Here is a 57,671-nt window from a genome sequence, read left to right on the forward strand (position 1 = left end):
GTTTGCTTCACGCGCAACGCACCGCCCAAATCCTCTCGGTTTATCCAAAGTCGAATTAAGTCAAGTAGAATGTATCAACGGTAACGTTTTTCTCCATTTAGGTGCAGTGGATTTAGTGGATGGCACGCCGATTTTCGATATCAAACCCTATATTGCCTATGCAGATAGTGAACCAAATGCGCAATCGAGCTTTGCCCAAGAAAAACCACCTGCAAAATTGACAGTTGAATTTACCGAGCAAGCCAAAAGTGCGGTAAAAAAACGAGAAGAAAAACGACCGCACTTAAGTCGTTTCATTCGCCAAGTGCTAGAGCAAGATCCGCGCCCAGCCTATCAACAAGGTAAACCGAGTGATCGTATTTATGGAATGAGTTTGTACGAATTTAATATCAAATGGAAACTCAAAGCTGGAACAATAGATTGCGTAGAAGTGATTAACATTGAATTTTGTGGATAGATTTCAATCATTGAATATGATGATATTTTATCCACATTCTCTTAAAAAATAGATATACTAACTTCTTTGTAAGCTATTTGTTATGTGAACCAGTCATATTGACTCAAGTAAAAAACACCGCCGAGTGCGGTATTTTTATCATGAGTTTTAATTATTTCATAAAAGGGACACGCTATACAAATCCACTTACATACTTATGATACCTAAATTAGCATACTTACCAATCTGTTAATAAATTAACTGAGATACAATCCGCCATTTACATGCAACGTTGTACCTGTAATGTAAGCCGCATCATCAGAAGCTAAGAAAGCAACGGCTTTAGCGATATCTTTGGCTTCACCTAAACGACCTGCTGGAACATTAGATAAAATACCTGCTTTTTGTTCATCAGTAAGCACTTCTGTCATATCCGTTGCAATAAAACCTGGTGCAACCACATTTACAGTAATACCACGTGCAGCCACTTCTTTTGCTAAAGATTTAGAAAAACCAATCACACCCGCTTTTGCCGCACAATAGTTGGCTTGTCCTGGATTACCCATTGAACCAACCACTGAACCAATATTGATGATGCGACCAAAACGTTTTTTCATCATTGAACGTAACATAGCTTTAGAAAGATGATACACCGAAGTTAAGTTAGTTTGCATAATATCAAACCACTCATCATCTTTCATTCGCATCAATAAATTATCGCGAGTAATACCTGCGTTATTCACGAGAATATCAATATCGCCAAAATCATTTTTAATTTGCTCAAGTAAAGTTTCAATAGATTCTTTATCCGTTACGTTTAAAACTAAACCTTTACCTTTATCCCCTAAATATGCAGAAATCGCCTCTGCACCTTTTTCAGATGTTGCGGTACCAATTACAAATGCACCTTTTGAGCTAAGTTCTTCTGCAATCGCACGACCGATACCACGAGTAGCCCCTGTCACTAAAGCAATTTTACCTTGCATTTTTTCTTCCTTTTACGCTAAAAATTCTTCTACAGCATTGAATGATGCAACATCATTTACAGATATTGCTTGTAAATCACCCACAATGCGTTTGGTTAAACCATTTAATACTTTACCAGGTCCCACTTCAACAAGTGCTTGAACGCCATCTTTCGCCATTTTTTCAACTGTTTCAGTCCAACGAACTGGGCTATATAACTGACGAACAAGTGCGGTACGAATTTCTGCACCTTCAGTGTCAGCTTTCACATCAACGTTATTTAATACCGATGTTGTTGGTGTATTAATTTGAATATTCTCAAGTGTTACCGCTAATTGCTCCGCTGCTGGTTTCATCAAGGCACAGTGAGAAGGTACGCTCACTGCTAATGGCAATGCACGTTTTGCGCCTGCTTCTTTACATAATGCAGCCGCGCGCTCAACTGCAGCTTTCGCGCCAGCGATAACGACTTGGCCTGGTGAGTTAAAGTTCACAGCAGATACGACTTCTCCTTCCTCTGCTTGTTTACAAGCATTAATAATCGCTTCATTATCCAAACCAATGATCGCATACATTGCGCCAGTGCCTTCAGGCACAGCCTGTTGCATTAATTTTCCGCGCAATTCCACTAATTTAATCGCATCTTGGAAATCCAACACACCAGCACAAACCAAGGCAGAATACTCACCTAAGCTATGGCCTGCCATTACTTCTGGTTTTAATTGAGGAAATTTTTCTTGCCATACGCGATAAATAGCGACTGACGCTGCCAAAAGTGCGGGCTGAGTTTGCCATGTTTTATTAAGTTCTTCAGCTGGGCCTTGTTGAACAAGATGCCATAAATCATAACCAAGTGCATCAGATGCTTGTTTAAATGTTTCAGTAACGATTGAATATTCAGTTGCAAGATCAGCAAGCATACCGACAGTTTGGGAGCCTTGGCCTGGGAAGACCATTGCGAATTTTTTCATTATGTTTTGTCCTATTGTTTTTTAATTAAGAATTCTTCTTCGGTAATTAAAATCGGGTTTCGCCGATGGCGACTTACTTTTTCTTTGCTCGCCAAAGAAAAAGTAAGCAAAAAGAAAAGCGCCCCTGCTTTTCCTTATTTCCTTTGTTCCATTGAATTTGCTTAACGGAAATTTTCTGAACTCGCTACGCTCAAACAGACGAAAATTTCCTACAAATTCAATTCCACAAAGGTAGAAAAGAAGGGAACCCAATTTGTTCTTTCTCCTATTTAAAGTGCGATCAAAACTCAAAATATTTTTTGTTCTTAAAATGAATTCAAAATTAACCGCACTTTTTAAATAATGCTCCGATAAATTCGGGGCCCCATATAAATCGCCTTTGCGACTTTCAATTTTTAGGCAATTTGCGTCTGTTTGAGCGTAGCGAGTTCAGCAAATTGCCGTTTAGAAAATTGAAACAAAGCAAAGAACAGCGATTTAACTGGGACGTGTTTTCTTTGCCTACTTTCTTTTACACGTGTAAAAGAAAGTAGGTCGCCATCAGGCGAAACCTGACAACAAAATACTAAAAGTGCGGTCAAAATTAACCGCACTTTTTAAATTACTTACCTATTCTAACAAATTAATTAGAAGCGTACTAATGCTGAACCCCAAGTCCAACCACCGCCAAAGGCTTCTAATAATAATAACTGCCCACGTTGAATACGGCCATCTCGAACAGCCTCATCTAAAGCAACAGGCACAGTTGCCGCACTGTTGTTAGCATATTTATCTAACGTTACCACCACTTGCGACATATCCATTTCTAATTTTTTAGCTGTCGCGGTGATAATACGTAAATTTGCTTGGTGTGGCACAAGCCAGTCTAAATCTTTTTTATCTAAATTATTTGCTAAAAGTGTTTCTTCCACCACATTTGAAAGTTCACGAACTGCCAACTTGAACGTTTCGTTACCTTGCATCTCGATATATCCAGATTTTTCTATACCACGTTCTGGCTGAGCTAAAACAAGGGCATTATTTTTATCTGCTGAAGCATGCAAATGAGTAGAAATAATCCCTTCTTGCTCACTCGCTTCAAGAATGACCGCTCCCGCACCATCACCAAATAGAACAACAGTGCTGCGATCAGTTTCATCTAATTTACGAGAATTGAGATCTGAGCCTATCACTAAGGCTTTTTTCACCTTGCCGGCACGAATAAATTGATCTGCCACGCTCAATGCATAGACAAAGCCTGTACAAGCTGCTGCCAAATCAAAAGAAATCGCATCATCAATATTTAATAACCCTTGTACTTGGCACGCTGCACTTGGATAAGCATGTGAGTGACTTGTAGTTGCAACAATAATCAGTTCAATATCTTGAGGATTAATTTGAGCAGCTTCGATCGCATTTTTTGCCGCTTCAAATCCCATTGTTGCAACAGTTTCATCTGCCGCTGCGATACGACGTTCACGAATACCGGAACGAGTGACAATCCATTCATCTGATGTATCAACCATTTTTTCCAATTCCGCATTTGTGCGGATGTAGCTTGGTAAATAACTACCAGTAGATAAAATTCTGCTATTCATACTCAATAAGATAAGCGATTAAAAAAGGGAAAAAATCGAGACACCGGATTATTTTCCGATGTTAAAAGAAATGTAGAGATAGTAACACGGGGACCAATGTCCCCGCCCATCACATCTAACGCCAAGGTTAGACGAGTCAAGTGAATACCTATAAGTAAAAATTACTTATTGATCACTTTACGACCACGGTAGTAACCGTCTGCAGTTACGTGGTGGCGTAAGTGAGTTTCACCGCTTGCTTTATCCACTGATACTGCAGCAGTAGTTAACGCATCGTGTGAACGACGCATGTCACGACGTGAACGAGATTTTTTATTTTGTTGAACAGCCATTGGCCATACTCCTAAATTTAATTTACTTTTGCTTTAAATTAGCTAATACAGCGAACGGGTTCGGTTTTTTTGCCAATTCGTCAGGCAATTCGCCAAAAACCTGTTCCTGCGCGGACACTTCACAGTGTTCAGATGAATGCATTGGTACAAGCGGCAAAGCTAAAATTAGCTCATCTTCCACCGTGCCAATTAAATCTATTTCGCCAAACTCATTGAACTCGATTGGCTCATAAATTTCCGGCAATACATCAGCTTGATCCCAATTAGCCACTGGACTATAAGTAAACTCACATTCCAATGTTTGTTTGTAAGGTTCGTTACAACGCTGACATTCTAATTCGACATCAACGTGTACTTTACCTTTCATCACCACTAATTTTTGTGGATCAATATAAAACGATAATGTTACCTGTGCATCGCTGAGCACGTTTACCACTGATTCTGCCAAACGCTCAAGCTGATTAGCGGCATAATAGCCAACATAATCAAGCCGTCTCTGAGCATCTTTTACCGGATCAACGGTTAGGGGTAGTTTTACCTTTTGCATAGGGCGTGAATATTACCCGTTGTTGCGAAGATAGTCAAAGGGAAATCACGTTTTTTATGTAAGAAAACTCGTAATTTTCCCCCACTCAATTAACTTTTACAGGAATTGCCTTTTTTCATCACTTTACCAAAATCATTTTTCGAATCCGGTTTTGTCATATTATTTGGCGCACCTTTTTGTACAGGATAAACAGAATCCATTTGCCATTGATTCCAGCCACCATCATAAATCAAAGTATCTTTCCAGCCGGCTAATTGAGTCATAAACCAAGGTACGCCGGCTCGCCAGCCTGTACCACAATAAAAGGCTAATTTATTACCTTTTTCGATACCTTGAGTTTTCCACAAAGCAAAAATTTCATTTGGGTTACGCAACGTGCCATCTGGATCATAAAAATCAGCCATATTGGAAGAATCAGTGCCAGCAAAGCCCCAAATTGCTCCTTGCGGTTCACCTTTGCCCGGAATGTAATCGTAGCCGCTCACTTTGCCAGTATATTCATCCCAAGCACGGTTGCTAATGAGTTTTAATCCATTTTGTTGTGCCAACATAATTTCCTTCGGCGTTTCAATATCAATCGCAGGATTTGCTGGAATTGTTGCACCAAAATGAGTTTCAGGTATTGGTGTATTCACTGTGGTTTCTGTTGGTAAATTGGCATCCATCCAAGTAGAAAGATTGCCATTTAATACGCGCACATCTTTCACACCAGCCCATTTTAAAGCCCAAAATACGCGATAGGCAGCCAATTGATTATCTGAATACAAAATAATAGTTTTATCCGCCGTAATACCATTTTTCAACAAGTTTTGCTCAATCACTTCCGGCGATGATAAATTCCAAATCGGGCCATTTTCGATCCAATCTGTATCAAAATGATAAGCGCCAATAATGTGTTGTACATAGCCTTGGGATTTTTCTAACGGTCCCCAAGACACTTCAAAAATCGCAAATTTATCATTGTCGTAAGTTTCTGGTTTTTCGCCTTTCAGCACAGAATTAATCCATTCCGGAGAAACGCTATATTGGAAATTTTGAAAATGTTCTAATGGATAATCTGCATTAGCGTAACTGATAAAATCATTAAATACGCGAGTTTTATAGCCTTTTGCGGCGAAATCAGCACTAATGCAAGCTAAATTATCCAGATTAGAATCATAAAATACCAAGGTTTTATCCTTAGTAATCCCCTTGCCTGCTGCAAAAGATTCAAATTTATCTGGTGCAATGGAATCTAGCCATGAGCAAGAAAACTGCACAGCGTTAGGAATATGTCCACCACGCGTCGTATTTTTATCTTTGAAACCGTTGTAAAGACTATCTTGGCGAGAATCAATAATCACATAATTCGGATTATTCAAATTATCCAGAAGTTCTTTTGTTTCAATAGTTTTTACTTGATTGTCATCACAAGCTGCAAGTGCAAATACAATGCCAATACCTAATAAAGAGCGGTTAAATTTCATTGAGTTTCTCCTTTTATCTTTTCACGAACAATCTATTACCAATCCAACACCCTAATAAAATAAAGCCTGTGGCAAGCCAGCCTTGCCAAGAAAAATAGGCGGTTGCCACTAAGGAATTTGTCACTGTGCAGCCACCGGCTAATGCTGCGCCTAAGCCCATTAAAACGCCTCCTAAAATACGTCGTAAGGCTTCTTTTGGCTGAGGCATTCTGAGATTAAAATCACCACTAAGTTTTGCCATTAAAAATGATCCCAATGGAATCCCAAGCACAAACAAACTTCCCCAGTTTAAATAACGTTGCTGACCGATGACTAAATATTGCACCACATTAGCCGAAGGCACAGAAATACCATAGCCAAAATTGCGTCCGGCCTTAGCACTAAAATACCAAGCGACAACACCCAACAAACCGATTAATAACGCCCCCAAATAAGGATTCCAACTACGCTTAAAAGTGCGGTAAAAAAATGAAAGATTTGAAAGATTTTCTTGGGAAGCAATTTTTTCACGGCGAGAAAACAGAATCAGCGTGGCGATAATTAAAATCGCAACCAACCACCAAGGAGAAATGGAGAATGTTAAATAAATATTATTCCATTGTGTGGTTTGTTGGGTTAATCCGCCAATGAATTGACGAAAGCTGCCAGTTTGTGTTGAAGCCATTGTGAGCGCAAAAGCAAACAGAGCAAGTAAACTGCCTAACGCCCCTTCAGCACTGCGAAACCAAGCTCCGCTCCCACAACAATTACTTAACACCATACCAATGCCAAATAATAATCCACCTAAAATACTGGCAAGCACAGGCAACTGAGATGTAGGAATTTTGATGAGTTCAAATTCAGCCAGCGTAAAAAGTCCGATAGATTGCACACTGACAGCAATTAAGAGTGCGGTAAAAAAACGGAAGTTTTTTTCAAATAAAAAACGACGAAAACCAGAAACAAAACAGAATTGTGTACGTTGAAGTAGAATGCCGAAAGCTATTCCAATAAATAAGCCGCTAAACATAGATTAAACCTTAATACTGATGGCGGAAATGAATTGCTGATATTAAAACATAATTGTTCTGTAGCTGTCATTATTTAAATAGTTGGAAGAATAAAAAAAATTGCTATAATCACGCCTCTTTTTTTAACAAGGAAAGATAATGATGACTTCAAATTCTTATTGGCAACGCTTGAAAGTGGCATTTCAATATGTCATGCCGCAAATTTATTTAACTCAAATTGCAGGCTGGTTTGCTAAACAAAAATGGGGTGTGCTAACCCATGTTGTAATTAAAGCTTTTGCGAAAAAATACAACATTGATATGAGCATTGCGCAAAAAGAACAATTTTCTGATTACGCAAGTTTTAATGAATTTTTTATTCGTCCGTTAAAAGAAAACGCGCGTCCAATTAATCAAAATCCTACCGCACTTTGTTTACCCGCAGACGGACGCATTAGCGAGTGCGGTCATATTGACGATAATCTTTTATTGCAAGCTAAAGGGCATTTTTTCAGCCTAGAAGACTTACTGGCAGAAGATAAAGAATTAGTGGAAACCTTTAAAAATGGTGAATTTGCCACTACTTATCTTTCTCCTCGTGATTATCACCGAGTACATATGCCGTGCGATGGTACGCTACGCAAAATGATTTATGTGCCAGGTGATTTATTCTCTGTAAACCCATTTTTAGCCCAACATGTACCAAATTTATTTGCGCGTAATGAACGTGTGATTTGTGTTTTTGATACTGAATTTGGCACCATGGTACAAATTTTAGTCGGTGCAACCATCACTGCAAGTATTGGCACAACTTGGGCGGGCGTAATTAATCCACCGCGCCACAACGAAGTGAAAACTTGGACTTATGAAGGCGAAAGTGCGGTCAAATTATTGAAAGGTCAAGAAATGGGTTGGTTCCAACTTGGTTCGACAGTAATTAATTTATTCCAAGCAAATCAAGTCCGTTTAGCTGATCATTTAAGCGTCAACGAACCTGTTCGCATGGGCGAAATCTTGGCATATAAAAAATAATTTTTAATGAAAGGAAAACATCAAATGAATTTTGAACAAGTAAAATTAGAAAGCGTTTCTGAAAAAGGTAGCTACGGGATTGGTTTGCAAATTGGCCAACAATTAGCCGATAGCCAAATGGAAATCACTGTTGAAGCTGTAGCGAAAGGGATTTTTGATGCATTAAATCATAACCAGCCAGCATTAGACATCAATGACTTAATGCATTCGGTTCAAGCACTTCAACAACAAGCAGCTGAAGCACAACAAGCGCAATTTAAAGCAATCGAAGAAGAAGGCAAAAAATTCTTAGAAGAAAATGCGAAAAAAGCGGGCGTAAACGTAACCGATAGCGGTTTGCAATACGAAATCATGACTGAAGGCAATGGCGCAAAACCATCTGCAACAGATAAAGTGCGTGTACACTACACAGGTACATTACCAGATGGCACCGTATTCGACAGCTCTGTTGCTCGTGGCACACCAGCTGAATTCCCTGTAAACGGCGTAATACGTGGTTGGGTTGAAGCATTACAAATGATGCCTGTCGGTTCTAAATGGAAACTTACCATTCCACACGAACTTGCTTATGGTGAACGTGGCGCTGGCGCATCAATTCCGCCATTCTCAACACTCGTATTTGAAGTAGAATTATTAGATATTCTTTAATCGAAAAATATGATATCTATAAAGGCAAAACTATAAAGGTTTTGCCTTTATTGTTAAAATAATGTTATTATTTTACCTGACAAATTTCATTTGTCTTATATCGCAAGTTTTGTGTATAGGAAAATGGGCACTTCTTTTTTCACTGTATTCATTATTTATACCTTTCTTGCAAATCTTTCTTTTCAATAAATTTAGGTTATCTTATGCAAGAGATTTGGCTACAATTCAAACAAGATTATTTAATTAAGTACTGGAATCCGATTGTTGCAGTGACTGCAGCGGGTTTGCTTTCCGCTTATTACTTTGGGGTAACAGGCACTTATTGGGCTGTTACAGGGGAATTTACTCGGTGGGGAGGACATGCATTACAAGCATTAGGCGTTGATGTATCTGAGTGGAGTTACTACAAAATCATAGGAATGCAAGGTAACATCTTCTCACGTGTTGATGGCGTCATGATCTTAGGCATGTTTGCAGGTTGTATTTCTGCAGCACTTTGGGCAAATAATGTAAAATGGCGCAACCAACCACATAAACGTCGGATTGTTCAAGCTTTAATTGGAGGTGCATTAGCAGGATTTGGTGCACGTTTAGCAATGGGATGTAATTTAGCTTCACTTTTTACAGGTATTCCACAATTTTCGGTACACGCTTGGTTCTTCACTATCGCAACTGCAATAGGTACTTATGCGGGTGTGAAAGTCACATTACTACCAATATTTCGCGTTAAATTAGAACTTAAAAAAGGCGCAGCGAAAATAAAAGAAACAGATCCTAAACAAGCACAACGCCGTTTCTGGATTGGTATGGTTGTATTTTTTGCTTATCTTATTGCTTCACTTTATGTCATGACTCAATCTATTAAGCTTGGTTTTGCGATGCTTTGTGGTTTGGCTTTCGGGTTATTAATTGAACGAGCTCAAATTTGTTTTACCTCAGCTTTCCGTGACTTATGGGTAACTGGGCGTGCTTATATGGCAAAAGCTATTATTTTTGGAATATTAGTGGGCACAATTGGTGTATTTAGCTACATTCAACTTGGCGTCTCGCCTAAAATTATGTGGGCTGGCCCCAATGCTATTATTGGCGGTTTATTATTCGGCTTTGGCATTGTACTCGCTGGTGGTTGTGAAACAGGTTGGATGTATCGCTCAATGGAAGGTCAAGTACACTTTATGTGGGTTGGCTTAGGTAACGTAGTCGGTTCAACTTATCTCGCCTATGTTTGGGATGATATCGCTCCTGTTTTAGCACTTGATTACGAAAAACTTAATTTACTAAAATCTTTCGGGCCCGTAGGTGGCTTACTTGTGAATTACGGTTTATTAATTTTATGTTTAATTGCCGTAGTCTGGTGGGAACGTCGTTTCTTAGCCAAAGCAAAATCTCAAATAACCGCACAAACTGGCTGTGGATGTAATTAATCAAAAGGAGCATAATCATGGCATTTACTATTGTTCAAAAATTAGATAAAGATCCAAAAGACATTTCACCCGATTATACATTAGATACGTTAGGCGAACCCTGCCCTTACCCCGCTATTGTAATGTTAGAAACCATGCCACAATTACAAAAAGGTGAAATTTTAGAACTATTAAGCGATTGCGCACAATCTATCAACAACATTCCTATTGATACTAAAAATCATGGCTATACACTGCTAAGTGTAGAGCAAGATGGAACAAAATTACGTTACTTAATTCAGCGTTAAAAAATGGCTCCATAAGGAGCCATTTATTATCTACCCATAAAATCAAATTAATCTTCGCCCCAAACCTCTTTAGCGATTTCTTCAACGTGACGCACTTTTGCCCATTGTTGGGATTCAGTCATAATATTGCCTTCCTCTGTAGAGGCAAAACCACATTGAGGGCTTAAACAAAGCTGTTCGAGAGGCACGTATTTTGCAGCTTCGGCAATGCGTGATTTAATTACATCTTTATCTTCTAAATCAGGAAATTTAGAACTCACCAAACCAAGTACAACGCGACCTTTATGTGGATTTTGTGCAAAATATTTTAATGGCTCAAAACCACCTGAACGATCATCATCATATTCCAAGAAATATCCATCATAATTAGTCTTAGCAAATAATGCATCTGCTACTGGATCATAAGCACCACTTAATAAATATGTTGAACGGAAATTACCACGGCAAACATGCGTTGTAATCACCATGTCAGCAGGCTTATCTGCCAATACCACTTGAATATTCTCAAGTGCTTGAGCTTTATCTGCCTCAAATTCAGGTTTTAAGTGGTTATTACAGAGTGAACCCCAGTAAACATCATCAAATTGTAAATAACGGCAGCCAGCATGATAAAAAGCTTTAATCGCTTCTTTATAAGCCTGTTGAACATCTTTAGCAAATTCTTCGCGTGTAGCATAGATACCCGTATCCCACTGGATAGGATACATTAATTGATTGGGACTAGGGATGGTATATTTAACTATACCGCGACCACCAACAATAGCATTCAATTTCTTAAAATGCTCAATAAATGGATGATTTGGATTCCAAGAAACCTTTCCACAACAACGTGTATTATAAGGTTTCGTTTCAACACCATTAAATTTATAGCCATGTTCAGGGTGATAACCTTCAATACCATTTAATTCTTCTAGAAAATCAATGTGCCAAAATGCACGACGATACTCACCGTCAGTGATAATTTGAATACCCGCATCTAACTGAGCTTGGACTAACTTTGTAATTTCTTGATCTTCAATCTCAGTTAATTGTTCACGAGAAATTTCACCTGATGCAAATTTTAAACGAGCCTCTTTTAATACTTGTGAACGTAAATAAGAGCCGACTGTGTCTGCATGTAATGGGAGGATTTTTGACATTTTACTTCCTTATTTTATGATTTAATGAAAAGAATTCTAACGTATTTTCAACATCCCTTCTACTTTTCACTAATTCCTTGTGAACAAGCATAAGCCGAGCTCCACGCCCATTGGAAGTTATAACCGCCTAGCCAGCCCGTCACATCCAATACTTCACCAATAAAATATAAACCGCTTACTTGGTTGCTTTCCATCGTTTTAGAAGAAATTACTTTAGTATCCACACCGCCCATTGTGACTTCTGCCGTACGATAGCCTTCCGTACCATTAGGAGTGAATTGCCAGTGATGAATAAAATCCACCAGATTTTTTACCCGCACTTTACTGATGTTAGCGATAACTTCATCTTGCACAATGCCTTGTTCAATCCAAAGCCCGATCAATTTTTTCGGAAGTAATCGAACCAAGATGGTTTTCAACATTTGTTTTGGTGAAGATTGTTTTACTTGATTAATTTCCTCTTCCACATTGTGGTTCGGTAATAAATCGATTTCCACTGACTCAGTGGGTTGCCAATAATTGGAAATTTGCAACACCACAGGGCCTGAAATACCACGATGAGTAAACAAAAGCTGGTTATGAAAAGATTTTCCGCACTGAGCTGTGATCGTGACTGGCAAGCTAATGCCTGAAAGTGCGGTTAAAAATTTATCTGTTTCTCGATAAGTAAAAGGCACCAAACTCGCGCGTGGAGGAATAACAGGAATACCAAATTGTTCCGCGATTTGATAGCCAAATGGCGTTGCACCAAGCCCTGGCATAGAAAGCCCACCTGTGGCGACAATCAAATTTTTACATTGCCATTGGATTGAATTTACCTGTAAAACAAACCGCACTTTTTCGTCATTTTGAACGCGTTCAACTTGAGAAACTTCGCTACGCAATAAAATCTTAGCACCATATTTATCGCATTCAGATTTCAGCATTTCAACGATTTGTTCTGCGCCATCATCGCAAAATAATTGTCCCAATTCCTTTTCGTGATAAGCAATCCCCTGCTCCGCAACTAAAGAAATAAAATCCCAGTTGGTATAACGAGCCAGTGCCGATTTAACGAAATGAGGATTTTGCGAAAGATAATGAGCGGACGTAACCTCTAAATTCGTAAAATTACAAAATCCGCCGCCCGACATCAAAATCTTACGTCCGATTTTTTTGCCGTTATCAAAAACAGTTACCGATTTGCCTAACTTAGCCAACTGTGCCGCACAAAATAATCCTGCCGCACCTGCACCAATAATAATATTTTCAGAATATTGGCTCACGGATTTTGCCCTTTTTCACCACGTTGTAAAAAATCCAACATTTTCATTCGTTGAATAACTGAACGACGATCCACTGCTGCATTACCAGAATCTAATAATTGCTGTAAATACGCACTGGCTTGTTGATATTGACGATTTTCTAAGGCAATCGTCGCCAACAAAGAAAGGCTAGATACTTCATTTTTATCTTTTGCCAAAGCTTCATTCAAAAGTTGTTCTACTTTTGGGGTCACTTGCTGGCCTGCTTGATAATAAAGTGCGGTTGCTGCCAAGCCTAAAATATTAGGTTTACTGCCTGATATTTTTTCCGCATTAGAATAAGCCACAAGCGCACTATCAAATTCATTATTCTGCACATAGGCTTCCCCAAGTTGAAGCCAAGTTTCCGCATTGTTTGGATCAGTACGCAGTTTATTTTGGAGCTTCTCAATCACATTTTCATTTTTGTGTTCATCATTCATCTCAACATTTTGATTATGTTGCTCAATCATGGATTGCTCACCTTGTTGAACACGACTAAAACGATCAAGAGAAAAATAATAAGTGGTTGGAATAGCAATTAATAAAAAGAAAACCACAAAAGAAAGTTTGTGATTACTTTTCCCAAAGGAATAAGTCTTTTGTTCATTTTGCTTAGGATCCGAATGAGACTCAGCATTAACAGAAAAATATCGCTGTCCTTTTTCCAACCCATTTCCCTGCTCTATTGAAGATAAGGCCAATTTTTTTCTATTTGAGAAATAAAGCAATGCGGCCGCTAAAATTAAAAGAGCAATTGGCAATAGCCATAACAACGCCGTATTCCATTTGAATGGCGGTTTGTAATTCACAAAATCACCAAATCTAGCGGTCATTTGATCGATAATTTGCTGATTACTTTTGCCCTCATCCACCATTTTGTACACTTCAAGACGCAAGTCATACGCAATAGGTGAATTAGATTCCACCAAATTTTGATTTTGACATTGTGGGCAGCGTAAAGATTTTGCCAATTCTACGGCGCGAGTACGATCATCTTGATTTTGGAATTGATAGGTATCCACCATTTCCGCTTGTACGAATAAGGAAAATGCGAATAAAAGTGCGGTTGCAAAAAAGGCTGTTTTTTGAACCTGAATAAAACCACGAGTAAAAATATCTAATATGCTTTTCATTTGTTCTTCAATGCTTCAATTTTTGGCAGAAAGACTGTTTGCCAAGTTTCTTTATCCAGTAAACCAGAATGGCGATAACGAATCACACCATTTTCATCCACAAGATAAGTTTCTGGCGCGCCATCCACGCCTAATTTTAATCCCAATTCACCATGACTATCATCAATGGTTAAAACGAAAGGATTGCCCATTCGCTTAAGCATTTCAATGCCATTTTGAGGATTGTCGCGATAATCCACTCCCACAATAGGGAACGTTTTTGCAATCTCAATTAACAGAGGATGTTCTTCCTTGCAATAACCACACCAACTGCCCCACACATTTAATAAAAATGGCTGTTTAGGAAAATCTTTCGGGCTTACGATTTGTGATGGCTCATGTAAATTAGCCTGATAAAATTCTGGAACAGGTTTATCAATTAAAGCCGACGCAATTTTTTTCGGATCTTGATTTAATCCAGCAATTAATAATACACTCACGCCTAAAAGCACAAAGAGAGGTGCAAAAAAGATAAGTTTTTTGTTCATTATTTTTCCTGTTTTCTGCGTAATCCGAAGACGCTACAAAGTGCACCAAACGCCATTAAAATACCGCCAGCCCAAAGCCAACGAATCAGTGGTTTATAATGTAAGCGGAAAGTAAATTCTCCTTTGCCGAGAGAATCGCCCATCACAATATATAAATCTCCCCAGAAACCGCCATCAAGCCCCACTTCACTCATTGTCATTGTTCGCACATCGTAATAACGGCGTTCAGGGATAATTTCTGCATAAGGCTTGCCATTTTCAGTCACATCAAAAAAGGCGACTTCTGCCGTAAAGTTTGGCCCAATTTCATTAGAAAATTGACGATAGTGAAATTCATATTGCCCCAATTTTTGACTTTGTTGTGGTGCTAAACGCACACCAATTTCACTGCCAAAATAACCGCTCATAACCGCACCAATGGTCACAATCGCCACGCCACAATGCGCTAAAATCATCCCAAATTGAGACAAGCGAATTTGTCGCCAATTTTGCCATAACGTGACGAACAAAAGCCAAATCGCAAGAGTTAATAACACAAAGGCGAAAGCATGGAAATGTAATGCAGAATTATTGCGTAGCTGTTGCCAAATCATCAAGCCAGCAAGAATTAAAGACGGAATAAGCAACCATACGCAACGTATCAATAATGTGCGATCAAATTGCACCCAATGTATGGTGAGTGAAATCACCATTAGGATTAAAATCACTGTAATAATTGGGAAGAAAATACTATTAAAATAAGGACTTCCCACCGAAATAGAGCCCCAATTCATCGCTTGGAATAACATGGGGTAAAAGGTGCCTAAAAAGGTGGAAACCGTCGCAATGGTCAGCAAAATATTCAGTAATAAAATGCCACCCGATTTAGAAACGAACTGAAATTTCACCGCACTTTCTGATGAACTGCCCGCACGCAAAGCGAATAATCCAAAGGCTAACACCGTCAAAACAAAGAAAATTAATAACAACACATAACCGCGCGTGTTATCCAATGCAAAAGCATGCACAGAAGTGAGTGCGCCAGAACGAACAATAAAAGTGCCTAATACGCTAAAGGCAAAAGCAAGCAAAGAAAAAAGCGTTGTCCAATAACTAAATACGCCTTGTTTTTCCGTTGCCATTAAACTGTGTAATAACGCCAAACCAAGCAACCAAGGCATTAAAGACGCATTTTCTACGGGATCCCAGAACCACCAACCGCCCCAGCCAAGCTCGTAATATGCCCACCAAGCACCAAGCACAATGCCAATGGTTAAAAATAACCAAGAAAACAACACCCAGCCACGCATTGAACGTGCAATTTGTCGTGCAGATTGGTTATAAATCAACGCACTCAAACTCATCGCAAAATTTACAGCAAAGCCCACATAACCAACATATAACAACGGCGGATGGAAAATAAGTCCCACATCTTGCAACATTGGATTGAGATCGCGCCCTTCTGCCGGTGCAGGGAAAATGCGTCCAAATGGATTGGAATAAAATAAAATAAACACCGCAAAGCCAAAACAAATCAATCCCAATAAAGATAAAGATTGAGCGGAAAAAGTGCGGTCATTTTTTCGATTAAAAAAAGCAAAAGTAGCAAGCCATAAACTCAATGAAAATAACCAAAACAACATTGAACCTTCATGCCCGCCCCAAGTGGCAGCCACTTTAAAAAATGTAGGTAATTGGGAATTAGAATGTGCCGCTACATATTCAAGGGTGAAATCATCTACAGCAAAAGAATATGATAATAAACCGATGGAAAGTGTCGTGCTTATAGTAAAAATGTATGATAGTGGCCACGCAGAATTAATAAGAGTTATATTCTTTTTTAATAAACCAAGTTGTGGAACAATAACGAGCAAAAGCGCAGCCATCGTTGCGAGGAGTAATAAGTAAAATCCAAGTTCTGGGAGCATAAAATATTATTCTTTGTTAATTAACGTCAGGATGTCTTCTGACAAATAAAAAGAAAGGCGCATATTATTACGCCTTTCCTCTAAATACAATTTTAATTTACGCGACTGTTAATTGCCCTGCATACAATATAAAGAATCGTAAACAAAATACCCCAATTAAGTCAAAAATTGATACTAAGATAATAAAGTTACGATTATATTTTAAGCGGTCATTCACAAACATATTGGCAATTAATGGGATCAAGATACCAATAAAGAATACTCCAATCCAGAACACGGCTCCCCAAAAACCAGATAATGCATTATGTAATGCAACTGTTTTTTGGCCACCGCCAAAATGTAAGCCAACGAAGAAACATACAAGCAAACCAAGTTCTGTCACCATAATAGGTACTTCAAATTTGTGGATGAAGTGCGATTCGTGAGAATCACCTTTTAATTTTCCTGCAATCAAGATAATTAAGAAGGTTGCGGCAATACCAGATGACGTACCAGAGGCTAAGAACAATGCAGGTAATACAGGATTATTCAACATTGGATAGCTAATTAATGCAGAAAGCAAGAAACCAGTGTATGCACCAAGCACTGCAGCCAATATGAAAAGAATAACTTCAACTGGACTGACAATGCGTTCTACAATACCGATGAGTTTTATCACAAATTGTAGTTTTGGCATAAAGCGATTAATTAATACTTCGATTTCTTTTTTGAAAATCACCACTCCCCAAACTACTAAAAACAACATATAGATTTGGAATAGCATGACCCCCATCGACATTACGGAGTTAAATTGATAGTTAAACATCAATTTCCAGAATGTCCAAGGTCTTGCTAAGTGGAAAACTAATAGCGTTAAACCAATTAATGTTGGCACAGATCCCAAAATCACACCAGATCGAATAATCCAATTTTGACTTGGGTTCATTAATTTATTACTACGTTTATAAGCAATTGCCAACTGCACCGCACCAGATGAGATCCCCAATAAAAACAAGTAGATCGCAATGGTAGAATCCCACACTAGATTAGGCGTATGAAATGGAACTGGATAATCTAATGTCATCTTCTAGGCTCCCCATGTTGGAATGGAATGTGGTACAAGTTTGGTTGTGTACCTAACTCCACTTTAGTGCGATAAACCGGTTTTTCTTTCACTTTACGTGAAACTGCACTCATCGGATCATTCATATCCCCAAAGGTTAATGCTTTGGTTGGACAAGCTTCCACACAAGCCGGTTGTTTACCATTAGCTAAATTTGTATCTCGGCAGAAGTTACATTTATCTGCGGTACGATGTACTGGATGAATAAAACGTACACGATATGGGCAAACTGCTATACAGTATTGGCAGCCTACGCATAAATCTTTATGTACATCTACAATGCCAGTCTCTTTATCAATAAAAGATGCACCAGTTGGACAAACTGCTACGCAAGGTGCATTTGTACAATGTTGGCAAGATTGACGGAAGAACTCATATTCCTGATTTGGAAATTCACCGTAAGGTTCACTGCGTAGAATCTCTAAGCGAGAAACGCCTTCTGGCACTTGGTTTACATCACGGCATGCATCCATACAGGCTGTACAGCCGATACACGAATTTTCATCGTGTACCATTGCGTAACGTTTAGGTTTATCCGCCTTGTCTTCTTTCGCAAAAGAAGGTAAAGATGTTCCCGTCATAAGGATCACTGCCCCCATGCCGGAAACAAAGTTTCGGCGTGAGCAGGCTGTCATTGTTTATCCTTTTGTTCGGTTAGTTTATCTTGTTCTGCTTTACGTTTTTGTTGTTCGCCATGGCAATCTACGCAAAGTTTAACGCGTTGTTTTGGTTGAATACCTTTCATTGCGTCTTCTTTAGGGTGAAGCGTATGACAACTTGCACAAGGTAATTTCATTGCGTGTACATCATGCGCCCATAGTTTTTCACGAAGTTTGTCAGGTTGGTGACAAGCAAAACAAACTTGGTTTTGTTCTTGAACTGAATACATCGGTTTTTTATTACCGAAAATATCCCCTTCAAAACGCATAACATCTTTAGCACCACGACGGTGATTTTCAGAAACGTTACCGTGACAGCTTACACAAGTAATTGCTTTACCGTTATTTGGATTTTTCTTATCTAAGTGCGCACCATGGAATTTACCAAAGTGGAGTTCGCCACCAGACTGATCTACAGTTTGGTTTTTATCTACTTTGTCGAATTTATGGCATTTAGCACAATATTGATTAGGATCGCGTTGGTTATCTAATTGCGGCTCATAAGTAAAGTGATCCGCAGGTTTTTGTGCATCATCAGCATGAGCCAAAAATGGCGTTGCTACAAATGCCGCACTTAACGCTAACGCTTTTGCAGATTTGTTGATTAAAGAAGTTAAATTCATTTGGGTTACCTCAAATTTGACCTTGAAAATCACCGCACTTTCTAGTTTGCACTTAAAAGTGCGGTGGATTTTTCATTTATTTTTGTGCTGGTGGATCAACTAATAAGCCTTTTTCTTTAGCTTGTTGTTCCCATTGTGGTACCACAGTTTTTAAGAATTCTTCTTTAGCTTTGCGTTCTTTTTCAATATCAATACCCATTACTTTCCACGCTTTATCAGCTGTTGAAATATCTGGGATTTGAACTGGAGTTTTCACACCGTGTTTAGTTAAGATTGCTGCAAGTTTAGTACGAGCATCCGCTGCTTTATCTAAGCCAGAACCTAATACACGAAGCACTACTTCAGGTGCGTGCATATGACCACCGTGGCTTGCTGCAGCATAATCCCAACGCCATTGAGCATGACGAATATCCATTAATGCCGCTTCCATTTCTTCTTTAGTTGCACCTGCATCCCAAGCCGCTTTCGCTTCAAAGTGAGCTTTAACAACTTGCTCTTCTAAACGACCCATTACATCTTTCACTTCTTTTTTACGTGAAGTGACGATATCGCGTAATTTTTCTTTGCTTTGATCGTGACAGTTTGCACAAGTGCGGTCAAATGCATCGAATGGATTTTGGATTTGGTGATCAGTATAAACTTTACCGTCTTTACCTTGTACTTTTGGCATGTGACAGTCTACACAAGTTACCCCGTTTTTACCGTGCATACCTAAAGACCAAATTTCAAAGTCAGGGTGTTGAGCTTTTAACATTGGTGCTTTAGAAAGGCTATGAGTCCAGTCACTGAAACCAATTTCATCATAATATTTTTCAATATCATCAACAGTTTGACCTTTATTCCAAGGGAAGGTTACTTGTTTGATATCGCCTGCGAAGTAGTATTCAACGTGGCAGTTTGCACAGATTTCAGCGCGCTTTTCAGTACGAGCTGCAGTGTTGAAACTTAAATTATTGTGTGGGCGACCTTCCGCTTTATCTTTTTCAGCAGTTGCTTTTTCTAAAGCGTCAAGGGCGCGTAATACGTGTGGACGTGCAATACGTAATGCTGGTTTGCCTTCAGCAAAATCTTTAGAGGTCGTATCGTGACAGTCAGCACAACCGATTGAGTTCACGATTTCTGGACCACCTTTTGCCCATTTCGCGTTGAAATAATCTTTTTCGCCCCATTCCGCGATTAAACGTGGAACATCAGGGCCTTTACATGTCCAACATGCCATTGGTTGTGGACCATCATTTGCTGTTTTTGGTGCACCAGTACGTAGAATGCTACGAACATCAGTGACCGCATAAAAGTGACCACGCGGTGCATTGTATTCTTTTGCAAATGAATAACCGCCCCAAAGAACAATTAAGCGTGGATTTTCTTCATCGGCATAAATAATTTTTTCGCCGTTGCCATTTGCAGTTGAACGCCAGCTGTTATATTGATTTGGATATTTTTCTGCAAATTTTTCATTTACAGATTCAATTTTCAAATCTGGTTTTACTGGTTCAACAGGTTGTTCTAATGGCTTATAAACCATATCAGCTACCGCTGAGTTAAATAAGCTTAAACTCGCGAAAGACGCTGCCACAATGAGGCTTTTTTTGAATGCGTTCACGATAATCACTCCATTTGTTGTAATAAAAAAGTTAGGTTAAATAGAAAGTTGAGAATTATTCTTAATGCCACATAAAACATGTGGATATAGATTCATTCGAGCGTAAAATAACAAAATAAAAAAGTTTTTCTACTGTCTCTGTAGAAAAACTTGAGATCGATCAAACTTATTTTTCAAAATACCAAGATATAGGTATAAACCCAATAAGAGTTAACTCTTTTTTATTAAATTTTGAGAGGTTATACCTATTATTTTTTCTGACATCTAGAACAAAAAAAGCTATTTCTTTGTCCAATTACCAAACTCTCAATGTTTGTACCGCACTTCGGACAAGGTTTATCTTTATTGCCATATACCAATAATTCTTGTGCAAAATAACCTGGGCGCCCATCTGGCTGTAAGAAATCTTTAAGTGTCGTTCCACCTTGAATAATGGCTTTTCTCAAAACATCTTTAATCGTATTTACTAGGGAAATACATTGATTGCGGGTCAGATTTTTAGCGAGTTTAAGTGGATGAATACCACAAATAAACAAACTTTCATTCGCATAAATATTTCCAACGCCCACCACCACAGCGTTATCCATCAAGAAGCTTTTAAGTGCGGTCGATTTTTGACGAGATTTTTTGAATAAATATTCTGCATTAAATTCATCAGAAAGCGGTTCAGGCCCTAGCTTTAAGAAAAGATGAAAGTCATCTAAATTCTCCGTCCACAACCATGCACCGAAACGACGAGGATCGTTATAACGTAATAATTTGCCATTGTTCATTACAATATCAATATGATCATGTTTATCTATTGCGCTATCCTGTGGCACAATTCGCACCGAACCTGACATGCCCAAATGCCCGACGATATATCCTTTTTCCGTGTGAATAATCAAATATTTTGCTCGACGAGTGAGATCTACAATTTTTACATGTTTAAGGGTTATCAATTCCTCTGATACGGCCCAGCGCAATTTAGGCTGGCGCACGACAACTTTCTCAATCGTAAAATTCTTAAGATAAGGGCGAATACCTCGTAGTGCAGTTTCGACTTCGGGAAGTTCCGGCATGATTTGTTCCTTAATAAATTTGTGATACAAAAAAACCCGAACAATGTCGGGCTTTTTCTAAATAAGCAAAATTATTTGATTTTTGCTTCTTTATAGATAACGTGTTTACGCACTACTGGATCAAATTTTTTGATTTCCATTTTTTCAGGCATATTACGTTTGTTTTTATCAGTTGTGTAGAAGTGACCGGTCTCTGCAGTAGAAACTAAACGGATTTTCTCACGAGCGCCTTTAGCTGCCATTTTTTAGCTCCTTAGATTTTTTCGCCACGAGCACGGATTTCAGCTAATACTGCATCAATGCCTTTTTTATCAATAATACGCATACCTTTCGCAGTTAAACGTAAGGTTACGAAACGGTTTTCACTTTCAACCCAGAAACGGTGAGTGTGAAGGTTTGGAAGAAAACGACGACGTGTCGCATTCAACGCGTGTGAGCGGTTATTACCCACAGCTGGACGCTTGCCTGTTACTTGACAAACTCTAGACATAATAATCTCCAATAATTAAATATAAGCTCGAGCTTACGGTTCGGATTGTTTAAAGCCAGTTAAAACCAGCTTGCTACCTCGTCAGGTCGCGCTAATCCGACCCGCTTACTATATTAAAGGTCGCAAATTATACTGGCTTTGTTTTCATTTCTCAAGTGTAAATGCGATTTTCCTAGATGTAATCGGTAAAAAAATGGTCAACATTATAAAAATTTATAATAAAAAGTTCTCTGCAAAAGAATAGCAATCTGTTTTTCCGACAATTAAGTGATCAAGCACTCTGATTTCCATTAGTTCTGCAGACTCCTGAATTTTTTTAGTAATAAGCTGATCCGAATAACTCGGTTCTGTTATACCCGAAGGATGATTATGCGCCAAAATTAAAGCCGCCGCATTACAATAAAGTGCCTCTTTAATTATTTCCCGAGGATAAACCGCTGATACATTAATTGTACCTAAAAATAACCGCTCTTTTTTAATCAGACGATGTTGATTATCCAAAAATAAAACCATAAACACTTCTCTTTCCTCATGTTGCAATTCAGTGAGTAAAAAAAGTTTTACCGTTTCAGGATCATTAATAATCGGTGTACTTAACATCTCTTGCTTTAAATAACGCTTGGTCATTTCCGTAATCGCTTGCAGCTGAATAAATTGCGTAATGCCTAAGCCTTTCACTGAGCAGAAGGCTTTTTCATCTGCAGAAAGTAACGCATGCAAGGAACCAAAATGTGATAAGACATTTTTCGAAAGCTGAATGACTGGGCAGCCTTTTATACCAGTTCGTAAAAAGATCGCCAGCAATTCATAATCAGCGAGCGTTTCTACACCAAATTTGAGCAATTTTTCCCGTGGCATTAAATCATCATTGTTTTCCATAAAATATTAAACGCAAAATAGAAAAAATTTTGACCGCTCTTTTCTTGTTTTACGAGTAACTTATGTAAAGTCTGCGATATGTATCGCAAAAATAGCATTGGGCATTCAATAAAATTAAAGTAAAATAACGGAATTGTGGCTAAGTACTAACAAAGGTTGAAACATGAAATTAAACGGAAAACATATTGTAGTTGGCATAACTGGCGGAATTGCGGCCTATAAAACAATAGAGTTGATTCGTTTATTACGCAAAGCAGAAGCTGAAGTACGTGTAGTATTAACCCCAGCTGCGGCAGAATTTGTTACGCCTTTAACGCTTCAAGCCATTTCTGGCAATGCTGTCGCACAATCTTTACTTGATCCACAAGCAGAGCTGGCAATGGGTCATATTGAATTTGCCAAATGGGCTGATGCCATTATTATTGCGCCAGCTAGTGCAGACTTTATTGCCCGTCTTACTGTCGGCATGGCGAATGATTTACTTTCAACAATTTGCCTTGCGACTGATGCAACAATTTATCTTGCCCCAGCAATGAATCAGCAGATGTATCGCCAATCTATTACGCAACAAAATTTAACGGCACTTCAAACTCGAGGGATTACGATTATAGGCCCGAATAGTGGTTTTCAGGCTTGCGGCGATATGGGGAAAGGGCGCATGTCAGAACCCGAGGAAATTTTTACCGCACTTTATGACTTTTTCTCTCAAAAACAAGATCTACAGGGATTAAATGTCGCCATTACAGCAGGCCCAACGCGTGAGGCAATCGATCCTGTTCGTTATATTTCTAACCATAGTTCAGGCAAAATGGGATTTGCGATTGCTGAAGCATTTGCCGAACGTGGGGCGAATGTCACACTGATTTCAGGCCCCGTGAATTTAACAACACCAAAAAATGTAAATCGGATTAATGTCATCTCAGCACAAGATATGTGGCAAGCCTCTCTTGAAAGTGCGGCGAAAAATCAAATTTTTATTGGCTGTGCGGCTGTTGCTGATTACAGAGTAGCTGAAGTTGCTGACCAAAAAATTAAAAAATCTGGCGATGAAATATCTATCAAGTTAATTAAAAATCCCGATATTATCTCAGATGTAGGCCATTTAAAAACACATCGTCCTTTTACTGTTGGATTTGCGGCCGAAACCCAAAATGTTGATGATTATGCAAAAGATAAACTTGAACGCAAAAATCTTGATATGATTTGTGCCAACGATGTATCTGGCGGACAAGTTTTTAACGCTGATGAAAATGCCTTGCAGCTTTTCTGGAAAAATGGTCATAAAAAATTATCGCTAAAATCAAAAGTGGAACTTGCAGCTGATTTAGTCAATGAAATCATTGAACGCTATCAAAAAACCTTATAATTCCAACCGCACTTTTACCTAAAAATGAATTTCAAACGGAGTATGACATGAAAAAAATTGACGTAAAAATTTTAGATTCTCGCATTGGAAATGAATTTCCTCTGCCAACTTATGCAACTGAAGGTTCGGCAGGTCTTGATTTACGTGCTTTGATCGATGAAAGCTTTGAAATTCAACCAGGTGAAACCAAATTAATTCCGACGGGCCTTTCAATTTATATTGCAGATCCAAATTTAGCGGCAGTGATTTTGCCTCGCTCTGGTCTTGGTCATAAACACGGCATTGTGCTGGGAAACCTCGTTGGGTTAATTGACTCCGATTATCAAGGGCCATTAATGGTATCAATGTGGAACCGTGGAAATGAGCCATTCAAAATTGAAGTCGGCGATCGCATTGCTCAACTTGTTTTCGTGCCAGTAGTACAAGCCGAATTTAATATTGTAGAAGATTTTCAACAAACCGAACGTGGTGAAGGCGGTTTCGGTCATTCAGGTAAACAATAATTTATGGTAGAAGAACAATTATCTTTATCGGGCGTGGAAGAGATTGCGCCTAAAATTGAAACACCAAAAATTGAAAAAAGAACGGTAAAAGAACGTCGTCAACAAGTTCTTACTGTGTTGATACATATGCTTCATTCCGAACGTGGCATGGAGCGTATGACAACGGCTCGTCTAGCAAAAGAAGTTGGGGTATCTGAAGCTGCGTTATATCGTTACTTTCCAAGCAAAACAAAAATGTTTGAAGCCTTAATCGAGCATATCGAAAATACCCTATTAAGCCGTATTACCACTTCTATGCGTAACGAAACCCAAACAATGAATCGCATTCATGATATTTTACAAACGATCTTAGATTTTGCCCGTAAAAATCCTGGGTTAACTCGAATTCTAACGGGCCATGCATTAATGTTTGAAGATGCGCAATTGCAAGTTCGAGTCGCACAATTTTTTAATCGTCTTGAAATGCAGTTTGTCAATATTTTACAAATGCGAAAATTGCGTGAAGGACGCGCCTTTAATGTGGATGAACGCATAATTGCTTCGCATTTAGTCACACTATGTGAAGGACAATTTATGCGCTATGTTCGTACTAATTTCCGTCTGAATGCAAGCCAGTCTTTCGAACAACAATGGCGTTTTATCGAGCCACTTTTTGCCTAATTGACTTTACCGAGTAAATATATGATTATTCCTTGGCAAGAACTGGAAGCAGAAACATTAGATAATATCGTAGAAAGCGTAATTTTACGCGAAGGAACCGATTACGGTATAGAAGAACTTTCACTCAACCAAAAAAAACAACTTTTACTGACTCAAATTCGCAATGGAATTGCGGTGATTGTATGGTCTGAATTGCATGAATCCATTGACATCAAAAATAAAACGGAATTTTTGAAACAGGAATGTAAGGAGCACGAATGTCAAATGAATTAACCGAAATTGATGAAGCATCAGTTCCACCACAGGAAGAAGAATCAACGACTCGAGATCCTATTTTAGACTGGTTTCTTACGCATTGCCACTTACACAAATATCCAGCAAAATCTACGCTAATTCATGCGGGAGAGGATGCAACTACACTTTATTATGTGATTAAAGGTACTGTAATGGTCTCTGCAAAAGATGATGAAGGAAAAGAAATGATCCTAACTTATCTAGGAGCCGGACAATTCTTTGGAGAAGCAGGGCTATTTGATGAAGGCTCAAAACGTTCAGCGTGGGTTAAAACAAAAACAACATGTGAAATTGCTGAAATTTCCTATAAAAAATATCGTCAATTAATTCAAGCTAACCCTGAAATCTTAATGTTTTTAACCGCACAATTGGCAAGACGTTTACAAAATACTTCACGCCAAGTCAGTAATTTAGCATTCTTAGATGTAGCAGGCCGTATTGCTCAAACGCTAATGAACTTAGCTAAACAGCCTGAAGCAATGACACATCCTGATGGGATGCAAATCAAAATTACACGTCAAGAAATAGGGCAAATGGTTGGTTGTTCACGAGAAACTGTAGGACGTATTATTAAGATGTTAGAGGATCAAAATCTTATTCATGCCCATGGAAAAACCATTGTTGTATATGGCGCAAGATAATTTTTCATCATAAATTATTCAATAATGAAACCATCCAAAATCAATTTGGATGGTTTTTGTTTAATTAGAAATAATATTCAAAACATTAATTGACAATTAATATAAAGGATTCTATCATTATTCAACTTCTTACGAATATAGTGGGAAGACAGGATTGGTCTCCTGATATAGTGGCTTTTAAAGGTTTATAACCTTATTGCATAGTTTTATGCCGCAAAAGCTAGAACACCAAGATGCATTTTCTAATCTATGGTGGGCTAGGTAGAAATCCCGCAGGGATGCGTGCAGTAAGCCACTTGCTGTTAAGACCAATTCTGCTTAGTTCCACCACCCTTCTTTCAAATCCCCAACCTTTTTATATTTCTTTAACTCTTCTTTTTTCTTTGTAGTAAAACTAATACTTCATAATGAGATGTTTGTGGAAACATATCAAAGAGTTGAATTTTCAATGGTTTATAAAAAGTGAGATACTGTAAATCCTTACCCATTGTTACAGAATTACAACTAGAATATAAAATAAAGTCCGATTGCATTTCGTTAAGAAATTCACTTAATTCCTTTCCAATTCCACGACGTGGTGGATTTACAATCACAAGATCTGGCTTATTCTCATTCTGATTTTTCATCACACTTGCCGCGTCTAGTGACTGGAAATCTACATGTTCTAAACCCAATATTTTAGCGGAATGACTCGCAGCAAAAATAGCGGATGAGGAAATTTCAATTCCAGTCAACTCAATACGTTTTCCCCATTTTTCCTGTAAAGCTTTAGCGCAATGTAAGCCAAATCCTCCCACGCCACAAAATAAATCCCAGACTTTATAGATTGGTAATTCACTCACCCATTTCTGGGCTGTAGCATATAATCCCGCCGCCACTTTAGGGTTAGTTTGAAAGAAACCTTGTGGGCGAATAAAGAGCGGAATATCATTGAAATTTTCAGGCAAAAATTGTTGTTCTGTCAGAAAAATTTCTTGTTCACCTTCTAAGATAGCCGCGTGCTGTGGTTGTAAATTAATGCTAACCACTTCTAAGTGCGGTAATTTTTCCAATAATTTGGGTAATTCTCGACGAATTAATGGCAATTTATTTTCTGTGCGTAATACAAAACGCAACATTAATTTTCCCGTCGCGATACTTTCTGTCAGCAGAATATATTTGAGCTCGCCTTTTTGTTTAGCAATGTTATAAGGTACTAAACCAGCACGGCCAATAAAATCCTTTAAAACCGGAAAAATCAATGAAAAATGAGTTGGATAAAGGGGACAATCACACAAATCAATCGCACTTTGTGGATCATTAGGATTTTTTAAAATTCCAAGTATCGGGCGTTCAACACTACCACTAACAACCATTTTAGCTTTATTGCGAAAGCTTTGTTCATCAGATTCAAAAGGAGACAACCATTGAGCTCCATCGCAATTAATAGAAATCAGTTGCTGCTTTAAATGATGTTGTTTTTCAGTTAGCTGCTGACTATAAGGTATTTCAAGCCATTGACAAGAACGACATTCATTTTGTTGATAGTATCGACAATCAATCATGTTCTTGCAGCCTGAATATCTAGCCAACGGCTTTGAATATCTGCGAGATTTCGATGGTTCAGTTTCCAACGTTGATCTAAAACCAAGTCATTCCATTCGATTACGCTACGTTTAAATAAATTTTGTAAGCGAGCTTGACGAGCCATAAAGTGCGGTTCATTTTCAGTAAGTTTGAGATTATCTAATACTAGAATGACACCTTCACGTTCATTGCACAGTAATAAAAGATCACAACCTGCATTGAGCGCTTTTTTGCTACGCTCTACAAAATCGCCCATTACGCCAGCGCCTTTCATACCGAGATCATCGGAAAAAATTGCACCTTGGAAATTTAGTTGTTTTCGTAAGATTTCTTTTAACCAATATTTTGAACCACTTGCTGGTTGACTATCACATTGTCTATAAATGACATGCGCAGGCATAATCGCATCGAGTTTATTTTGTGAAATCAACTGTTGGAAAGGTTGGAGATCGCAACTAAAAATTTCATCTTTTGTACGATCATCATAAGGTGTCTCTAAATGAGAATCAGCTAATACATGACCATGACCAGGGAAGTGTTTACCTGTAGAAGCCATACCTACTTGATGCATGCCATCAATAAAAGCGGTTGCTAAATTTACCGCACTTTTTACATCAGATGAAAAACTGCGATCACCAATCGCTCGACATTCGTGTCCCAAATCCAACACTGGCGCAAAACTCAAGTCAATATCTAAGGCAATCATTTCTGCCGCCATTTGCCAACCTGCTTCTTTAGCAAAACTCACTTGTTCAGTTGCTGACAATGTTTCTTGAAAAGCCTGCATTGAAGGCAACATTGTGAATCCATCACGGAAACGTTGAACTCGTCCCCCTTCTTGATCCACCGTAATCAATAAAGGCTTTTTCACTCGTTGACGAACAGAACGAATCAATTCTTGAATTTGTTCTCTGTCTTCAAAATTTCGAGTAAATAAAATCAATCCCGCAACAAGAGGATGAGAAAGTAGCTCAACTTCCTCTTGTTCCAATTCTTTTCCTTTTAAATCAATTAACAACGTGCTCATAAATTATTTTAAATAAAGGCGATAATTTTTACTTTCTACAGTAGGTTTAATTAAATTGATCAATTTCTCTTCTTGTGGTTTTAGCAAAAATTGAGCGGAATAGCTTTCTTGCTGATTTTCCCAAGTTTGGGTTACCCCCAAATGATCGTACCAATACAAATAGTAACTTATATTCAAAAGTTGCTGACTTTTATTTTTTATAAGCGCTGATTTTTGACTCGTTTCAACTTGAATTAAAGGTGAAAGATTAGATGTGATATTCAAAATCGGCTTCGTTGAATAAGTTAAGTTTTCTACTGAACTTGAACAAGCAGCGAGCACAAGGCTCGCCAAAATTAGAAAATATTTTTTCATTATTTCGCTAACATTCTACCTAAAGGTTCACCACCGACTAAATGCATATGTAAATGGAATACTTCTTGCCCACCATGTTTATTGCAATTCACAATTAGGCGGTAACCGTCTTCCGCAATGCCTTCTTCTTTAGCGAGTTTAGCCGCTACACTAAATAATCGACCTAGCGTTAGTTCATCTTGCTCAGTCACATCATTCACTGTTGGAATTACTTTATTTGGAATGATCAAAATATGTGTTTTAGCTTGCGGTAAAATATCACGAAACGCAGTGACTAATTCATCTTGATAGACGATATTTGCAGGAATTTCTTTACGGATAATTTTGCTGAAAATTGTTTCTTCTGCCATTGTTTGCTCCCTATAAAAAAGTGCGGTGAATTTACCGCACTTTTTATCAAAATTTATCTGAGATTGCAATTTAATCAATTATTGCTGTGCTTCATCATCTTGATTGATGAAAGAATCATTTATTTCAATTTTTGCTCTCTCACGCAATCCTTGCATTAATTGCGCTTGAACTTCAGCCTGACTTGTACGTAATAATTGAGCACTAAATTGGCTTAATTCTTTATCACTAAGCACGCCGTCTTCTACTTTATTTAGAGCAATAATAACCACATCGCCTTTCTCATTGCGAGCAACTTGGTAAACCGTTTTACCTGATGCTGGTTTAGCTATTGAAAATACGCCATTTGTTAAAATTGGATCTTTATTTTCACTTAAAGTAAAAGTTTGCTCACTTGAGAAATTAATTCCATCCACTTTCGATTCAGCATCTTCGCTTAATGCTTTCACCGCTTGTTGTGCTTTCTCGTTAAGAACATTTTCAGCCTTCTGACGTTTTAAGAACATTTCAATATCCGCTTTCGCATCTTCCAATGTTCTCACTCCTTCAGGCTTGTGATCTAACACACGCACAACAATAGCGTGATAATCGCCTACATTCAAAGGTTCTGAGTTAGCACCACCATTGGCAATATCAGACTCAAAAACCGCAGAAACCACATTAGGGAAATTTAATTCTGCAGGCACATTTTGACGAGAAAAATAACCGCTCTCTTGAACTTTAGCACCTGCAACTTGTGCCGCGGTATTCAGTGATTTGCTATCCTCAAAAGCCTTATCACGCACTTGCTTTTCAATTGCGTAATAACGATTTTCTAATAAGGATTTACGAACCAAATCAGCAACCTGTGCTTTCACTTCATCTAAAGTTTGAGCTTTACGCTCTTGTACTAAAACAATATGGTAATTGCCATCCACATTGATTGGTTGGCTATATTGCCCAACCTGCAACGCAGCTGCAGCATCTTCAAAGGCTTTTGGTAATTCATTCGCATTTACCCAACCTAAATCGCCACCATTCTCACCAGAAACCTTATCTAAAGATTTAGCTTTAGCTACATCAGCGAAATTTACACCTTTTTGTAATTCATCGTAAGCCGCCTTAGCATCTTGCTCATTTGCAAATTGAATATGTGCTAAACGCTGAGTCATAAATTGAGCTTTATTATCTTGATAATATTGCGCAATTTCTACATCTTTAACTTCGATACCTTTTTCGATTTGGCTACCAGAGAGATCAATATATTGAACCTTCACTTGTTCTGGCTGAACAAAAGATTTTTGATTAGCCTTGTAATAAGCTTTAATTTCATCATCAGATACCACTTGCTTTGCCATTTCATCAGCAAGAGATAATGTTGCTAAACGAGCTGAACGCTTTTGAAAGAAAACTTCTGCGGTATTTTTTGCTTGAGCAGGCACGATAAATTCACTGTTAGCAACACCACTTTGCATTTGTTCAAGGGTTAATGCGCTACGTAAAATAGACGCATAACCATCTGACGTTAAACGATTTTGTTGTAATACTTGTTGATAAACACCGTTATCAAATTTGCCATTAACTTGAAAATTAGGATCTGTCACGATTGCTCGTTTAATCATTTCATCACTGACGCCTAATTTTAATTCTTTCGCATATTGACGAAGCAATTCTTGATCAATCATTCGATTAATGGTGCTTTGACGAAGTGCGGTAACAAATTCAGGAGAATCTGACTGAGCCATAAATGCTTCGCCTTCACGTTGTGCACGAGCCTCAAATTCTTGGTTGTAGCGATTTAAAAAATCCTGTTGTGAAATCACTTCACCATTAACTTTTGCAGCGTAAGTATCATTTGAACTAAAAAGATAGCCAGACATACCTCCGACTAAAAACGATAACGTAATCAAACCCAAAATAAACTTAGCTGCCTTTGAATTTGATAAATTGTGCATTTTTTCAATTAACATTCTATAACCCTTGTTATAAACATAAAATTTTCCCCGATTATAATCTAAACGTAGAAAATTAGCATCTTAAAAAGTGAAAACACCGTGCTCATAAAGCAAGCTAATGCCAATTCCAATCAGCACTATGCCACCCAAAATCTCAGCTTTTGATCTAAATCTTTGCCCAAGAAAATGACCGCTCTTTACGCCGAATAATGAAACGATAAAAGTAGTCAATGCAATAATTACCATAGCCGAAAAAATATCGACAGAAAGAAAAGCAAAAGATATGCCAATTGCTAAGGCATCCACACTCGTAGCTAAACCCAAAGTCAATAGACGTTTCAAATTTATAGATGGCTCTACACTTTCTTCGGAATCAGCATTTAATCCCTCACGCACCATATTAATGCCAATTAATGCAAGTAAAACAAAACCAATCCAATGATCCCAATCTTGAATCATTGAACTGAATTGCAAGCCTACAAAAAAACCTATTGCAGGCATGATACCTTGGAAAAACCCAAAACAGAGAGAAATATAAAGAGCTTGTTTCCAACGAAAAGATCTTAATGCAATACCTTTAGAAATGGATACAGCAAAGGCATCCATTGATAAGCCCAGTGCAATAATACAAAGTGTATAAAAGCTCATAATTTAGAAATTATTTTCCAATACAGAAAGAACTAAAAATATTACCTAGCAAGTCATCTGATGTGAATTCACCTGTAATTTCACTCAAGTAAGTTTGAACTAAACGTAATTCTTCCGCTAAAAGTTCTCCTGCGTGAAATTCTGTAAGTTGAACCAAACCGATTTGTAAATGCTCTGCGGATTTCTGAAGTGCATCTAAATGACGACGACGAGCTAAAAAGCCGCCTTCCATGCCTGTTTGGAAACCCATTGCTTGTTTCAAATGATCACGTAAAAGTTGTACACCATCATGTGTTTGAGCGGAAAGACTAATCATTTGATACCCGTCTTCTTCGCTTTCATTTGCTTGTTCGCCATTTAAATCAATTTTGTTTCGAACAATAGTGACTGGCAACGTTGTGGGTAATTTTGCTAAAAATTCTGACCGAACTTTACTTAAATCGGCACTTTCAGGATCGCTACTATCTAACATCAAAATAATACGATCGGCTTGTTCAATCTCCGTCCATGCGCGAGAAATGCCAATGCGCTCGACTTCATCGGTTGCATCTCGAAGACCCGCAGTATCAATAATATGCAATGGCATGCCGTCAATATGAATATGCTCACGCAATACATCACGCGTTGTACCCGCAATATCCGTTACGATAGCAGCTTCACGACCAGCAAGCGCATTAAGCAAGCTCGATTTGCCTGCATTCGGACGACCGGCAATCACCACTTTCATGCCTTCACGTAAAATAGAACCTTGTTTGGCTTCAGAGCGAACATCTTCTAACTGATTAATAATACCGCGTAAGTTTGCTTCAATTTTTCCATCCGCCAAGAAATCAATTTCTTCATCAGGAAAATCAATGCTCGCTTCCACATAGGTACGTAAGTAAATAACCGATTCAACTAATTCATTTACTTTCTTTGAAAATTCACCTTGCAAAGATTTTAATGCTGAGCGTGCAGCTTGTTCTGATGTTGCATCAATTAGATCTGCAATCGCTTCCGCTTGAGCAAGATCCAATTTATCATTCAAAAAAGCTTGTTCAGAAAACTCACCCGGTCTCGCCAAACGGATTCCATCAATTTGTAAAATGCGTTTGAGTAATAAATCTAATACAACCTGCCCACCGTGACCTTGCAATTCCAATACATCCTCACCAGTAAATGAATTTGGTGATTTGAAGTAAAGGGCAATCCCTTGATCTAAAACAGTGCCATCATCATCTTTAAAAGGGAGATAATCAGCCATTCTTGGCTTAGGACATTTCCCTAACACCGCTTGTGCAACTTCTGTTGCTAAAGGCCCAGAGACTCTTAAAATCCCAATGCCACCACGACCTGGCGCAGTAGCTTGAGCAACGATTGTTTCTTTCATAAAAAACCTATTATCACGTAGAGTAAGCATACTCTAGACTAATCGTAATATTACCCTATTGAGAAAATGTATATATTTACCAACAGCGCTATTACTATCATTAACCGTAGCAATATTTACCACGACTGATAAAACAAAGAAAGGCACTTTTGGTGCCTTTCTTTCCATTCATTTAAGATTATTTCTTACGAGAATGTAATCCCTTTTTCTCTAATCCACGGTAAATCAATTGCTGTTGTGCAATTGTAATTAAGTTAGAAACTAACCAATACAACACTAAACCAGCAGGGAACCATAAGAAGAAGAACATAAACACTAATGGCATAAAGTTCATCACTTTTTGCTGCATTGGATCAGTCACTGGTGTTGGCGACATTTTTTGCAACAAGAACATTGAGATACCCATTAAAATAGGGAAAATATAATAAGGATCTTGTGCTGATAAATCTTGAATCCAACCAAAGAACGGAGCGTGACGTAATTCAACTGCTTCCATAAATGTCCAATACAATGCGATGAAGATTGGCATTTGAAGAAGAATTGGCAAACAACCACCAAGTGGATTTACTTTTTCTTCTTTATAAAGTTTCATCATTTCTTGGCTCATACGTTGGCGATCATCACCGAAACGTTCACGCATTTCTTGCATTTTAGGTTGCAACATACGCATTTTAGCCATTGAAGTATATTGTGCTTTCGTAAGTGGATACAAAATTGCTTTCACCACGATTGTTACACAGATAATCGCTAAACCCCAATTAGACACAATCCCTTGGATAAAGGTTAATAACCAGAATAACGGTTTAGCAATAAACCAAGCCCAACCGTAATCAACTGTTAAATCTAAGTGATTTGCTACGGTAGCCATTTGATTTTGAAGTTTAGGGCCAGTCCATAATGAACTTGTAATCGTCTCTTGACCACCAGCAGGAATTGTCACAACTGGACCGCGATAACCGATTGAAGCGACATTATTTTTAGTATCTGTAATTGTGTAAAGTTGATTATTTACATCTTGATTAGGGATCCAGGCAGATACGAAATAATGCTGTAATACTGCAACCCAACCAGCTTTAGTATCAATAGAAAGATTATTATCCTTCATATCGCCAAAACTATATTTTTTATAGTTTGTTTCTGAAGAAGAATATGCGCCACCAGTATAAGTTGGCATTGCGACATTACCAGAGCTTTCAACAATAGAATGTTTTAATTGACCATAAGGCTCTACTTCAATAGCTTGATCACTTTGGTTATCAATCTTGTAATCTACGCCTAAATCATAGCTACCACGTTTTAATACGAAGATTTTTTGATAAGTCACACCATCTTTTTCAAAAAGAAGAGGCACAGAAAGAGATTCTTGACCATCTGCTAATTTAAAATTATCACCTTCAATTTGATATTGCGCACGACCGGAACGAGTATCGATACCGTTTTTACCAATTAAACCACTTTGCGCAATATACACATGTTCTTTGGTGTCTTTTAATAACTCAAACGGTGTTTTTGAATCCAATTCTGCATCATATTTTAATAATTCAGAACTAATTACGTCACCGCCTAAAGTATCAACTTTCAAACGAAATACATCGTTTTCAAGGGTAATAATACGGCCATGAGTTTGAGAATCTGCTACGACTTGTGAATTAGAAGAAGGAGAACTTGCCGGAACATCAGAATTGGCAGTCATTGAAGTTGTTTGCTCAGTTGGCGCTTGCGGATTTTTATCCAACTGCCATTGCTGATAAACAAGGAAAGAAATAAAAATTAGCGCTAACACTAATAGGCTACGTCTTGAGTCCATTATTTTTTCTCATCGTTATTATTGATTTTAGGTGGAACAGGATCGAATCCACCAGCGTTCAAGGGGTGACATTTTAATACACGTTTTAGAGTAAGCCAACTACCTTTTAACAATCCATGTGTTTTTAACGCTTCAATGCCATAGCAAGAACAAGTAGGCACAAACCGACAACGTGGTCCGATAAGAGGACTAATAACAACTTGATAGAAACGAATAAATCCAATTAAGATTTTTGCACCAAACGAATGTGTCGTTGCCATAATTTTTCTAAGATTTGCACAAAAGAGCTATTATCAAGCTTACCTATACCACCTTTTGCAACAAAAACAAAATCACATGCTGGTAAACGATGTTGCGATAAACGAAAACTTTCTCGTACTAAGCGTTTAATACGATTACGATCATGAGCTCGTTTTAAATGTTTTTTAGCCACAGTCAAACCTAAGCGAGGATGCTCAAGATTATTTTTTCTGGCAAGGATGGTTATTTCTGGAGTGCTAGCTCTGAACGGTTGTTCGAAGACATTTTTGAATTGAACGGGAGTTAACAAACGTAACTCCCTTGAAAAGTTCAGCTTAACCACTAAGAACGGTGATTATGCAGATAAACTTTTACGACCTTTAGCACGACGACGCGCTAAAACTTGACGGCCATTTTTAGTTGCCATACGAGCACGGAAACCGTGAGTACGACTACGTTTTAATACAGAAGGTTGAAATGTACGTTTCATTGTAATCTACCTAAATCCAGATTATGAGTTAATAAAAATAGAGCGCAATTTTAATCATAAAATACGCATTCGTCAAATAAGAAACGGAAATTTTTCGGGAAAAACTCTCGGACTTCCAAAATCGGGGGGATTATACGGATTTTTGTATAAATCTCAAGCCGATTTTTTAGAAGATCTTTCCACGCATTTATTGTAAAATCTCCACCAATTTTTACCGCACTTTTCTCTATTACAAAAACAACAAGGATCCTTTTGTGAATCTCTCAAATCTTTGGCAAAGTTGCCTGTTACAACTTCAAGATCAAGTTTCAGCCAGCGATCTTAGCACTTGGCTTCGTCCTTTACAGGCTGATGTGGTGGCGGATAACCACATTGTTTTATATGCTTCTAATATGTTTGTGAAAGGTTGGGTAGAAACTCATTATCTCGCACAAATCCAGCAAATTTGTCAAACACTTGCACAAAATCCTGAACTTCGCATTTCTTTAAAAGAAGGGGTTAAACCTGCACCTAAAGTTGTGGAAAGTGCACCAAGTGGCAATCCTAAAACAGAAAGTGCGGTAGATTTTCAAGCTGAATCTAGTGCTTCAGTAAAATTTGAATCTCATCTAAATACTAAACACTTATTTGATAACTTTGTTGAAGGTAAATCGAACCAACTCGCACGCGCAGTCGGTCAAAAACTTGCTCAAGCGCCAGGCGAACCTTCGGCCAACCCCTTCTTTTTATATGGTGGTACAGGTTTAGGGAAAACCCACTTGTTACACGCGATTGGCAACGGCATTTTAGCTAATAAACCAAATGCGCGTGTGCTTTATATTCACGCAAATAACTTTATGCAACATATGGTAAAAGCCGTGCGTGACAATAAAATGGATCAGTTTAAAAAATTCTATCGTTCTCTCGATGCGCTTTTAGTGGATGATATTCAATTTTTCGCTGAAAAAGAAAAAACTCAAGAAGAATTCTTCCATATATTCAATAACTTATTTGAAACTGGTCGTCAAATTATCTTAACATCAGATCGTTATCCAAAAGAAATTGAAAAAATTGAAGAACGTTTAAAATCACGTTTTGGCTGGGGCTTAACAACAGCCATTGAGCCGCCCGATCTTGAAACGCGTGTAGCGATTTTATTGAAAAAGGCGGAAGAGCATAATATGAACTTGCCAGAAGAAGTCGCTTTCTTCATTGCTCAACGCTTGCGTACCAACGTGCGTGAACTCGAAGGGGCGTTAAATCGCGTGAAAGCAATGCAAGACTTCAAAGGTGGCGACATTGATATTGATTTCGTGCGTGACACCTTAAAAGATATTTTGGCTCTGCAAGAACGTCTGGTTACCATTGAAAATATTCAAAAAGTGGTGGCTGAATATTATCGAATTAAGGTTTCAGATTTAAAATCAAAAAGTCGTGCCCGTTCAGTGACTCGTCCTCGCCAAATTGCAATGGCATTAGCAAAAGAATTAACAAACCGAAGTTTACCTGAAATCGGTCGTGCCTTTGACCGAGATCACACAACCGTATTAAACGCTTGCCGCGAAGTACCTAAATTCCGCGAGCAAGATAATAGCATTCAAGAAGATTGGGCGAATTTAATCCGCACTTTGTCCGCATAAAAGGAGAACGCAATGCAATTTAGTATTTCAAGAGAAAATTTATTAAAACCGTTGCAACAAGTATGTGGCGTATTGAGTAATCGTCCAAACATTCCTGTGTTAAACAATGTGTTGTTGCAAATTGAAGATAATCGATTGACTATCACAGGCACAGATTTGGAAGTAGAATTATCGAGCCAAACTCAGCTTTCATCGTCTTCTAAAAATGGCACCTTCACAATTCCAGCAAAAAAATTCTTAGATATTTGCCGCACTTTATCTGATGATTCAGAAATCACTGTTACTTTTGAAGAAGATCGTGCATTATTGCAGTCTGGGCGTAGCCGTTTTACGCTGACAACCCAACCTGCCGAAGAATATCCCAATCTCACGGATTGGCAGTCTGAAGTAGATTTTGAACTACCGCAAAATACCTTGCGCCGTTTAATTGAAGCCACTCAATTTTCCATGGCAAATCAAGATGCCCGCTATTTTTTAAATGGCATGAAGTTTGAAACAGAAGGCAATTTATTGCGTACTGTGGCAACAGATGGCCATAGACTTGCGGTCTGTACTATCTCACTTGAACAAGAATTACAAAATCATTCTGTGATTTTACCGCGTAAAGGTGTGTTAGAACTTGTTCGTTTATTAGAAACAAGCGATGAGCCTGCACGTTTACAAATCGGTACCAACAATTTACGTATCCATTTAAAAAACATTGTATTTACATCAAAATTAATTGATGGTCGTTTCCCTGACTATCGCCGAGTGTTGCCTCGTAATGCAACGAAAATTGTCGAAGGCAGCTGGGAAATTCTTAAACAAGCCTTTGTTCGCGCATCAATCTTATCGAATGAGCGCGTGCGTAGCGTGCGTTTAAACTTAAGCGAAAACCAACTAAAAATTACTGCCTCCAACACCGAACATGAAGAAGCGGAAGAAATTGTCGATGTCAATTACAATGGCGAAGAATTAGAAGTCGGTTTTAATGTCACCTATATTCTTGATGTGCTAAATGCGCTTAAATGCAATCAAGTTCGCATGCGCCTAACTGATGCCTCTTCTAGTTGCTTAATCGAAAACTGTGAAGACAACAGTAGCGAATATGTAATTATGCCAATGCGTTTATAATATGGCGATTTCGCGCTTACTGGTCGAAAAATTTCGTAACTTAACAGCCGTGGATCTTGATTTTGATCCCGGCTTTAACTTTTTGGTCGGCAACAATGGCAGCGGGAAAACAAGCCTATTAGAAGCGATTTTTTATCTTGGTCACGGACGCTCATTCAAAAGTGCGGTAACAAATCGCATCATTTCTTACGACGAACCTCGCTTTACCTTATTTGGACAAATCCAAGAAAGCCAACATCAATGGTCAGTGGGATTACAAAAACTTCGTCAAGGCAACACGTTAGTAAAAATTAACGGTGAAGATGGAAATAAAATTTCCGATCTTGCTCATCTTTTACCAATGCAATTAATCACCCCAGAAGGCTTAACCTTACTGAATGGTGGGCCAAGTTATCGTCGAGCATTTTTGGATTGGGGACTGTTTCACCATCAAACAAGTTTTTATGCAGCCTGGAGCAACCTTAATCGATTACTCAAACAAAGAAATGCAGCGCTTGCACAAAATCAGCCCTACTCCGCTATTAAAGTTTGGGATGTCGAGCTTGCCAAACTCGCTCATCAAGTGAGTCAATGGCGTGCCGACTATGCAGAAGCACTACGCCCTGAAATCGAGCAAACTTGCCAACTTTTCCTCCCTGAATTAGAAATTAATGTCAGCTTTCATCAAGGATGGGAAAAAAATACAGATTACGCAGAGGTTCTTGAGCAAAATTTTGAACGAGATCGTGCCTTAAATTACACATTTTCTGGACCTCAAAAAGCTGATTTTCGTTTCAAAGCGCAAGGATTGCCAGTGGAAGATGTACTTTCTCGTGGACAACTTAAACTTTTAATGTGCGCATTGAGACTGGCTCAAGGCGAGCATTTAATGAAAGAAAAGCAACGCCATTGTATTTTTTTAATCGATGATTTTGCATCGGAATTGGATCAATATAAGCGAGCATTATTAGCAGAACGATTACAACAAAGCGGTTCACAAGTGTTTGTTACAGCCATTACTCAAGAACAATTAAAAGAGATGCAAGTCGAAAACAGAAAAATGTTTTCAGTCGATAATGGAATCATTAAAACGTTAGATTAGATCAAAAAGTACGGTGAAAAATCACCGCACTTTTATCTTTTTAGCGCAAGAACGCTGGGATGTTTTTCTCGTATTCTGAGATTTTGTCTTCGTGTTGAAGGGTTAAACCAATATTATCCAAGCCGTTTAACAAACAATGACGGCGGAATTCATCCAGTTCAAAGTGATAGACTTTGTCACCTACGGTTACGGTCATCGCTTCTAAATCCACATGGATTTGTTTGCCTTCATTTGCCCACACCCATTGGAAAATTTCTTCTACTTCTTCTTCGCTTAAACGAATCGGTAACATGTGGTTATTTAAGCTGTTGTTGTAGAAAATATCCGCAAAACTTGGTGCGATCATTACTTTGAAACCGTAATCGGCTAATGCCCAAGGTGCATGTTCACGAGACGAACCACAGCCTAGGTTTTTACGTGCTAATAAAATGGTCGCGCCTTGATATTGTGGATAATTCAATACGAAATCAGGGTTTGGCTTGGTGCCTTCTACATCCAAATAACGCCATTCATGGAATAAGTGTTTACCGAAACCCACGCGGGTAATGGCTTGTAAAAATTGTTTTGGAATAATCGCATCAGTATCCACGTTTGCCGCATCCAATGGCACTACTAGGCCTGAAAGTTGTTTAAATCCTGCCATTTTCTGCTCCTTAGTTTAATGTTACGTCACGAATATCAACGAATTTACCGAACATTCCCGCAGCCGCTGCCATCGCAGGGCTCACCAAGTGAGTTCGTCCATTACGGCCTTGGCGACCTTCAAAGTTACGATTTGAAGTAGAAGCACAACGTTCCCATTCACCTAAACGGTCATCGTTCATTCCTAAGCACATTGAGCAGCCTGGATTACGCCATTCAGCACCTGCCTCAATAAAGATTTTATCCAAGCCTTCTTTTTCCGCTTGTTCTTTCACTAAACCGGAACCTGGCACCACTAAAATGCGTTTTACATTGTCAGCTTTTTTACGACCTTTCATCACTGCCGCTGCTGCGCGTAAATCTTCAATGCGCGAGTTGGTGCAAGATCCAATAAATACTTGATCGATTTTAACCTCTTTTAAATCAGTACCAGCTTCTAAGCCAATATAATGTAAAGCTTTTTCCGCCGAAGCACGCTGTACAGGATCTTCCATTTCTTGCGGATTTGGTACGGTTTCATTCACAGAAATCACCTGCCCTGGGTTTGTCCCCCAAGTGACTTGTGGTGCGATGTCTTTTGCTTCTAGCGTTACCACTGTGTCAAATTGTGCATCATCGTCAGATTTTAAGGTTTTCCAATAAGCAACGGCATCATCCCAATCTTTGCCTTTAGGCGCGTGTGGACGATCTTTTAAGTATTTGAAAGTGGTTTCATCGGGTGCAATTAAACCGGCTTTTGCACCCATTTCAATTGCCATATTACATACGGTCATACGGCCTTCCATAGAAAGGTCACGAATCGCTTCACCACAGAATTCCACCACATGGCCTGTACCGCCTGCCATGGTAGTTTTACCGATAATGGCAAGAATAATGTCTTTTGCGGTAATGCCTGGTGCCACTTTGCCACGTACTTCAATTTTCATATTTTTCGCACGTGCTTGTTTTAGTGTTTGAGTGGCTAATACGTGTTCCACTTCAGAAGTGCCAATACCAAATGCTAAAGCACCGAAAGCACCGTGAGTAGCTGTATGGGAGTCACCGCAGACTATAGTCATACCTGGCAAAGTTAAGCCTTGCTCAGGCCCCATCACATGTACGATTCCCTGCTCTTTCGTTGTCATATCAAATAATTTGATACCCGTCGCTTTGGTATTTTTATCAAGTTCTAACACTTGAATTTTAGCTTGACCTTCAAGTTTGTTCACATCGCGTACTTGAGTAGAAATGCTGTGATCCATGGTACCGAAAGTTTTATTCACTTGGCGTACTTGGCGCCCCGCAACACGTAAACCATCAAAGGCTTGCGGACTAGTCACTTCATGGATTAAGTGACGGTTGATATACAAAATCGGCGTTTCGCCCTCTGCTTCATACACAATGTGCGAATCAAATAATTTTTCGTAAAGTGTTTTTGCCATAATATTTCTCAATTCGTTAGAGGCTTTTGTTAGGGTAAGTGCGGTTAAAATCCGAGATATTTTTGAACCGCACTTTCATTGTTTTTTATTAGATTGCGTCAGCAATCAATGTGCCCATTTCCGCAGTTGAAACAGGTGTAGAGTCATCGGCTAAATCACCCGTACGGTGACCATTTGCTAAGACTTGCTGTACCGCATTTTCAATGGCATCCGCTGCTTCATTTAAGTTGAAACTGTAACGTAACATCATTGCAGCAGAAAGAATTTGTGCGATTGGGTTAGCAATGCCTTTGCCTGCAATATCTGGTGCAGAACCGCCAGCAGGCTCATATAAGCCGAAACCTTCTTCATTTAAGCTAGCAGATGGCAACATCCCCATAGAACCTGTGATCATCGCGGCTTCATCAGAAATAATATCACCGAAAATGTTAGAGCAGAGGAGTACATCGAAAGATTCAGGAGCTTTAATTAACTGCATGGTCGCATTGTCGATATAAATATGATCTAAGGTGACTTCAGGGTAATCCTTCGCCACTTCTGTCACAGTTTCACGCCATAAGATTGACGCTTGTAATACGTTGGCTTTATCCACAGAAGTCACATGTTTACGACGTTTCATTGCTGCATCAAAAGCCGCACGTGCAATGCGTTCGATTTCATATTTGTAATAAACTTCAGTATCGAATGCTTTAGTTTGTTCACCTTCACCTTCACGGCCTTTAGGCTGACCGAAATAAATTCCTCCCGTTAATTCGCGAACCACTACCATATCAAAACCTTTTGCAGCAATATCTGCACGTAATGGGCAAAATTTTTCTAATCCTTTATAAAGAGTTGCAGGACGAAGATTGCAGAATAATTTGAAATGTTTACGCAATGGTAATAATGCACCGCGTTCCGGTTGTTGATCTGGTGGTAAATTTGTCCATTTAGGGCCACCCACAGAACCAAACAAAATCGCATCCGCTTCATCACAGCCTTTTAAAGTTTCTGCTGGTAATGGACAACCACAATGATCAATGGCCGCTCCCCCAACAAAAAACTCCTTAAAGTTAAGTTTAAAACCGAATTTTTCTTGGACTTTGTTTAATACTTTAATGGCTTCAGCCATTACTTCCGGACCGATACCGTCTCCTGGTAGAACAGCGATGTTGTATGATTGCATACTATTTTTCCTATTTATTTCACACTAAAGTGCGGTTAATTTTTTCATATTTTCTCCCCTCTTTTATAAAGAGGGGAATTGGGTTAATGATGTTTGTGGCTTTTAATATCGGCGACTTTATGCGCTCGATAAATCGCATTGATCGCGTGGACTAAAGCAAGTGCAGAAGATTCAACGATGTCTGTTGCTAAACCAACACCATGGAATTTACGCCCTTCGTGTTCAACGACAATATCCACTTGCCCTAATGCTTCTGCCCCCTCGCCTTTAGCGGTTAAGTTATAGTGAGACATTTTGATTTCTAAGCCAGTTAAATTTAAGATGGCGTTGTAAACCGCATCCACTGGGCCATTGCCGCCAATTGAAGACGTACTTAATTTTTCGCCATCCAACTTCAATTGAACAAAGGCTGTTGCTGGATATTCTTTCGTTGAATGAGCAGAAAGTTTATCTAATACCAAACGATCTTCATCCCCTTGCTGCATATCAATAAACGCCAAGGCTTCCAAGTCGTAATCGAACACTTGGCCTTTTTTGTCCGCTAATTTCAAGAAGGCATCGTACAATTTATCCAAATCGTAATCTTGCTCTGTGTAGCCCATGTCGGTCATGTGGCCCTTAACTGCTGCACGGCCGGAACGAGCGGTTAAATTCAATTTTTCTTTTTTCAAACCGATCGTTTCTGGAGACATAATTTCGTAGGTATTTTTGTTTTTCAACATACCATCTTGATGGATGCCAGAAGAATGAGCAAAAGCATTTGATCCTACAATGGCTTTATTCGGTTGAATCGGCATATTGCAAAGTTGGCTAACCATTTGACTAACACGGTGAATTTCTTGAGTATTGATACGAGTATCTACGCCCATAAATTCTTGGCGAACTTTCATTGCCATCACAACTTCTTCCAAGGCAGTATTGCCTGCACGCTCGCCGATACCGTTGATAGTACATTCAATTTGGCGCGCACCATTTTGTACTGCGGTTAAAGAATTAGCGGTTGCCATACCTAAGTCATTGTGGCAATGCACAGAAATCACGGCTTTGTCGATATTCGGCACGCGATTGCGCACCTGAGCAATGATGTTGCCATATTCATTTGGTAAGCAGAAACCTACTGTATCGGGAATATTAACCGTTGTTGCACCAGCATTAATGGCAGCTTCTACAATTCGGCAGATATTATCAATACCTGTACGGCCGGCATCTTCGCAAGAGAACTCAACATCATCCGTATAATTACGAGCGCGTTTCACTGCTGCAACAGCCATTCCTACCACATCATCAAAAGAACGTTTTAATTTCGCTTCAACATGCAATGCAGAACTTGCAATAAAAGTATGAATACGGAATGCTTCAGCGACTTTCAATGCCTCGTATGCGGCATCAATGTCTTTATCTACAGCTCGAGATAATGCGGCAACACGAGAGTTTTTGATATGGCGCGCAATAGTTTGAACAGACTCAAAATCCCCTTGAGAAGAAACAGGGAACCCCACTTCCATTACATCCACACCTAAACGTTCAAGTGCTAAAGCAATCTGTAATTTCTCTTTTACCGTCAAACTTGCTTTTAATGCCTGTTCCCCATCACGCAAAGTCGTATCAAAAATAATAACGCGATCTGTCATAACAATGTCCTTACTAAAAGTTCTTCTGAAATCACTCCAAAAGTGCGGTGCGTTTTCCTGTATTTTTTAGACAAAAAACCCGCAGCTTATAAAGTGCGGGTTTAAAATTGGGTATTTACATCTGACTATTTTTTATCCACAACTTAGCCGCACACAAAATGTGAGAGCAGCAGGTTGAGAGATAAAGAAACAATACGAGACATAAATAAAAATCCTTCTGTGTAAAACGCTTTTCATATTACGAATAAAAAACTGGCTGTCAAACTATTTTTTAGCGTTTTATATCAAAAAAAATTATTTCAACACAACATAAAATATACATTTAACTAATAAATTCAAAATAAAAAGAATATTCAACCAAGCCTATTACAATCAGCAAATTTTTATTATTGAATTTTTTATATTTTCAAAATAAGAAAAATTTTGCAATTTTTTACTCATCAAAAAGAATTTTTGCGATCTATATCGCAAAATGCTTTCAAGTTAATCGTTTCTTTCACTCGTTTTTTCCATACTAAATTTTCAAATCAAAAAGGAAAAAGCATGCACGATATTACTTACACGCTACTCCGACTAATGCAAGTCCCTAAACTTGGCGGAGTGGGCATTGATAAAATTTTATCCAATATTACGCTAGATGAGTTGCTCAATTATGATGATGTTGCTTTTCGACAAATGGGATGGGGAGCCATTCAAATTCGTCGTTGGTTCAAGCCTGAAACAAAATTTATTGAGCCAGCGCTAGAGTGGTCACAAAAAGAGGGAAATCATTTGGTGAATTATTTTTCCCCTTTTTACCCCTTTCTATTGAAACAGATAGCGAGCTTTCCCCCTCTGCTATTTGTAAAAGGAAATTTGACCGCACTTTCACAACGTCAAATTGCCATGGTGGGAAGTCGCTACTGCACGGCTTATGGTGAATATTGGGCTAAATATTTTGCTACGGAACTATCATTGGCAGGCTTTACGATTACCAGTGGACTGGCATTGGGAATAGATGGGCATTGCCATCAAGCAGTTGTTGATATTCAAGGACAAACCATTGCCGTTTTAGGAAGCGGATTAGAACAAATTTATCCCGTAAAGCACCGAAAACTTTCAGAACTCATTTTACAAAACAACGGTACATTAGTTTCTGAGTTTTTACCAAACCAAGCACCAATTGCAACAAATTTCCCTCGTCGTAATAGGATTATTAGCGGGCTTTCGGTTGGGACATTAGTAGTTGAAGCCACAGAAAAAAGTGGCTCTCTGATTACTGCTCGGTATGCATTGGAACAAAACCGAGAGGTTTTTGCTGTCCCAGGCAATATTCAAAGTGAATTTAGCCAAGGTTGTAATCGTCTCATTAAACAAGGCGCAATGTTGGTGGAAAATGCAAAGGATATTTTGGAAACGCTCTACCAACATTCTATCCATAGCCAAACTGAAATCGATTTTGATCAGATCGCAGTGCCTAATTACACACCTCCACCCGATCCTCGGCGATTAGTAGAAGCACCAAGTCACCCGAAACTTTACTCGCGTATCGGTTACACTCCTGTGAGCATTGATAATTTAGCCGAAGAATTTGGACTCAGCGTGGATGTTTTACTCGTACAATTACTAGATCTTGAATTACAAGATTTAATTTTGAATGAAAATGGACTATACAAGCGTGTCTAACGCTATAAAAAACGGCTGAAAATCATTAAATTTTCAGCCACACTTAAATCACAATTAATCACTGATTTTATTCTTTTAATACCCGAACACTTCCTAAAGAATGATCCAGTTGCTGGATTTTCGTTCTTAACACATCTTCTATTTGTAGTGTTTTATTCTTTTCTTGTGTTAATTCAAAACTCAAATTGAGCGCCACTATCGAAAGCACACGATCAAGCTGAATAATGCCTGTCTTTTCTTTCATTTCGGAAACCAATATATCTAGATTACGCGCAGCTTGGCGCAGTAATTCTTCTTGTTCAACGGGCACGTTTAAACGCAAGACCTGACCCAAAACTAAAATTTCGACCAATTTTAACGACATTTGATTTCCTTAAATTAAATATTTGAGTGGCTGATATTATGCCATAGCAAAAAACGTTCGTCACAAATTTTACATTGAATCCGCCGTTCGCTCATCACCATAAATTACGCTATAATGCCCGCATTTTTCAGTTTAAAACGAGATTTTTATGGCCCAAATTGTAGCAAATCCGCTTGTGCTAGTGGATGGTTCTTCTTATTTATATCGTGCATTTCATGCTTTTCCTCCTTTAACCAATGCCGCAGGTGAGCCAACAGGTGCGATGTATGGCGTTTTAAATATGTTAAAAAGCCTCATCTCACAAGTACAGCCCACTCATATAGCAGTTGTTTTTGATGCAAAAGGGAAAACATTTCGTGATGAAATGTTTGAACAGTATAAATCTCACCGCCCACCAATGCCTGATGATTTGCGCAAACAAATTCAGCCTTTGCACGATATGATTCGTGCACTGGGGATTCCGCTTTTAGTGGTGGAAGGGGTTGAAGCTGATGATGTGATCGGCACTCTCGCACTACAAGCATCGCGTTTGGGTAAAAAAGTGCTCATTAGTACTGGCGATAAAGATATGGCACAGTTAGTTGATGACAATATTATGCTCATCAACACCATGAATAATAGCTTATTGGATCGCGAGGGCGTGATTGAAAAATACGGTATTCCACCTGAACTCATTATTGATTATCTAGCACTCATGGGCGATAGTGCAGATAACATTCCGGGCGTTACTGGCGTGGGCGAAAAAACCGCTCTTGGTTTACTACAAGGCATCGGAAGTATGGCTGAAATTTATGCCAATCTTGAGAAAGTAGCAGAATTACCAATTCGTGGTGCGAAAAAACTAGGTGAAAAATTATTGGCAGAAAAAACTAATGCCGATCTTTCTTATACATTAGCAACCATCAAAACAGATGTTGAACTTAACGTAACAACAGATGAATTGTTGCTTGGAGAAAGCAAAAACGATCAACTTATTGAATATTTTGCTCGCTACGAATTTAAACGCTGGCTTAATGAAGTGATGAATGGCGCGGATTCGATTACCCAAACCACTGAACAGCCTACGAAAATGAACCAGTATCAGGCGACATCACTAGCTCAAAATTCGGTGGGAAATAGTGCGATGGAGAATGAGCCTAAAATTCAAATCGATCGTACAAAATATGAAACCTTGCTCACTCAAACAGATTTAACGCGCTGGATTGAAAAACTCAATGCAGCAAAACTCATTGCAGTTGATACTGAAACAGACAGTCTTGATTATATGTCTGCAAATTTAGTAGGTATCTCTTTTGGTCTTGAAAATGGCGAAGCAGCTTATTTACCATTGCAATTAGATTATTTGGATGCACCAAAAACACTCGAAAAATCGACCGCACTTGCGGCTATCAAACCAATTTTAGAAAATCCTGACATTCACAAAATTGGACAAAATATTAAATTTGATGAAAGTATTTTTGCCCGTCATGGCATTGAATTACAAGGTGTTGAATTTGATACGATGCTGCTTTCTTATACGCTAAATAGTACGGGTCGTCATAATATGGACGATTTAGCTAAACGTTATTTAGGGCATGAGACTATCGCATTTGAAAGCATCGCAGGAAAAGGGAAAGGCCAGCTTACGTTTAATCAAATTCCATTAGAACAAGCCACAGAATACGCGGCAGAAGATGCTGATATGACCATGAAATTACAGCAAGTGCTGTGGTTGAAACTGCAAGAAGAACCAACGCTTGTTGAATTATATAAAACAATGGAATTACCATTACTTCATGTGCTTTCTCGCATGGAACGGACGGGGGTTTTGATTGATAGTGATGCCCTCTTTATACAATCTAACGAAATTGCCACAAGATTAACCGCACTTGAGGAACAAGCTTACGCATTAGCAGGTCAGCCATTTAATTTGGCCTCCACCAAACAATTACAAGAAATTTTGTTCGATAAACTTAAACTACCTGTTTTACAAAAAACGCCAAAAGGTGCGCCATCAACGAATGAAGAAGTATTGGAAGAATTAGCCTATAGCCACGAATTACCAAAAATTTTGGTCGAACATCGTGGTTTGAGCAAACTCAAATCCACTTACACGGATAAACTGCCTCAAATGGTCAACTTACAAACAGGCCGAGTGCATACCTCTTATCATCAAGCGGTCACGGCGACAGGGCGTTTATCATCTAGCGATCCAAACCTACAAAATATTCCAATTCGGAATGAAGAAGGTCGTCGTATTCGACAAGCATTTATCGCACGTGAAGGTTATTCTATTGTCGCCGCTGACTATTCTCAAATTGAGTTACGCATTATGGCGCATCTTTCGGGTGATCAAGGTTTAATTAACGCTTTCTCTCAAGGCAAAGATATTCATCGCTCTACGGCAGCTGAAATCTTCGGTGTATCATTAGATGAAGTCACCAGCGAGCAACGTCGCAATGCTAAAGCAATTAATTTCGGCTTAATTTATGGAATGTCCGCGTTTGGACTTTCACGCCAACTGGGTATTTCCCGTCCTGATGCACAAAAATACATGGATTTATATTTCCAACGCTACCCTTGCGTACAGCAATTTATGACCGATATCCGAGAAAAAGCGAAAGCTCAAGGCTATGTGGAAACGCTATTTGGTCGCCGTTTATATTTACCTGATATTAATTCTAGCAACGCAATGCGTCGTAAGGGGGCTGAACGTGTAGCAATTAATGCACCGATGCAAGGCACCGCTGCGGATATTATTAAAAGAGCGATGATTAAACTTGATGAAGTAATCCATCACGATCCCGATATTGAAATGATTATGCAAGTACACGATGAATTAGTGTTTGAAGTGCGGTCAGAAAAAGTCGCGTTTTTCCGTGAACAAATTAAACAACACATGGAAGCCGCAGCTGAATTAGTTGTTCCATTGATTGTGGAAGTGGGTGTTGGACAAAATTGGGATGAAGCGCACTAAGGAATTTAGCCATGAATAAAGTTATTCAAAGTCACCACTTTACGGCAGAAGGCGCCTGGGGAGCCCTTGATATTACCAATATGAATGGTATTTCCGTGCGTCTTCACTGGACAGATAAACCTTACAAATGGCATATCAATGACGGTGAAGAAGTCTTTGCAGTGATGAATGGTACGGTCGAAATGCGCTACAAAGAAAATGGCCAAGAGAAAGCCGTATTGCTCCATACGGGTGATATTTTTTATGCGAGTATCGGTACCGAACATGTAGCTCATCCACAAGGCGAAGCGCGTATATTAGTCATAGAGAAAGAAGACAGTATTTAAAAAGAATTTTATGAATCAAGAAAGACTCAACGAAATCGAAAAACCATTAATTCAAATTGTAGAACGAGATGTTGTCCCCGCACTTGGATGTACAGAGCCAATTTCTCTAGCACTTGCATCTGCAACGGCGGCTAAATATTTAGGCAAAACACCAGAGCGTATTGAAGCCAAGGTGTCACCAAACTTAATGAAAAATGGATTGGGTGTTGCAGTACCGGGAACTGGCATGGTGGGCTTACCTATTGCCGCGGCGATTGGTGCTTTAGGCGGTGATCCTGAGGGTGAGTTGGAAGTATTAAAACACATCACACCAGAGCAAGTTTCCCAAGCCAAGGCGATGCTTGATAAAAAACTCGTTAATGTGGATATTCATAAAACCGAGCATATTTTATATTCGGAAGCTGTGTTGTTTGCGGATAATGACCGAGTGAAAGTAGCGATTCAAGATCAACACACCAATATCATTTTGATTGAAAAAAATGGCGAAGTTGTTTTTGAGAAAGAACAGGATGAATGCGCTGATTGCGACCCTTATGATATTTTCAAGCAGGTGAGCGCACGTGAAATTTTTGAATTTTCTTGTGAAGTTGAGCTCGATAAAATCCACTTTATCGGACAAGCTGCCACACTCAATCGAGCGCTATCTAACGAAGGATTACGGGAAAATTACGGCTTACACATTGGCAGAACGCTACGCAAACAAGTTGGTAGTGGCTTAATGTCAGATGATTTACTCAGCAAAATTATAATCGAAACTACCGCAGCCTCCGATGCCCGTATGGGGGGGGCGACATTGCCAGCAATGAGTAATTCAGGTTCTGGTAACCAAGGTATTGCCGCCACTATGCCTGTGGTTGTGGTCGCCGATTATTTAAACGTGAGTGAAGAAAAACGTCTCCGTGCACTATTCTTATCACACTTAATGGCCATTTATATCCACAGTAAATTACCCAAACTCTCTGCGCTTTGCGCAGTAACAACCGCATCAATGGGAAGCTGTGCAGGTATCGCTTATTTACTTACAGGTAAATTCGAAACAGTGAGCATGGGGATTTGCAGCATGATCGGCGATATCAGTGGCATTATCTGCGATGGCGCATCGAATAGCTGTGCAATGAAAGTGTCCACCAGCGTGGCTTCTGGCTATAAATCAGTTCTCATGGCAATGGATGAAACCCATGTGACGGGCAATGAAGGTATCGTTGAACATGATCTCGATCGTACTATCGACAATCTATGCTCAATTGCTTCGAAGAGTATGCACCACATCGATCGCCAAGTAATTGAAATTATGGTGAGTAAACCCTGCCCTTAACACTAAGATAACTTACGACAAAATGCGGTCAGAAAACACTCAAATTTTTGACTGCACTTTTTTTATATCAAAAAAACATATTTTCTAGCTAAAAGTTATTGGCGCTACCTTCTTATTTTTTTAGAAAATACCAACCTACTTAGTTCTAAAATAGAAGGAATATTTATGCTTTTAACCGGATTACTTTGCGGAATTTTACTCGGATTTGTGATGCAGCGTGGGCGCTTTTGTATTGCTGGCGCATTTCGCGATATGTATGTCACCAAAAATAACAAAATGTTTGTAGCCCTTTTATTGGCGATTACCGTGCAATCTATTGGTTTCTTTCTCTTAAAAGAAATCGGTATATTAAATGTGGATCCGGCTGAAAATTTTGCTTTTCTAGCCGTGATTATCGGTGCCTTTGTGTTTGGTATCGGCATTGTTCTTGCTGGCGGTTGTGCAACAGGCACATGGTACCGAGCTGCAGAAGGCTTAGTCGGCAGTTGGGTCGCGTTATTCACTTATATGTTATTAAGTGCCATCATGCGCACCGGCCCATTAGGAGAATTCAATAAAGCTTTACGCAGTATCAATATCGAACAACGCAACATTTACGATACATTCGGTATTTCACCTTGGTGGTTAGTCGCATTATTAACTTTAGTGACAGCCTTTTATGTATACAAACATCTCAGCAAACCAAGCGTAAAAGTCGCTGCATTAAAACCGAAGAAAACGGGGCTTGCTCACTTATTATTTGAAAAACGCTGGCACCCATTTTTCTCTGCTGTGTTAATCGGATTAATCGCACTTGCGGCTTGGCCACTCAGTGTTGCTACTGGTCGTGAATTTGGACTCGGGATCACTGGACCATCAGCCAATATCATGCAATTCCTCGTTACTGGAGACAATAAATTTATAAATTGGGGCGTATTCTTGGTCTTAGGGATTTTTATCGGGTCATTCATCGGCGCGAAAGCAAGCAATGAATTTCGTGTCCGTGTACCAGATGCCACCACAATTTTACGTAGCGGACTCGGCGGTATTCTCATGGGTATTAGCGCAACCCTTGCAGGTGGCTGTTCTATCGGTAATGGCTTAGTCGAAACTGCCTTTTTCTCTTGGCAAGGTTGGGTCTCATTGCCATTGATGATTCTCGGCACTTGGGTAGCCGCCTACTTCACCATTATCCGTCCACAACGTTTAAAATTATCAAAAGCATCATAAGGAGTTTATATGATCGTTAAATTACCAACACTTGGCCTTGTTTGCCCATTTCCTCTCGTTGAAGCTAAAGAAGCCATGGCTAAGTTAAATAAAGGCGATGGCCTAGAAATTGAATTCGACTGCACACAAGCCACCGAGGCCATTCCTGCTTGGGCTGCAGAAGAAGGTTATGAAGTAACAAACTTCGAACAAATTGATGATGCCAAATGGTCAATTACGGTGATTAAATAATAAAAAAGGGCGGTTAAAAACAAAAACATGTTTAACCGCCCTTTTTCAAAAATTAAATTAATTTAACAGGTACTTTTACGACTAATTTTTTTATTTTTTCTGTTTTTCCATTCACTACGCAGCAAGGTTTATGCGGTTCGTAAGGATAAAATACAGCGAACATTTTTGGTTTCATTGTGATGGTGAATTTATCATCAATACCTGCACAAAGTTGATAATCATCCGCTTCGTTATAAGATTCATATTTAGACAAATCAGGATAATTAGCGCCAACTTCTATATTTTCCGTTCCGCGGATTAACACCTGAACATCTAAGTATTCATGATGTAACTCTGCTTTTTTGCTGCTTGGTTCTGCCGTTTCCGGCTCCATTACGTTCATGTAAATTTGATCGTTAATATCATGGCGACCATTTTCTAACGCATTCAAATCTAACGTATTCAAATAATCACATACTTCAGCAATCACTTTTGGTAAACCAACTTTAAAATTCGGGCTGGTTAAACTGCTAATAATCATAGAATTTTCCTTATAGTGGATAAAAGTTATTCTATGATACCAAGTCGGTTAAATGAAATAAAGCTACTGATTACATCATCTTTCTTGATTAGTCCAGTTAGCTCTTACAGTACCGAGCGGAAGAGAGCAAATATCTTGCCAACTTATTGACGCATAAAGTCTAAACAATGAAATTACGGCATTAACACAAGCATTCTCAGAAAAAATATTATCAAGAGGCTTATGAGGGCCTGTAAAATGAAGAATAACAGGAGAAATATCAAGACTATTAATTGAAATCATATGATCTAATTGAAAATTATAACGCTTGTCTAATGGAATCCAACGATCTTTAAAATAGTAATTTAGTATATCTTGATCGCCATAAATTAAACGTTCTTTTAACTTTTCATGTAATTCAAATAATTCTTTAGAAAATGATGAAATACCTAAGCGATACTTCTCCATATTCAAATATAAAACTCCCGCATTAAAATAATCCCCATCTTGATAAGGATGGCCTATGCGAGTTACATAAGGATCTAAAACTGCGGCTAATGAGTGGCGAGAAAAATCTAAGCATTCAAAAGGAAGCATAATATTGCCATTAATCACGATATCACAATCAAGATAAATCCAATAAGGAATATCACTATAATGAAGTAAGCGATCAATATAAAATCTTAAATAAGTAGCAGAAGTAATATAATTATTTGCACTAAAAGAACTTAATTCTGATTTATCTATATGAACTAATTGTAATGTTGAATAGCGTTTAGCAAAATAAGGTTGAAGATCATTTTGCCACGACTCAGAAATATCGCCTGTATGTAAAATAAAAACAGAGAGATTTTCATGGTGCATTAATAAAGATTTCAGTGTAATTTCTACATAAGGAAGATAGTTGGCATCACTAGCCATAATTACATTATATTTCATAAGGGGAATCTAATTTGAGTGAGTCACAATCAACTTTTTTAGAGCAAAATAAAAGTGACGCAATCATAACAAGTTGACAATGTGAAATAAAGTTACCCACTAAGGCAAAACATCCTGTATAATGCTCAGGCTTTATTTTCTACATTAGCGTGCGGCTATCAAAAGCAATTTTAAGCACTCGAAAGTGCGATTATATTTACAAAAGATTTCTTTTGCTAGTCGCAATCTGGAAAATAAAGCATTGTTTTTAATATAAATTTTAAGGGAAACATTGTGAATCCAATTGTTAAACAATTTAAATACGGTCAACATACCGTTACTCTAGAAACCGGCGCGATTGCACGTCAAGCAACCGCTGCGGTCATAGCAAGCATGGACGATACCACGGTATTCGTGACTGTTGTGGCTAAAAAAGATGTGAAAGAAGGCCAAGACTTCTTCCCATTAACTGTAAACTACCAAGAGCGTACTTATGCGGCAGGTAAAATCCCTGGTGGTTTCTTCAAACGTGAAGGTCGTCCATCTGAAGGCGAAACTTTAATTGCACGTTTAATCGACCGTCCAATTCGTCCATTATTCCCAGAAGGTTTCTTCAACGAAATCCAAGTTGTGGCAACTGTAGTTTCTGTAAACCCACAAATCAGCCCAGACTTAGTGGCAATGATCGGTGCTTCTGCAGCATTAACCTTATCTGGTGTACCTTTCAACGGTCCGATCGGTGCTGCGCGCGTTGGTTTTATCGACAACCAATTCGTATTAAACCCAACTATGGCAGAACAAAAACAAAGCCGTTTGGACTTAGTGGTTGCAGGTACTGACAAAGCCGTATTAATGGTTGAATCTGAAGCTGACATTTTAACTGAAGAACAAATGTTAGCGGCAGTCGTATTCGGTCATCAACAACAACAAGTTGTAGTTGAAGCAATCAAAGAATTTGCAAAAGAAGCAGGTAAACCACGTTGGGATTGGGTTGCACCACAACCAAACACAGATTTAATCAATAAAGTAAAAGCAATTGCTGAAGCGCGTTTAGGCAATGCATACCGTATTACTGAAAAACAAGCACGTTACGAACAAATCTATGCAATTAAAACAGATGTGATTGCACAAATCACAGCAGAAGATGAAGAAATCAGCGAAGGTAAAATCGTGGATATTTTCACCGCACTTGAAAGCCAAATCGTTCGTGGCCGTATCATTGCGGGTGAACCGCGTATTGACGGACGTACCATTGATACCGTTCGTGCATTAGACATTTGTACTGGTGTATTACCACGTACTCACGGTTCTGCAATTTTCACCCGAGGTGAAACGCAAGCATTAGCTGTTGCAACGTTAGGTACTGAACGTGATGCACAAATCATTGATGAATTAACAGGTGAACGTCAAGATCACTTCTTATTCCACTACAACTTCCCTCCATATTCTGTAGGTGAAACCGGTATGATTGGCTCACCAAAACGTCGTGAGATCGGTCACGGTCGTTTAGCAAAACGTGGTGTAGCGGCTGTTATGCCAAGCCTTGCAGAATTCCCGTATGTCGTGCGTGTTGTATCTGAAATCACTGAATCTAACGGTTCTTCTTCTATGGCATCTGTATGTGGTGCGTCTTTGGCGTTAATGGATGCGGGTGTACCAATCAAAGCGGCTGTTGCAGGTATAGCAATGGGCTTAGTGAAAGAAAAAGAAAAATTTGTGGTGCTTTCAGATATCTTAGGTGATGAAGACCACTTAGGTGATATGGACTTTAAAGTAGCGGGTACACGTGAAGGTGTTACGGCACTTCAAATGGACATTAAAATTGAAGGTATCACCCCTGAAATTATGCAAATTGCATTAAACCAAGCGAAAAGTGCACGTATGCACATTCTTGGCGTAATGGAACAAGCTATCCCGGCTCCACGCGCGGATATCTCCGATTACGCACCGCGCATCTATACAATGAAAATTGATCCTAAGAAAATCAAAGATGTCATTGGTAAAGGTGGCGCAACAATTCGTTCATTAACTGAAGAAACTGGTACTTCTATCGATATCGACGATGATGGTACAGTGAAAATTGCCGCAGTAGACAGCAATGCAGCGAAAAACGTAATGGGACGTATTGAAGAAATCGTTGCAGAAGTTGAAGCTGGCGCAATTTACAAAGGTAAAGTGACTCGCCTTGCTGATTTTGGTGCATTCGTAGCAATCGTTGGAAATAAAGAAGGTTTAGTTCATATTTCTCAAATTGCTGAAGAGCGCGTAGAAAAAGTTAGCGATTACCTCCAAGTGGGCCAAGAAGTAAATGTAAAAGTTGTTGAAATCGATCGTCAAGGTCGTATTCGTTTAACAATGAAAGACTTGGCTCCAAAACAAGAAACTGAAATTAACCAAGAAGATTCTGTAGAAGAACAGGAATAATCTTGGAATATCGAATCAAAACTTGGTAGCAACTGCTGCCAAGTTTTGTTGTTTTCCAACTTTTAGGCATAAAGAAAGCAAATGCGGTGTTTTCGCTTATCTCGCAATTTTATAGTCTATTTATTTAGCTTATGTGCGATCTTACTCCTTGCAGGCTGTGTTCAGTCTAGGGGTGGTTTTGTGTCTAAAAATCATGTCGTGTTGGCTGAACAAAACCCGAATACTCACTTTGAACAAGAAGTGATGATCGTGCGATTAAGCCAAGTACTACTCGTTGGAAAAATGAGTAATGAAGAACGTGCATCACTACATTTTGAACGTGGCGTACTCTATGATTCCCTTGGATTATGGGGACTTGCTCGTTACGATTTTACTCAAGCCCTTGCATTACAGCCTAAAATGGCATCTGTGTACAATTACTTAGGGCTTTATTTATTGCTTGAAGAAGATTACGACGGCGCATTGGAAGCTTTCAATACTGTGTTTGAATTAGACTCAAGTTATGACTATACCCACCTTAATCGTGGTTTAAATTTTTATTATGTAGGGCGCTACCATCTTGCTCAGCAAGATTTCTTACAGTTCTACCAAGCCGATACAAAAGATCCCTATCGTGTCTTATGGCTATATTTGAACGAACAAAAATTAAAACCACAAGAAGCCCAAAAAAACCTTGTTGAACGAGCAAAAGGGCTATCAGAGGACTTCTGGGGTACACACATCGTTCAATATTACTTAGGACGCATCTCTGTAGAAGAATT

At 38.8% G+C, this 57,671-nt stretch carries 59 protein-coding genes (2 of these 59 only partly in view); 21 read left to right on the forward strand and 38 right to left on the reverse strand.

The window, feature by feature from the left end:
- A protein-coding gene (tsaA, locus tag KP713_RS03350; RefSeq protein ID WP_140527293.1) for a tRNA (N6-threonylcarbamoyladenosine(37)-N6)-methyltransferase TrmO crosses the window boundary here: on the forward strand, positions 1–457 show its 3' portion. The gene continues 263 nt to the left of window position 1, outside the view; only the last 457 of its 720 coding nucleotides appear in the window; its start codon lies off the left edge, out of view; its stop codon occupies positions 455–457.
- 236 nt (positions 458–693) lie between these two features.
- On the opposite strand, the gene fabG is transcribed toward tsaA, so the two are convergent.
- The 7 genes from fabG to KP713_RS03385 all read right to left on the reverse strand — a co-directional run bounded on the left by fabG (position 694) and on the right by KP713_RS03385 (position 7,304).
- The gene (gene fabG, locus KP713_RS03355; protein ID WP_140527294.1) at positions 694–1,422 is read right to left on the reverse strand and encodes a 3-oxoacyl-ACP reductase FabG; all 729 of its coding nucleotides are present in this window, start codon (positions 1,420–1,422) and stop codon (positions 694–696) included.
- A 12-nt stretch (positions 1,423–1,434) separates the two neighbouring features.
- Positions 1,435–2,373, reverse strand: coding sequence for an ACP S-malonyltransferase (gene fabD / locus KP713_RS03360; RefSeq protein ID WP_215769858.1), 939 nt, complete (start codon positions 2,371–2,373; stop codon positions 1,435–1,437).
- Between the two features lie 626 nt (positions 2,374–2,999).
- Positions 3,000–3,950, reverse strand: coding sequence for a beta-ketoacyl-ACP synthase III (locus KP713_RS03365; protein ID WP_065264471.1), 951 nt, complete (start codon positions 3,948–3,950; stop codon positions 3,000–3,002).
- A 161-nt stretch (positions 3,951–4,111) separates the two neighbouring features.
- On the reverse strand, positions 4,112–4,282 hold the full coding sequence (gene rpmF, locus KP713_RS03370; RefSeq protein ID WP_005544470.1) for a 50S ribosomal protein L32: 171 nt from the start codon (positions 4,280–4,282) through the stop codon (positions 4,112–4,114).
- A gap of 22 nt (positions 4,283–4,304) precedes the next feature.
- A complete protein-coding gene (gene yceD / locus KP713_RS03375; protein WP_215769859.1) occupies positions 4,305–4,829 on the reverse strand; it encodes a 23S rRNA accumulation protein YceD in 525 nt (174 codons plus the stop codon).
- Between the two features lie 89 nt (positions 4,830–4,918).
- The gene (locus KP713_RS03380) at positions 4,919–6,295 is read right to left on the reverse strand and encodes a rhodanese-like domain-containing protein (RefSeq protein WP_106013490.1); all 1,377 of its coding nucleotides are present in this window, start codon (positions 6,293–6,295) and stop codon (positions 4,919–4,921) included.
- 13 nt (positions 6,296–6,308) lie between these two features.
- Entirely contained in the window at positions 6,309–7,304 is a 996-nt protein-coding gene (locus tag KP713_RS03385; protein WP_215769860.1) for a YeeE/YedE family protein, read from the reverse strand.
- Positions 7,305–7,446: 142 nt separating this feature from the next.
- Between KP713_RS03385 and asd the strand changes: the two genes are divergently transcribed.
- The 4 genes from asd to yedF all read left to right on the forward strand — a co-directional run bounded on the left by asd (position 7,447) and on the right by yedF (position 10,675).
- On the forward strand, positions 7,447–8,316 hold the full coding sequence (gene asd, locus KP713_RS03390; RefSeq protein WP_032803387.1) for an archaetidylserine decarboxylase: 870 nt from the start codon (positions 7,447–7,449) through the stop codon (positions 8,314–8,316).
- Positions 8,317–8,340: 24 nt separating this feature from the next.
- On the forward strand, positions 8,341–8,964 hold the full coding sequence (gene bamJ, locus KP713_RS03395; RefSeq protein ID WP_009500351.1) for a BamJ family beta-barrel-assembly machinery protein: 624 nt from the start codon (positions 8,341–8,343) through the stop codon (positions 8,962–8,964).
- 203 nt (positions 8,965–9,167) lie between these two features.
- Entirely contained in the window at positions 9,168–10,388 is a 1,221-nt protein-coding gene (yedE, locus tag KP713_RS03400) for a selenium metabolism membrane protein YedE/FdhT (protein ID WP_215769861.1), read from the forward strand.
- A gap of 17 nt (positions 10,389–10,405) precedes the next feature.
- On the forward strand, positions 10,406–10,675 hold the full coding sequence (gene yedF / locus KP713_RS03405; protein WP_005627337.1) for a sulfurtransferase-like selenium metabolism protein YedF: 270 nt from the start codon (positions 10,406–10,408) through the stop codon (positions 10,673–10,675).
- Between the two features lie 47 nt (positions 10,676–10,722).
- Here the strand turns inward: yedF and KP713_RS03410 are convergent, their stop codons facing one another.
- The 13 genes from KP713_RS03410 to radC all read right to left on the reverse strand — a co-directional run bounded on the left by KP713_RS03410 (position 10,723) and on the right by radC (position 23,084).
- Positions 10,723–11,814 carry a 5-methyltetrahydropteroyltriglutamate--homocysteine S-methyltransferase gene (locus KP713_RS03410; RefSeq protein ID WP_215769862.1) on the reverse strand — a complete coding sequence of 364 codons (1,092 nt, stop codon included), beginning with the start codon at positions 11,812–11,814 and terminating at the stop codon, positions 10,723–10,725.
- 59 nt (positions 11,815–11,873) lie between these two features.
- Positions 11,874–13,079 carry a BaiN/RdsA family NAD(P)/FAD-dependent oxidoreductase gene (locus KP713_RS03415; protein WP_215769863.1) on the reverse strand — a complete coding sequence of 402 codons (1,206 nt, stop codon included), beginning with the start codon at positions 13,077–13,079 and terminating at the stop codon, positions 11,874–11,876.
- Positions 13,076–14,233 (reverse strand): heme lyase NrfEFG subunit NrfF, encoded by a 1,158-nt coding sequence (gene nrfF, locus KP713_RS03420; protein ID WP_215769864.1) that lies wholly within the window; start codon positions 14,231–14,233, stop codon positions 13,076–13,078. Before nrfF ends, KP713_RS03415 begins: the two co-directional genes overlap by 4 nt.
- On the reverse strand, positions 14,230–14,760 hold the full coding sequence (locus KP713_RS03425) for a DsbE family thiol:disulfide interchange protein (RefSeq protein ID WP_215769865.1): 531 nt from the start codon (positions 14,758–14,760) through the stop codon (positions 14,230–14,232). Before KP713_RS03425 ends, nrfF begins: the two co-directional genes overlap by 4 nt.
- Entirely contained in the window at positions 14,760–16,667 is a 1,908-nt protein-coding gene (gene nrfE / locus KP713_RS03430; protein ID WP_215769866.1) for a heme lyase NrfEFG subunit NrfE, read from the reverse strand. Before nrfE ends, KP713_RS03425 begins: the two co-directional genes overlap by 1 nt.
- A gap of 97 nt (positions 16,668–16,764) precedes the next feature.
- A complete protein-coding gene (gene nrfD, locus KP713_RS03435) occupies positions 16,765–17,730 on the reverse strand; it encodes a cytochrome c nitrite reductase subunit NrfD (RefSeq protein ID WP_215769867.1) in 966 nt (321 codons plus the stop codon).
- Positions 17,727–18,404: a cytochrome c nitrite reductase Fe-S protein gene (gene nrfC / locus KP713_RS03440; protein WP_046939769.1), complete on the reverse strand. Its 678-nt coding sequence runs from the start codon at positions 18,402–18,404 to the stop codon at positions 17,727–17,729. The genes nrfD and nrfC overlap by 4 nt, the downstream gene beginning before the upstream one ends.
- Entirely contained in the window at positions 18,401–19,051 is a 651-nt protein-coding gene (gene nrfB / locus KP713_RS03445) for a cytochrome c nitrite reductase pentaheme subunit (protein ID WP_106013497.1), read from the reverse strand. Before nrfB ends, nrfC begins: the two co-directional genes overlap by 4 nt.
- Positions 19,052–19,127: 76 nt before the next feature.
- Positions 19,128–20,654, reverse strand: coding sequence for an ammonia-forming nitrite reductase cytochrome c552 subunit (gene nrfA / locus KP713_RS03450; RefSeq protein ID WP_048954238.1), 1,527 nt, complete (start codon positions 20,652–20,654; stop codon positions 19,128–19,130).
- Positions 20,655–20,902: 248 nt separating this feature from the next.
- Entirely contained in the window at positions 20,903–21,715 is an 813-nt protein-coding gene (gene mutM, locus KP713_RS03455) for a DNA-formamidopyrimidine glycosylase (protein WP_111407108.1), read from the reverse strand.
- Between the two features lie 71 nt (positions 21,716–21,786).
- Positions 21,787–21,957, reverse strand: a complete 171-nt coding sequence (gene rpmG, locus KP713_RS03460; RefSeq protein ID WP_005613503.1) for a 50S ribosomal protein L33 — start codon at positions 21,955–21,957, stop codon at positions 21,787–21,789.
- An 11-nt stretch (positions 21,958–21,968) separates the two neighbouring features.
- A complete protein-coding gene (gene rpmB / locus KP713_RS03465; protein WP_005599762.1) occupies positions 21,969–22,205 on the reverse strand; it encodes a 50S ribosomal protein L28 in 237 nt (78 codons plus the stop codon).
- 213 nt (positions 22,206–22,418) lie between these two features.
- The gene (radC, locus tag KP713_RS03470) at positions 22,419–23,084 is read right to left on the reverse strand and encodes a RadC family protein (RefSeq protein ID WP_005631435.1); all 666 of its coding nucleotides are present in this window, start codon (positions 23,082–23,084) and stop codon (positions 22,419–22,421) included.
- A gap of 163 nt (positions 23,085–23,247) precedes the next feature.
- Here radC and coaBC point away from each other — a divergent pair, with 163 nt between their 5' ends.
- The 5 genes from coaBC to crp are packed head-to-tail and all read left to right on the forward strand — an operon-like array spanning position 23,248 to position 26,548.
- On the forward strand, positions 23,248–24,450 hold the full coding sequence (gene coaBC / locus KP713_RS03475; RefSeq protein WP_215769868.1) for a bifunctional phosphopantothenoylcysteine decarboxylase/phosphopantothenate--cysteine ligase CoaBC: 1,203 nt from the start codon (positions 23,248–23,250) through the stop codon (positions 24,448–24,450).
- A gap of 47 nt (positions 24,451–24,497) precedes the next feature.
- Complete coding sequence (gene dut, locus KP713_RS03480; RefSeq protein ID WP_005631431.1) at positions 24,498–24,953, forward strand: dUTP diphosphatase; 456 nt, start codon at positions 24,498–24,500, stop codon at positions 24,951–24,953.
- Positions 24,954–24,956: 3 nt separating this feature from the next.
- Positions 24,957–25,613: a nucleoid occlusion factor SlmA gene (slmA, locus tag KP713_RS03485; protein ID WP_215769869.1), complete on the forward strand. Its 657-nt coding sequence runs from the start codon at positions 24,957–24,959 to the stop codon at positions 25,611–25,613.
- A 21-nt stretch (positions 25,614–25,634) separates the two neighbouring features.
- Positions 25,635–25,886, forward strand: coding sequence for a YheU family protein (locus KP713_RS03490; RefSeq protein WP_005631427.1), 252 nt, complete (start codon positions 25,635–25,637; stop codon positions 25,884–25,886).
- Positions 25,871–26,548: a cAMP-activated global transcriptional regulator CRP gene (gene crp / locus KP713_RS03495; protein ID WP_048954245.1), complete on the forward strand. Its 678-nt coding sequence runs from the start codon at positions 25,871–25,873 to the stop codon at positions 26,546–26,548. Before KP713_RS03490 ends, crp begins: the two co-directional genes overlap by 16 nt.
- Positions 26,549–26,913: 365 nt before the next feature.
- Here the strand turns inward: crp and rlmC are convergent, their stop codons facing one another.
- The 11 genes from rlmC to rpmH all read right to left on the reverse strand — a co-directional run bounded on the left by rlmC (position 26,914) and on the right by rpmH (position 36,331).
- Positions 26,914–28,092: a 23S rRNA (uracil(747)-C(5))-methyltransferase RlmC gene (rlmC, locus tag KP713_RS03500; protein ID WP_215769870.1), complete on the reverse strand. Its 1,179-nt coding sequence runs from the start codon at positions 28,090–28,092 to the stop codon at positions 26,914–26,916.
- On the reverse strand, positions 28,089–29,141 hold the full coding sequence (nagZ, locus tag KP713_RS03505) for a beta-N-acetylhexosaminidase (protein WP_215769871.1): 1,053 nt from the start codon (positions 29,139–29,141) through the stop codon (positions 28,089–28,091). Before nagZ ends, rlmC begins: the two co-directional genes overlap by 4 nt.
- Positions 29,142–29,144: 3 nt before the next feature.
- Entirely contained in the window at positions 29,145–29,495 is a 351-nt protein-coding gene (locus KP713_RS03510; protein ID WP_005636921.1) for a YcfL family putative periplasmic lipoprotein, read from the reverse strand.
- On the reverse strand, positions 29,495–29,845 hold the full coding sequence (hinT, locus tag KP713_RS03515) for a purine nucleoside phosphoramidase (protein ID WP_215769872.1): 351 nt from the start codon (positions 29,843–29,845) through the stop codon (positions 29,495–29,497). Before hinT ends, KP713_RS03510 begins: the two co-directional genes overlap by 1 nt.
- A 78-nt stretch (positions 29,846–29,923) precedes the next feature.
- A complete protein-coding gene (ppiD, locus tag KP713_RS03520; protein WP_215769873.1) occupies positions 29,924–31,792 on the reverse strand; it encodes a peptidylprolyl isomerase in 1,869 nt (622 codons plus the stop codon).
- Positions 31,793–31,858: 66 nt separating this feature from the next.
- On the reverse strand, positions 31,859–32,425 hold the full coding sequence (locus KP713_RS03525; protein WP_215769874.1) for a manganese efflux pump MntP: 567 nt from the start codon (positions 32,423–32,425) through the stop codon (positions 31,859–31,861).
- Positions 32,426–32,435: 10 nt separating this feature from the next.
- Positions 32,436–33,794, reverse strand: a complete 1,359-nt coding sequence (gene mnmE / locus KP713_RS03530) for a tRNA uridine-5-carboxymethylaminomethyl(34) synthesis GTPase MnmE (protein WP_215769875.1) — start codon at positions 33,792–33,794, stop codon at positions 32,436–32,438.
- Positions 33,795–33,972: 178 nt separating this feature from the next.
- Entirely contained in the window at positions 33,973–35,601 is a 1,629-nt protein-coding gene (gene yidC / locus KP713_RS03535; RefSeq protein WP_140527315.1) for a membrane protein insertase YidC, read from the reverse strand.
- The gene (gene yidD, locus KP713_RS03540) at positions 35,601–35,861 is read right to left on the reverse strand and encodes a membrane protein insertion efficiency factor YidD (protein ID WP_005627402.1); all 261 of its coding nucleotides are present in this window, start codon (positions 35,859–35,861) and stop codon (positions 35,601–35,603) included. The genes yidC and yidD overlap by 1 nt, the downstream gene beginning before the upstream one ends.
- Positions 35,825–36,184 (reverse strand): ribonuclease P protein component, encoded by a 360-nt coding sequence (gene rnpA / locus KP713_RS03545; RefSeq protein ID WP_032803246.1) that lies wholly within the window; start codon positions 36,182–36,184, stop codon positions 35,825–35,827. The genes yidD and rnpA overlap by 37 nt, the downstream gene beginning before the upstream one ends.
- A 12-nt stretch (positions 36,185–36,196) precedes the next feature.
- A complete protein-coding gene (rpmH, locus tag KP713_RS03550; RefSeq protein ID WP_005539760.1) occupies positions 36,197–36,331 on the reverse strand; it encodes a 50S ribosomal protein L34 in 135 nt (44 codons plus the stop codon).
- Between the two features lie 254 nt (positions 36,332–36,585).
- Here rpmH and dnaA point away from each other — a divergent pair, with 254 nt between their 5' ends.
- Genes dnaA through recF form a run of 3 tightly spaced genes read left to right on the forward strand, consistent with a single transcriptional unit; the run spans position 36,586 to position 40,144 of the window.
- The gene (gene dnaA / locus KP713_RS03555; protein WP_005645860.1) at positions 36,586–37,950 is read left to right on the forward strand and encodes a chromosomal replication initiator protein DnaA; all 1,365 of its coding nucleotides are present in this window, start codon (positions 36,586–36,588) and stop codon (positions 37,948–37,950) included.
- Positions 37,951–37,962: 12 nt separating this feature from the next.
- Entirely contained in the window at positions 37,963–39,063 is a 1,101-nt protein-coding gene (gene dnaN / locus KP713_RS03560; RefSeq protein WP_215769876.1) for a DNA polymerase III subunit beta, read from the forward strand.
- 1 nt (position 39,064) lies between these two features.
- The gene (gene recF / locus KP713_RS03565; RefSeq protein WP_215769877.1) at positions 39,065–40,144 is read left to right on the forward strand and encodes a DNA replication/repair protein RecF; all 1,080 of its coding nucleotides are present in this window, start codon (positions 39,065–39,067) and stop codon (positions 40,142–40,144) included.
- A gap of 40 nt (positions 40,145–40,184) precedes the next feature.
- Here the strand turns inward: recF and leuD are convergent, their stop codons facing one another.
- The 4 genes from leuD to leuA form a co-directional block, all read right to left on the reverse strand.
- A complete protein-coding gene (gene leuD, locus KP713_RS03570; protein ID WP_048954267.1) occupies positions 40,185–40,787 on the reverse strand; it encodes a 3-isopropylmalate dehydratase small subunit in 603 nt (200 codons plus the stop codon).
- Between the two features lie 10 nt (positions 40,788–40,797).
- Entirely contained in the window at positions 40,798–42,207 is a 1,410-nt protein-coding gene (leuC, locus tag KP713_RS03575) for a 3-isopropylmalate dehydratase large subunit (protein WP_215769878.1), read from the reverse strand.
- A gap of 88 nt (positions 42,208–42,295) precedes the next feature.
- Complete coding sequence (leuB, locus tag KP713_RS03580; RefSeq protein WP_215769879.1) at positions 42,296–43,372, reverse strand: 3-isopropylmalate dehydrogenase; 1,077 nt, start codon at positions 43,370–43,372, stop codon at positions 42,296–42,298.
- Between the two features lie 83 nt (positions 43,373–43,455).
- Positions 43,456–45,003: a 2-isopropylmalate synthase gene (gene leuA / locus KP713_RS03585; RefSeq protein WP_046938745.1), complete on the reverse strand. Its 1,548-nt coding sequence runs from the start codon at positions 45,001–45,003 to the stop codon at positions 43,456–43,458.
- Positions 45,004–45,546: 543 nt separating this feature from the next.
- Here leuA and dprA point away from each other — a divergent pair.
- Positions 45,547–46,668, forward strand: a complete 1,122-nt coding sequence (gene dprA / locus KP713_RS03590; protein WP_215769880.1) for a DNA-processing protein DprA — start codon at positions 45,547–45,549, stop codon at positions 46,666–46,668.
- A gap of 67 nt (positions 46,669–46,735) precedes the next feature.
- Here dprA and KP713_RS03595 read toward each other — a convergent pair whose 3' ends face one another.
- Positions 46,736–47,032: a cell division protein ZapA gene (locus tag KP713_RS03595; RefSeq protein WP_140527323.1), complete on the reverse strand. Its 297-nt coding sequence runs from the start codon at positions 47,030–47,032 to the stop codon at positions 46,736–46,738.
- A 148-nt stretch (positions 47,033–47,180) separates the two neighbouring features.
- Here KP713_RS03595 and polA point away from each other — a divergent pair, with 148 nt between their 5' ends.
- The 5 genes from polA (at position 47,181) to KP713_RS03620 (ending at position 53,069) form a co-directional block, all read left to right on the forward strand.
- Positions 47,181–49,988, forward strand: coding sequence for a DNA polymerase I (gene polA, locus KP713_RS03600; RefSeq protein WP_215769881.1), 2,808 nt, complete (start codon positions 47,181–47,183; stop codon positions 49,986–49,988).
- An 11-nt stretch (positions 49,989–49,999) separates the two neighbouring features.
- Complete coding sequence (locus KP713_RS03605; protein WP_140527325.1) at positions 50,000–50,314, forward strand: cupin domain-containing protein; 315 nt, start codon at positions 50,000–50,002, stop codon at positions 50,312–50,314.
- Between the two features lie 10 nt (positions 50,315–50,324).
- Complete coding sequence (locus tag KP713_RS03610; protein ID WP_140527326.1) at positions 50,325–51,629, forward strand: L-cysteine desulfidase family protein; 1,305 nt, start codon at positions 50,325–50,327, stop codon at positions 51,627–51,629.
- Positions 51,630–51,794: 165 nt separating this feature from the next.
- Positions 51,795–52,838, forward strand: a complete 1,044-nt coding sequence (locus KP713_RS03615) for a YeeE/YedE family protein (protein ID WP_252346293.1) — start codon at positions 51,795–51,797, stop codon at positions 52,836–52,838.
- A gap of 9 nt (positions 52,839–52,847) precedes the next feature.
- On the forward strand, positions 52,848–53,069 hold the full coding sequence (locus tag KP713_RS03620) for a sulfurtransferase TusA family protein (RefSeq protein ID WP_005631077.1): 222 nt from the start codon (positions 52,848–52,850) through the stop codon (positions 53,067–53,069).
- 52 nt (positions 53,070–53,121) lie between these two features.
- On the opposite strand, the gene nanQ is transcribed toward KP713_RS03620, so the two are convergent.
- Together nanQ and KP713_RS03630 are read right to left on the reverse strand one after the other, a co-directional pair.
- On the reverse strand, positions 53,122–53,589 hold the full coding sequence (gene nanQ / locus KP713_RS03625) for an N-acetylneuraminate anomerase (RefSeq protein ID WP_065264437.1): 468 nt from the start codon (positions 53,587–53,589) through the stop codon (positions 53,122–53,124).
- Positions 53,590–53,664: 75 nt separating this feature from the next.
- Entirely contained in the window at positions 53,665–54,507 is an 843-nt protein-coding gene (locus tag KP713_RS03630) for a glycosyltransferase family 8 protein (RefSeq protein WP_140527329.1), read from the reverse strand.
- Between the two features lie 273 nt (positions 54,508–54,780).
- Between KP713_RS03630 and pnp the strand changes: the two genes are divergently transcribed.
- Together pnp and nlpI are read left to right on the forward strand one after the other, a co-directional pair.
- Positions 54,781–56,910, forward strand: a complete 2,130-nt coding sequence (gene pnp / locus KP713_RS03635) for a polyribonucleotide nucleotidyltransferase (RefSeq protein WP_215769882.1) — start codon at positions 54,781–54,783, stop codon at positions 56,908–56,910.
- An 81-nt stretch (positions 56,911–56,991) separates the two neighbouring features.
- Positions 56,992–57,671, forward strand: the 5' portion of a protein-coding gene (nlpI, locus tag KP713_RS03640; protein ID WP_215769883.1) for a lipoprotein NlpI. The gene runs 268 nt beyond the window's last position; the window shows 680 of its 948 coding nt (coding positions 1–680); its start codon is at positions 56,992–56,994; its stop codon lies beyond the right edge, outside the window.

This window comes from Haemophilus sp. SZY H36, from assembly GCF_018829625.1.
Lineage (GTDB): Bacteria > Pseudomonadota > Gammaproteobacteria > Enterobacterales > Pasteurellaceae > Haemophilus > Haemophilus haemolyticus_K.

What these genes read in the sequence shown, in the direction of transcription:
- fabG (WP_140527294.1), bottom strand. Translation starts at nt 1,422, where the DNA reads ATGCAAGGTAAAATTGCTTTAGTGACAGGGGCTACTCGTGGTATCGGT.
- fabD (WP_215769858.1), bottom strand. Translation starts at nt 2,373, where the DNA reads ATGAAAAAATTCGCAATGGTCTTCCCAGGCCAAGGCTCCCAAACTGTC.
- KP713_RS03365 (WP_065264471.1), bottom strand. Translation starts at nt 3,950, where the DNA reads ATGAATAGCAGAATTTTATCTACTGGTAGTTATTTACCAAGCTACATC.
- rpmF (WP_005544470.1), bottom strand. Translation starts at nt 4,282, where the DNA reads ATGGCTGTTCAACAAAATAAAAAATCTCGTTCACGTCGTGACATGCGT.
- yceD (WP_215769859.1), bottom strand. Translation starts at nt 4,829, where the DNA reads ATGCAAAAGGTAAAACTACCCCTAACCGTTGATCCGGTAAAAGATGCT.
- KP713_RS03380 (WP_106013490.1), bottom strand. Translation starts at nt 6,295, where the DNA reads ATGAAATTTAACCGCTCTTTATTAGGTATTGGCATTGTATTTGCACTT.
- KP713_RS03385 (WP_215769860.1), bottom strand. Translation starts at nt 7,304, where the DNA reads ATGTTTAGCGGCTTATTTATTGGAATAGCTTTCGGCATTCTACTTCAA.
- asd (WP_032803387.1), top strand. Translation starts at nt 7,447, where the DNA reads ATGACTTCAAATTCTTATTGGCAACGCTTGAAAGTGGCATTTCAATAT.
- bamJ (WP_009500351.1), top strand. Translation starts at nt 8,341, where the DNA reads ATGAATTTTGAACAAGTAAAATTAGAAAGCGTTTCTGAAAAAGGTAGC.
- yedE (WP_215769861.1), top strand. Translation starts at nt 9,168, where the DNA reads ATGCAAGAGATTTGGCTACAATTCAAACAAGATTATTTAATTAAGTAC.
- yedF (WP_005627337.1), top strand. Translation starts at nt 10,406, where the DNA reads ATGGCATTTACTATTGTTCAAAAATTAGATAAAGATCCAAAAGACATT.
- KP713_RS03410 (WP_215769862.1), bottom strand. Translation starts at nt 11,814, where the DNA reads ATGTCAAAAATCCTCCCATTACATGCAGACACAGTCGGCTCTTATTTA.
- nrfF (WP_215769864.1), bottom strand. Translation starts at nt 14,233, where the DNA reads ATGAAAAGCATATTAGATATTTTTACTCGTGGTTTTATTCAGGTTCAA.
- KP713_RS03425 (WP_215769865.1), bottom strand. Translation starts at nt 14,760, where the DNA reads ATGAACAAAAAACTTATCTTTTTTGCACCTCTCTTTGTGCTTTTAGGC.
- nrfE (WP_215769866.1), bottom strand. Translation starts at nt 16,667, where the DNA reads ATGCTCCCAGAACTTGGATTTTACTTATTACTCCTCGCAACGATGGCT.
- nrfD (WP_215769867.1), bottom strand. Translation starts at nt 17,730, where the DNA reads ATGACATTAGATTATCCAGTTCCATTTCATACGCCTAATCTAGTGTGG.
- nrfC (WP_046939769.1), bottom strand. Translation starts at nt 18,404, where the DNA reads ATGACAGCCTGCTCACGCCGAAACTTTGTTTCCGGCATGGGGGCAGTG.
- nrfB (WP_106013497.1), bottom strand. Translation starts at nt 19,051, where the DNA reads ATGAATTTAACTTCTTTAATCAACAAATCTGCAAAAGCGTTAGCGTTA.
- mutM (WP_111407108.1), bottom strand. Translation starts at nt 21,715, where the DNA reads ATGCCGGAACTTCCCGAAGTCGAAACTGCACTACGAGGTATTCGCCCT.
- rpmG (WP_005613503.1), bottom strand. Translation starts at nt 21,957, where the DNA reads ATGGCAGCTAAAGGCGCTCGTGAGAAAATCCGTTTAGTTTCTACTGCA.
- rpmB (WP_005599762.1), bottom strand. Translation starts at nt 22,205, where the DNA reads ATGTCTAGAGTTTGTCAAGTAACAGGCAAGCGTCCAGCTGTGGGTAAT.
- radC (WP_005631435.1), bottom strand. Translation starts at nt 23,084, where the DNA reads ATGGAAAACAATGATGATTTAATGCCACGGGAAAAATTGCTCAAATTT.
- coaBC (WP_215769868.1), top strand. Translation starts at nt 23,248, where the DNA reads ATGAAATTAAACGGAAAACATATTGTAGTTGGCATAACTGGCGGAATT.
- dut (WP_005631431.1), top strand. Translation starts at nt 24,498, where the DNA reads ATGAAAAAAATTGACGTAAAAATTTTAGATTCTCGCATTGGAAATGAA.
- slmA (WP_215769869.1), top strand. Translation starts at nt 24,957, where the DNA reads ATGGTAGAAGAACAATTATCTTTATCGGGCGTGGAAGAGATTGCGCCT.
- KP713_RS03490 (WP_005631427.1), top strand. Translation starts at nt 25,635, where the DNA reads ATGATTATTCCTTGGCAAGAACTGGAAGCAGAAACATTAGATAATATC.
- crp (WP_048954245.1), top strand. Translation starts at nt 25,871, where the DNA reads ATGTCAAATGAATTAACCGAAATTGATGAAGCATCAGTTCCACCACAG.
- rlmC (WP_215769870.1), bottom strand. Translation starts at nt 28,092, where the DNA reads ATGATTGATTGTCGATACTATCAACAAAATGAATGTCGTTCTTGTCAA.
- nagZ (WP_215769871.1), bottom strand. Translation starts at nt 29,141, where the DNA reads ATGAGCACGTTGTTAATTGATTTAAAAGGAAAAGAATTGGAACAAGAG.
- KP713_RS03510 (WP_005636921.1), bottom strand. Translation starts at nt 29,495, where the DNA reads ATGAAAAAATATTTTCTAATTTTGGCGAGCCTTGTGCTCGCTGCTTGT.
- hinT (WP_215769872.1), bottom strand. Translation starts at nt 29,845, where the DNA reads ATGGCAGAAGAAACAATTTTCAGCAAAATTATCCGTAAAGAAATTCCT.
- ppiD (WP_215769873.1), bottom strand. Translation starts at nt 31,792, where the DNA reads ATGTTAATTGAAAAAATGCACAATTTATCAAATTCAAAGGCAGCTAAG.
- KP713_RS03525 (WP_215769874.1), bottom strand. Translation starts at nt 32,425, where the DNA reads ATGAGCTTTTATACACTTTGTATTATTGCACTGGGCTTATCAATGGAT.
- mnmE (WP_215769875.1), bottom strand. Translation starts at nt 33,794, where the DNA reads ATGAAAGAAACAATCGTTGCTCAAGCTACTGCGCCAGGTCGTGGTGGC.
- yidC (WP_140527315.1), bottom strand. Translation starts at nt 35,601, where the DNA reads ATGGACTCAAGACGTAGCCTATTAGTGTTAGCGCTAATTTTTATTTCT.
- yidD (WP_005627402.1), bottom strand. Translation starts at nt 35,861, where the DNA reads ATGGCAACGACACATTCGTTTGGTGCAAAAATCTTAATTGGATTTATT.
- rpmH (WP_005539760.1), bottom strand. Translation starts at nt 36,331, where the DNA reads ATGAAACGTACATTTCAACCTTCTGTATTAAAACGTAGTCGTACTCAC.
- dnaN (WP_215769876.1), top strand. Translation starts at nt 37,963, where the DNA reads ATGCAATTTAGTATTTCAAGAGAAAATTTATTAAAACCGTTGCAACAA.
- recF (WP_215769877.1), top strand. Translation starts at nt 39,065, where the DNA reads ATGGCGATTTCGCGCTTACTGGTCGAAAAATTTCGTAACTTAACAGCC.
- leuD (WP_048954267.1), bottom strand. Translation starts at nt 40,787, where the DNA reads ATGGCAGGATTTAAACAACTTTCAGGCCTAGTAGTGCCATTGGATGCG.
- leuC (WP_215769878.1), bottom strand. Translation starts at nt 42,207, where the DNA reads ATGGCAAAAACACTTTACGAAAAATTATTTGATTCGCACATTGTGTAT.
- leuB (WP_215769879.1), bottom strand. Translation starts at nt 43,372, where the DNA reads ATGCAATCATACAACATCGCTGTTCTACCAGGAGACGGTATCGGTCCG.
- leuA (WP_046938745.1), bottom strand. Translation starts at nt 45,003, where the DNA reads ATGACAGATCGCGTTATTATTTTTGATACGACTTTGCGTGATGGGGAA.
- dprA (WP_215769880.1), top strand. Translation starts at nt 45,547, where the DNA reads ATGCACGATATTACTTACACGCTACTCCGACTAATGCAAGTCCCTAAA.
- KP713_RS03595 (WP_140527323.1), bottom strand. Translation starts at nt 47,032, where the DNA reads ATGTCGTTAAAATTGGTCGAAATTTTAGTTTTGGGTCAGGTCTTGCGT.
- polA (WP_215769881.1), top strand. Translation starts at nt 47,181, where the DNA reads ATGGCCCAAATTGTAGCAAATCCGCTTGTGCTAGTGGATGGTTCTTCT.
- KP713_RS03605 (WP_140527325.1), top strand. Translation starts at nt 50,000, where the DNA reads ATGAATAAAGTTATTCAAAGTCACCACTTTACGGCAGAAGGCGCCTGG.
- KP713_RS03610 (WP_140527326.1), top strand. Translation starts at nt 50,325, where the DNA reads ATGAATCAAGAAAGACTCAACGAAATCGAAAAACCATTAATTCAAATT.
- KP713_RS03615 (WP_252346293.1), top strand. Translation starts at nt 51,795, where the DNA reads ATGCTTTTAACCGGATTACTTTGCGGAATTTTACTCGGATTTGTGATG.
- KP713_RS03620 (WP_005631077.1), top strand. Translation starts at nt 52,848, where the DNA reads ATGATCGTTAAATTACCAACACTTGGCCTTGTTTGCCCATTTCCTCTC.
- nanQ (WP_065264437.1), bottom strand. Translation starts at nt 53,589, where the DNA reads ATGATTATTAGCAGTTTAACCAGCCCGAATTTTAAAGTTGGTTTACCA.
- KP713_RS03630 (WP_140527329.1), bottom strand. Translation starts at nt 54,507, where the DNA reads ATGAAATATAATGTAATTATGGCTAGTGATGCCAACTATCTTCCTTAT.